This window comes from Janthinobacterium breve (assembly GCF_051380895.1).
In the GTDB taxonomy this organism is placed as follows: domain Bacteria; phylum Pseudomonadota; class Gammaproteobacteria; order Burkholderiales; family Burkholderiaceae_D; genus Janthinobacterium.
In genome coordinates this window covers 115,343-169,739 of record NZ_JBNYXY010000009.1, presented here as the reverse complement: position 1 = coordinate 169,739, position 54,397 = coordinate 115,343, and the positions used below count along the sequence as shown (strand labels likewise).

Annotated in this window: 58 protein-coding genes and 1 tRNA gene (2 of these 59 cut by a window edge); 28 read left to right on the top strand and 31 right to left on the bottom strand. The window is 61.6% G+C overall.

Annotated elements, in window-relative coordinates:
- A protein-coding gene (locus tag ACQ4W0_RS19145; protein ID WP_436578183.1) for a 3-hydroxybenzoate 6-monooxygenase crosses the window boundary here: on the bottom strand, positions 1-916 show its 5' portion. It extends 299 nt beyond the left edge of the window; the window shows 916 of its 1,215 coding nt (coding positions 1-916); the start codon lies at positions 914-916; its stop codon lies off the left edge, out of view.
- Between the two features lie 149 nt (positions 917-1,065).
- On the opposite strand from ACQ4W0_RS19145, the gene ACQ4W0_RS19140 reads away from it, so the two are divergent.
- Both ACQ4W0_RS19140 and ACQ4W0_RS19135 read left to right on the top strand, forming a co-directional pair.
- A complete protein-coding gene (locus tag ACQ4W0_RS19140; protein ID WP_436578182.1) occupies positions 1,066-1,986 on the top strand; it encodes a LysR family transcriptional regulator in 921 nt (306 codons plus the stop codon).
- A 48-nt stretch (positions 1,987-2,034) separates the two neighbouring features.
- Entirely contained in the window at positions 2,035-2,490 is a 456-nt protein-coding gene (locus tag ACQ4W0_RS19135) for a GNAT family N-acetyltransferase (protein WP_436578181.1), read from the top strand.
- Here ACQ4W0_RS19135 and ACQ4W0_RS19130 read toward each other — a convergent pair.
- Positions 2,487-2,882, bottom strand: a complete 396-nt coding sequence (locus tag ACQ4W0_RS19130) for a winged helix-turn-helix transcriptional regulator (RefSeq protein ID WP_436578394.1) — start codon at positions 2,880-2,882, stop codon at positions 2,487-2,489. The two genes, ACQ4W0_RS19135 and ACQ4W0_RS19130, sit on opposite strands and share 4 nt — an antisense overlap.
- A gap of 162 nt (positions 2,883-3,044) precedes the next feature.
- Between ACQ4W0_RS19130 and ACQ4W0_RS19125 the strand changes: the two genes are divergently transcribed.
- The 4 genes from ACQ4W0_RS19125 (at position 3,045) to ACQ4W0_RS19110 (ending at position 5,404) form a co-directional block, all read left to right on the top strand.
- Positions 3,045-3,617: an FMN-dependent NADH-azoreductase gene (locus ACQ4W0_RS19125; protein WP_436578180.1), complete on the top strand. Its 573-nt coding sequence runs from the start codon at positions 3,045-3,047 to the stop codon at positions 3,615-3,617.
- A 121-nt stretch (positions 3,618-3,738) separates the two neighbouring features.
- Positions 3,739-4,026 (top strand): putative quinol monooxygenase, encoded by a 288-nt coding sequence (locus ACQ4W0_RS19120; protein ID WP_436578179.1) that lies wholly within the window; start codon positions 3,739-3,741, stop codon positions 4,024-4,026.
- Between the two features lie 80 nt (positions 4,027-4,106).
- On the top strand, positions 4,107-4,673 hold the full coding sequence (locus ACQ4W0_RS19115) for a hypothetical protein (RefSeq protein ID WP_436578178.1): 567 nt from the start codon (positions 4,107-4,109) through the stop codon (positions 4,671-4,673).
- The gene (locus ACQ4W0_RS19110) at positions 4,670-5,404 is read left to right on the top strand and encodes a hypothetical protein (protein ID WP_436578177.1); all 735 of its coding nucleotides are present in this window, start codon (positions 4,670-4,672) and stop codon (positions 5,402-5,404) included. Before ACQ4W0_RS19115 ends, ACQ4W0_RS19110 begins: the two co-directional genes overlap by 4 nt.
- Before the next feature lie 95 nt (positions 5,405-5,499).
- On the opposite strand, the gene ACQ4W0_RS19105 is transcribed toward ACQ4W0_RS19110, so the two are convergent.
- From ACQ4W0_RS19105 to alkB, 9 genes are all read right to left on the bottom strand, one after another.
- Complete coding sequence (locus ACQ4W0_RS19105) at positions 5,500-6,213, bottom strand: hypothetical protein (protein ID WP_436578176.1); 714 nt, start codon at positions 6,211-6,213, stop codon at positions 5,500-5,502.
- Positions 6,214-6,386: 173 nt separating this feature from the next.
- Complete coding sequence (locus tag ACQ4W0_RS19100) at positions 6,387-6,719, bottom strand: hypothetical protein (RefSeq protein WP_436578175.1); 333 nt, start codon at positions 6,717-6,719, stop codon at positions 6,387-6,389.
- 47 nt (positions 6,720-6,766) lie between these two features.
- On the bottom strand, positions 6,767-8,308 hold the full coding sequence (locus tag ACQ4W0_RS19095) for a cryptochrome/photolyase family protein (protein WP_436578174.1): 1,542 nt from the start codon (positions 8,306-8,308) through the stop codon (positions 6,767-6,769).
- Positions 8,309-8,350: 42 nt separating this feature from the next.
- The gene (locus tag ACQ4W0_RS19090; protein ID WP_436578173.1) at positions 8,351-10,810 is read right to left on the bottom strand and encodes a penicillin-binding protein 1A; all 2,460 of its coding nucleotides are present in this window, start codon (positions 10,808-10,810) and stop codon (positions 8,351-8,353) included.
- A 74-nt stretch (positions 10,811-10,884) separates the two neighbouring features.
- Positions 10,885-11,280 carry a hypothetical protein gene (locus ACQ4W0_RS19085; protein ID WP_436578172.1) on the bottom strand — a complete coding sequence of 132 codons (396 nt, stop codon included), beginning with the start codon at positions 11,278-11,280 and terminating at the stop codon, positions 10,885-10,887.
- Positions 11,277-12,095, bottom strand: coding sequence for a class D beta-lactamase (gene blaOXA, locus ACQ4W0_RS19080; RefSeq protein ID WP_436578171.1), 819 nt, complete (start codon positions 12,093-12,095; stop codon positions 11,277-11,279). The genes ACQ4W0_RS19085 and blaOXA overlap by 4 nt, the downstream gene beginning before the upstream one ends.
- A gap of 88 nt (positions 12,096-12,183) precedes the next feature.
- Positions 12,184-12,351, bottom strand: a complete 168-nt coding sequence (locus ACQ4W0_RS19075) for a hypothetical protein (protein ID WP_436578170.1) — start codon at positions 12,349-12,351, stop codon at positions 12,184-12,186.
- Positions 12,352-12,384: 33 nt separating this feature from the next.
- A complete protein-coding gene (gene folE2 / locus ACQ4W0_RS19070; RefSeq protein ID WP_436578169.1) occupies positions 12,385-13,296 on the bottom strand; it encodes a GTP cyclohydrolase FolE2 in 912 nt (303 codons plus the stop codon).
- Positions 13,297-13,391: 95 nt separating this feature from the next.
- On the bottom strand, positions 13,392-14,054 hold the full coding sequence (alkB, locus tag ACQ4W0_RS19065) for a DNA oxidative demethylase AlkB (RefSeq protein WP_436578168.1): 663 nt from the start codon (positions 14,052-14,054) through the stop codon (positions 13,392-13,394).
- 93 nt (positions 14,055-14,147) lie between these two features.
- Between alkB and ACQ4W0_RS19060 the strand changes: the two genes are divergently transcribed.
- Complete coding sequence (locus ACQ4W0_RS19060; protein ID WP_436578167.1) at positions 14,148-14,618, top strand: heme-degrading domain-containing protein; 471 nt, start codon at positions 14,148-14,150, stop codon at positions 14,616-14,618.
- Here the strand turns inward: ACQ4W0_RS19060 and ACQ4W0_RS19055 are convergent, their stop codons facing one another.
- From ACQ4W0_RS19055 to ACQ4W0_RS19045, 3 genes are read right to left on the bottom strand one after another with little or no spacing between them, the layout of a single operon-like run.
- Positions 14,619-15,311, bottom strand: a complete 693-nt coding sequence (locus ACQ4W0_RS19055) for an aspartate/glutamate racemase family protein (RefSeq protein WP_436578166.1) — start codon at positions 15,309-15,311, stop codon at positions 14,619-14,621.
- Between the two features lie 8 nt (positions 15,312-15,319).
- Positions 15,320-16,075 (bottom strand): SDR family NAD(P)-dependent oxidoreductase, encoded by a 756-nt coding sequence (locus tag ACQ4W0_RS19050; protein WP_436578165.1) that lies wholly within the window; start codon positions 16,073-16,075, stop codon positions 15,320-15,322.
- A complete protein-coding gene (locus tag ACQ4W0_RS19045; protein ID WP_436578164.1) occupies positions 16,050-16,778 on the bottom strand; it encodes a GntR family transcriptional regulator in 729 nt (242 codons plus the stop codon). Before ACQ4W0_RS19045 ends, ACQ4W0_RS19050 begins: the two co-directional genes overlap by 26 nt.
- A 135-nt stretch (positions 16,779-16,913) precedes the next feature.
- On the opposite strand from ACQ4W0_RS19045, the gene ACQ4W0_RS19040 reads away from it, so the two are divergent.
- Positions 16,914-17,366, top strand: coding sequence for an acyl-CoA thioesterase (locus tag ACQ4W0_RS19040; RefSeq protein WP_436578163.1), 453 nt, complete (start codon positions 16,914-16,916; stop codon positions 17,364-17,366).
- On the opposite strand, the gene ACQ4W0_RS19035 is transcribed toward ACQ4W0_RS19040, so the two are convergent.
- The gene (locus ACQ4W0_RS19035) at positions 17,363-18,046 is read right to left on the bottom strand and encodes a YoaK family protein (RefSeq protein ID WP_436578162.1); all 684 of its coding nucleotides are present in this window, start codon (positions 18,044-18,046) and stop codon (positions 17,363-17,365) included. The two genes, ACQ4W0_RS19040 and ACQ4W0_RS19035, sit on opposite strands and share 4 nt — an antisense overlap.
- A 190-nt stretch (positions 18,047-18,236) precedes the next feature.
- On the opposite strand from ACQ4W0_RS19035, the gene ACQ4W0_RS19030 reads away from it, so the two are divergent.
- Positions 18,237-19,601 (top strand): amino acid permease, encoded by a 1,365-nt coding sequence (locus ACQ4W0_RS19030; protein WP_436578161.1) that lies wholly within the window; start codon positions 18,237-18,239, stop codon positions 19,599-19,601.
- Between the two features lie 97 nt (positions 19,602-19,698).
- On the opposite strand, the gene ACQ4W0_RS19025 is transcribed toward ACQ4W0_RS19030, so the two are convergent.
- Positions 19,699-21,306 (bottom strand): hypothetical protein, encoded by a 1,608-nt coding sequence (locus ACQ4W0_RS19025; protein WP_436578160.1) that lies wholly within the window; start codon positions 21,304-21,306, stop codon positions 19,699-19,701.
- Positions 21,307-21,730: 424 nt separating this feature from the next.
- Between ACQ4W0_RS19025 and ACQ4W0_RS19020 the strand changes: the two genes are divergently transcribed.
- From ACQ4W0_RS19020 to ACQ4W0_RS18995, 6 genes are all read left to right on the top strand, one after another.
- Positions 21,731-23,440 carry a methyl-accepting chemotaxis protein gene (locus tag ACQ4W0_RS19020; protein ID WP_436578159.1) on the top strand — a complete coding sequence of 570 codons (1,710 nt, stop codon included), beginning with the start codon at positions 21,731-21,733 and terminating at the stop codon, positions 23,438-23,440.
- A gap of 27 nt (positions 23,441-23,467) precedes the next feature.
- Positions 23,468-24,097, top strand: a complete 630-nt coding sequence (gene cysC / locus ACQ4W0_RS19015) for an adenylyl-sulfate kinase (protein WP_436578158.1) — start codon at positions 23,468-23,470, stop codon at positions 24,095-24,097.
- A 34-nt stretch (positions 24,098-24,131) separates the two neighbouring features.
- Positions 24,132-25,250 carry a sulfotransferase family protein gene (locus tag ACQ4W0_RS19010; RefSeq protein ID WP_436578157.1) on the top strand — a complete coding sequence of 373 codons (1,119 nt, stop codon included), beginning with the start codon at positions 24,132-24,134 and terminating at the stop codon, positions 25,248-25,250.
- 193 nt (positions 25,251-25,443) lie between these two features.
- Positions 25,444-26,784, top strand: a complete 1,341-nt coding sequence (locus ACQ4W0_RS19005; protein ID WP_436578156.1) for a sensor domain-containing protein — start codon at positions 25,444-25,446, stop codon at positions 26,782-26,784.
- Positions 26,785-26,832: 48 nt separating this feature from the next.
- Positions 26,833-27,219, top strand: coding sequence for a hypothetical protein (locus tag ACQ4W0_RS19000; protein WP_436578155.1), 387 nt, complete (start codon positions 26,833-26,835; stop codon positions 27,217-27,219).
- Between the two features lie 68 nt (positions 27,220-27,287).
- Positions 27,288-27,731, top strand: coding sequence for a DUF411 domain-containing protein (locus ACQ4W0_RS18995; RefSeq protein WP_436578154.1), 444 nt, complete (start codon positions 27,288-27,290; stop codon positions 27,729-27,731).
- 92 nt (positions 27,732-27,823) lie between these two features.
- On the opposite strand, the gene ACQ4W0_RS18990 is transcribed toward ACQ4W0_RS18995, so the two are convergent.
- The 3 genes from ACQ4W0_RS18990 to ACQ4W0_RS18980 all read right to left on the bottom strand — a co-directional run bounded on the left by ACQ4W0_RS18990 (position 27,824) and on the right by ACQ4W0_RS18980 (position 30,586).
- Positions 27,824-30,055 (bottom strand): NADP-dependent isocitrate dehydrogenase, encoded by a 2,232-nt coding sequence (locus ACQ4W0_RS18990; RefSeq protein ID WP_436578153.1) that lies wholly within the window; start codon positions 30,053-30,055, stop codon positions 27,824-27,826.
- A 2-nt stretch (positions 30,056-30,057) separates the two neighbouring features.
- Positions 30,058-30,270, bottom strand: coding sequence for a hypothetical protein (locus tag ACQ4W0_RS18985; RefSeq protein ID WP_436578152.1), 213 nt, complete (start codon positions 30,268-30,270; stop codon positions 30,058-30,060).
- A 61-nt stretch (positions 30,271-30,331) separates the two neighbouring features.
- Positions 30,332-30,586 carry a hypothetical protein gene (locus ACQ4W0_RS18980; protein WP_436578151.1) on the bottom strand — a complete coding sequence of 85 codons (255 nt, stop codon included), beginning with the start codon at positions 30,584-30,586 and terminating at the stop codon, positions 30,332-30,334.
- Positions 30,587-31,137: 551 nt separating this feature from the next.
- Between ACQ4W0_RS18980 and ACQ4W0_RS18975 the strand changes: the two genes are divergently transcribed.
- The 5 genes from ACQ4W0_RS18975 (at position 31,138) to ACQ4W0_RS18960 (ending at position 33,306) form a co-directional block, all read left to right on the top strand.
- A complete protein-coding gene (locus tag ACQ4W0_RS18975) occupies positions 31,138-31,605 on the top strand; it encodes a DUF3761 domain-containing protein (RefSeq protein ID WP_436578150.1) in 468 nt (155 codons plus the stop codon).
- 190 nt (positions 31,606-31,795) lie between these two features.
- Entirely contained in the window at positions 31,796-32,095 is a 300-nt protein-coding gene (locus ACQ4W0_RS18970; RefSeq protein ID WP_436578149.1) for a hypothetical protein, read from the top strand.
- Positions 32,096-32,207: 112 nt separating this feature from the next.
- The gene (locus tag ACQ4W0_RS29150; RefSeq protein WP_495542777.1) at positions 32,208-32,342 is read left to right on the top strand and encodes a DUF3761 domain-containing protein; all 135 of its coding nucleotides are present in this window, start codon (positions 32,208-32,210) and stop codon (positions 32,340-32,342) included.
- On the top strand, positions 32,282-32,641 hold the full coding sequence (locus ACQ4W0_RS18965; RefSeq protein WP_436578148.1) for a hypothetical protein: 360 nt from the start codon (positions 32,282-32,284) through the stop codon (positions 32,639-32,641). The genes ACQ4W0_RS29150 and ACQ4W0_RS18965 overlap by 61 nt, the downstream gene beginning before the upstream one ends.
- Positions 32,638-33,306 (top strand): tyrosine-type recombinase/integrase, encoded by a 669-nt coding sequence (locus tag ACQ4W0_RS18960; protein ID WP_436578147.1) that lies wholly within the window; start codon positions 32,638-32,640, stop codon positions 33,304-33,306. The genes ACQ4W0_RS18965 and ACQ4W0_RS18960 overlap by 4 nt, the downstream gene beginning before the upstream one ends.
- An 88-nt stretch (positions 33,307-33,394) precedes the next feature.
- Here the strand turns inward: ACQ4W0_RS18960 and ACQ4W0_RS18955 are convergent.
- The 4 genes from ACQ4W0_RS18955 to ACQ4W0_RS18940 all read right to left on the bottom strand — a co-directional run bounded on the left by ACQ4W0_RS18955 (position 33,395) and on the right by ACQ4W0_RS18940 (position 35,561).
- Positions 33,395-33,469, bottom strand: a tRNA-Val gene (locus ACQ4W0_RS18955).
- Between the two features lie 81 nt (positions 33,470-33,550).
- Positions 33,551-34,267 carry a DNA polymerase III subunit epsilon gene (gene dnaQ, locus ACQ4W0_RS18950; RefSeq protein WP_436578146.1) on the bottom strand — a complete coding sequence of 239 codons (717 nt, stop codon included), beginning with the start codon at positions 34,265-34,267 and terminating at the stop codon, positions 33,551-33,553.
- Between the two features lie 87 nt (positions 34,268-34,354).
- Positions 34,355-34,792: a ribonuclease HI gene (gene rnhA / locus ACQ4W0_RS18945; RefSeq protein WP_436578145.1), complete on the bottom strand. Its 438-nt coding sequence runs from the start codon at positions 34,790-34,792 to the stop codon at positions 34,355-34,357.
- Positions 34,785-35,561, bottom strand: a complete 777-nt coding sequence (locus ACQ4W0_RS18940) for a class I SAM-dependent methyltransferase (protein ID WP_436578144.1) — start codon at positions 35,559-35,561, stop codon at positions 34,785-34,787. Before ACQ4W0_RS18940 ends, rnhA begins: the two co-directional genes overlap by 8 nt.
- 19 nt (positions 35,562-35,580) lie before the next feature.
- Here ACQ4W0_RS18940 and gloB point away from each other — a divergent pair, with 19 nt between their 5' ends.
- Positions 35,581-36,390 (top strand): hydroxyacylglutathione hydrolase, encoded by an 810-nt coding sequence (gloB, locus tag ACQ4W0_RS18935; protein ID WP_436578143.1) that lies wholly within the window; start codon positions 35,581-35,583, stop codon positions 36,388-36,390.
- A gap of 81 nt (positions 36,391-36,471) precedes the next feature.
- Here gloB and aceB read toward each other — a convergent pair whose 3' ends face one another.
- Positions 36,472-38,070 (bottom strand): malate synthase A, encoded by a 1,599-nt coding sequence (aceB, locus tag ACQ4W0_RS18930; protein WP_436578142.1) that lies wholly within the window; start codon positions 38,068-38,070, stop codon positions 36,472-36,474.
- A 216-nt stretch (positions 38,071-38,286) separates the two neighbouring features.
- Between aceB and ACQ4W0_RS18925 the strand changes: the two genes are divergently transcribed.
- On the top strand, positions 38,287-39,198 hold the full coding sequence (locus tag ACQ4W0_RS18925; protein ID WP_436578141.1) for a LysR family transcriptional regulator: 912 nt from the start codon (positions 38,287-38,289) through the stop codon (positions 39,196-39,198).
- Positions 39,199-39,497: 299 nt separating this feature from the next.
- On the opposite strand, the gene ACQ4W0_RS18920 is transcribed toward ACQ4W0_RS18925, so the two are convergent.
- From ACQ4W0_RS18920 to ACQ4W0_RS18905, 4 genes are all read right to left on the bottom strand, one after another.
- Positions 39,498-39,701 carry a cold-shock protein gene (locus ACQ4W0_RS18920; protein WP_010398811.1) on the bottom strand — a complete coding sequence of 68 codons (204 nt, stop codon included), beginning with the start codon at positions 39,699-39,701 and terminating at the stop codon, positions 39,498-39,500.
- Positions 39,702-40,000: 299 nt separating this feature from the next.
- Positions 40,001-40,363 carry an Hpt domain-containing protein gene (locus ACQ4W0_RS18915; RefSeq protein ID WP_436551250.1) on the bottom strand — a complete coding sequence of 121 codons (363 nt, stop codon included), beginning with the start codon at positions 40,361-40,363 and terminating at the stop codon, positions 40,001-40,003.
- A gap of 22 nt (positions 40,364-40,385) precedes the next feature.
- The gene (upp, locus tag ACQ4W0_RS18910; RefSeq protein WP_102120739.1) at positions 40,386-41,036 is read right to left on the bottom strand and encodes a uracil phosphoribosyltransferase; all 651 of its coding nucleotides are present in this window, start codon (positions 41,034-41,036) and stop codon (positions 40,386-40,388) included.
- A 145-nt stretch (positions 41,037-41,181) separates the two neighbouring features.
- The gene (locus tag ACQ4W0_RS18905) at positions 41,182-42,864 is read right to left on the bottom strand and encodes an isovaleryl-CoA dehydrogenase (RefSeq protein WP_436578140.1); all 1,683 of its coding nucleotides are present in this window, start codon (positions 42,862-42,864) and stop codon (positions 41,182-41,184) included.
- Between the two features lie 396 nt (positions 42,865-43,260).
- On the opposite strand from ACQ4W0_RS18905, the gene ACQ4W0_RS18900 reads away from it, so the two are divergent.
- Both ACQ4W0_RS18900 and ACQ4W0_RS18895 read left to right on the top strand, forming a co-directional pair.
- Complete coding sequence (locus tag ACQ4W0_RS18900) at positions 43,261-45,000, top strand: putative bifunctional diguanylate cyclase/phosphodiesterase (RefSeq protein WP_436578139.1); 1,740 nt, start codon at positions 43,261-43,263, stop codon at positions 44,998-45,000.
- Complete coding sequence (locus tag ACQ4W0_RS18895) at positions 44,997-46,493, top strand: HDOD domain-containing protein (protein ID WP_436578138.1); 1,497 nt, start codon at positions 44,997-44,999, stop codon at positions 46,491-46,493. Before ACQ4W0_RS18900 ends, ACQ4W0_RS18895 begins: the two co-directional genes overlap by 4 nt.
- Positions 46,494-46,576: 83 nt before the next feature.
- Here the strand turns inward: ACQ4W0_RS18895 and aroC are convergent, their stop codons facing one another.
- Positions 46,577-47,671 carry a chorismate synthase gene (aroC, locus tag ACQ4W0_RS18890; RefSeq protein ID WP_436578137.1) on the bottom strand — a complete coding sequence of 365 codons (1,095 nt, stop codon included), beginning with the start codon at positions 47,669-47,671 and terminating at the stop codon, positions 46,577-46,579.
- Between the two features lie 421 nt (positions 47,672-48,092).
- Between aroC and ACQ4W0_RS18885 the strand changes: the two genes are divergently transcribed.
- On the top strand, positions 48,093-50,354 hold the full coding sequence (locus tag ACQ4W0_RS18885; protein WP_436578136.1) for a GGDEF/EAL domain-containing response regulator: 2,262 nt from the start codon (positions 48,093-48,095) through the stop codon (positions 50,352-50,354).
- A 70-nt stretch (positions 50,355-50,424) separates the two neighbouring features.
- On the opposite strand, the gene ACQ4W0_RS18880 is transcribed toward ACQ4W0_RS18885, so the two are convergent.
- Together ACQ4W0_RS18880 and ACQ4W0_RS18875 are read right to left on the bottom strand one after the other, a co-directional pair.
- A complete protein-coding gene (locus ACQ4W0_RS18880) occupies positions 50,425-50,871 on the bottom strand; it encodes a CBS domain-containing protein (RefSeq protein WP_010398828.1) in 447 nt (148 codons plus the stop codon).
- Between the two features lie 224 nt (positions 50,872-51,095).
- Entirely contained in the window at positions 51,096-51,719 is a 624-nt protein-coding gene (locus ACQ4W0_RS18875) for a 2OG-Fe(II) oxygenase (protein WP_436578135.1), read from the bottom strand.
- Between the two features lie 281 nt (positions 51,720-52,000).
- Between ACQ4W0_RS18875 and ACQ4W0_RS18870 the strand changes: the two genes are divergently transcribed.
- The 3 genes in view from ACQ4W0_RS18870 to ACQ4W0_RS18860 are tightly spaced (at most 33 nt apart) and all read left to right on the top strand, a layout consistent with a single transcriptional unit that may run on beyond the window.
- Positions 52,001-53,311: an O-acetylhomoserine aminocarboxypropyltransferase gene (locus ACQ4W0_RS18870; RefSeq protein ID WP_436578134.1), complete on the top strand. Its 1,311-nt coding sequence runs from the start codon at positions 52,001-52,003 to the stop codon at positions 53,309-53,311.
- Between the two features lies 1 nt (position 53,312).
- The gene (locus ACQ4W0_RS18865) at positions 53,313-54,125 is read left to right on the top strand and encodes an alpha/beta fold hydrolase (protein WP_436578133.1); all 813 of its coding nucleotides are present in this window, start codon (positions 53,313-53,315) and stop codon (positions 54,123-54,125) included.
- A gap of 33 nt (positions 54,126-54,158) precedes the next feature.
- On the top strand, positions 54,159-54,397 hold the start of the coding sequence (locus ACQ4W0_RS18860; RefSeq protein ID WP_436578132.1) for a PoNe immunity protein domain-containing protein. The gene runs 1,168 nt beyond the window's last position; 239 of the gene's 1,407 nt are visible here — the first part of the coding sequence; the start codon lies at positions 54,159-54,161; its stop codon lies beyond the right edge, outside the window.

Below are 54,397 nucleotides of genomic sequence, written 5' to 3'. Positions count from 1 at the left end.
GCGCCAGGTATTGCAGCATCGGGTGGGCCGCATCGCCCAGCAAAGTCACGCGCTTCGTGCTCCAGTTGGCGACGGGGTCGCGGTCGGCCGTGCTCCAGCGTTTCCACGACGTGGGCTTGTGCAGCAACTGGCGCGGCTGCGCGTGGATGCCATCGAAGTAGGACAGCACTTCTTCCTTGCTGCCGTCCGTGACGTTCCATTCCTCCTGGTCGCGGCTGTGGAAGGTCACCACCAGGTTGTATTGCTCGCCATTGCGCAGCGGGTAGTGCACGAGGTGGCAGTTCGGACCGGCCCAGACGACGGGCGCATTCCAGCGCAAGTCGGCCGGCATGTCGGCGGCCGGCACCACGGCGCGGTACACCACGTGGCCGGAGACGCGCACCGCATCGCCCACGATGCGCTCGCGGATCACGGACTTGACGCCATCGCAGCCGATCAGCACATCGGCGCGAAAGCTGCGCCCTGCCGCATCGACCACGGTGACACCGTCCGCATCTTCCACGACGTCCGTCACCTGCGACGACGTCACAAAAGTAATCAGCGGCGCGGTGCGCACGGCGTCGAGGATGGCGCCGTGGATATCGGCCCGGTGGATGACGGCGTAGGGGTTGCTGAAGCGCTCACGGAAGGCCGCGTCGACGACAAAGGTGCCCACTTCGGCGGCATCGACGGCGTCCATCATCACCAGGCGTTCCGTGAACACGGCCTTGTCACGCGTGCGTTCTCCCACACCCAAGGCATCGAGCGCGGCGAAGGCGTTGGGCGCCAGCTGGATTCCGGCGCCGATCTCGCCCAGGGTCGATGCCTGTTCCAGCACGGTGACGGCCAGCCCCAGGCGCGACAGGGACAGGGCGGTGGCCATGCCGCCGATGCCGCCGCCAACGATCAGCACCGACGGTTTGTGGTTAGCTTCCATTTCTTTCCTCCAATTGATCTGTGTGCTTGCGCGATGCACGTTTGCCGTGCTCTTGGTATGGCAAGCAGTGTGCCGACAGGTCAATATTTGGTAAAGCGATGGAATACAATAACAACAATCACGTTTTTAAATAATGGTGGAATCCTCTTATGTCGCGCTTCGATATCGAACTGCTGTTCATCTTTGACGAGATCTATAAAAGCCGCAATGTGACGCGCGCGGCGGAAAACCTGGGTTTGCCGCAATCGACGGTCAGCATCGGCCTGGGCAAGCTGCGCACGCATTTCGGCGACCGCCTGTTCGCGCGCACCTCGAAAGGCATGGAGCCGACGCCGCGCGCGCAGAACGCCGTGCAGGATGTGCGCGCGGCGATCGCCGCCTGGCAGCATGCGCTGGCCGACCAGCCCGTGTTCGACCCGGCCGCCAGCACGCGCGAATTTGCCATCTGCATGACGGACATCAGTGAAATCGTGCTGCTGCCCACCCTGCTCAACCATTTGCAGCAGATCGGCCCCGGCATCACCCTGGACGTGTCGAAGATCGCCACCGACACGCCGGCGCGCCTGGAAGGGGGCGAAGTGGACCTGGCCGTGGGCTTCATGCCGCACCTGGAATCGGGGTTTTATCAGCAGAAACTGTTCGACCAGCATTTTGTCTGCCTGGTGGCGCAGGCGCACCCTCGCATCCGCGACACGATTACTGTGGAAGAGTTCCTGCGGGAGGGGCATATCGAAGTAAAAAGCTCGGGCACGGGCCACTCCATCGTGGACAAGGTGCTGGCGGCAGCCGGCGTGCAGCGGCGCATCGTGCTGAAACTGCCCAGCTTCCTGGGCGTGTCGCGCATCGTCGCCGAAACCGAGTACATCGTCACGGTACCGTACCGCTACGCGCTGCACATGCAGGACCATGAAGCGTTCCGCATCCTGCCCCTGCCCGTGGCGCTGCCCAGCTTTTCAGTCAAGCAGCATTGGCACGAGCGCTACCATGAAGATGCATCAAACCGCTGGCTGCGCCAGACCATGGCGCAGTTGTTTGGGGCTGGCGACGCGACAACGTTGCCTATTGAGTAATTTCTCTCCATACTGGCAGGCCTTGTCCTTACATTCCATTGCTTGAACATGCTCATCAGCCTGCGCCCCGTCACCGCCGACAATGTTGACATCATCAGCGAACTGCCTTTGCTGCCACAGCAACGCGACTATCTGGCCAGCAACGACTATTCCATCGCGCAAGCGAGTTTCCATCCGGCCATCCTGCATACACGCGCCGCGTATGGCGATGAGGAGGTGATCGGTTTCCTGATGTTCGTCTCGCCCGATGACGAAGATCCGCCCGGCCACTACCAGATCTGGCGCTTCATGATCGATCACCGGCGTCAGGGACAGGGTCATGGCAGGGTTGCCCTCGCCCTGGCGCTGGCGGAAATCCGCGCCCGCCCGGACGCGCGCAGCATTGAAATTTGCTACAAGCCCGGTAATGCCAACGCGAAACAGTTCTATGCCAGCATGGGTTTCGTGGAAAAAGGCTTGGACACGGATGGCAATGACATGCTGGCCGTGATCGAACTAAGCTAGCTGTCTGGCGCTGCGCCCGCACCGGCCCTGGCATCAAACGCCAGCCGCGCCGCATCGATGGCGTCGCGGTGGCCGTAGGCCCAGACACCCAGCGCGCTGATGGGGATCAACAGCGAGCGGCCCAGGTCCGTCAAGGCGTAATCGACGCGTGGCGGCACGGTGGGAAACACCGTGCGCGTGACGAGACCATCGCGCTCCAGGCCGCGCAGGGTCAAGGTCAGCATGCGCTGCGAGATGCCGCCGATCAGGCGGCGCATCTCGTTGAAGCGCTTGGTGCCATTGCCCAGCAACATCACCACCATCACACTCCATTTGTCGCCCACGCGCGTGAGAATATCCGTGATCGGGCGGCACGAGTCCGCCACGCCCGCATGGCCGCCCTCGTCGCGCATGCGCCGCTCCAGGGCCGCCCCTTGCGCGGCGGCATCGCCAATAGTCACATCTGTGTGCCCCACTGTGGAAAAAGTGCCTTCTTGTGCGTTCATTTGATAGTCACTATATTTACCTCGGTTACAAAAGCATACCACCCGATCATACCATCCAAGAAGGCTCACATGAACATCCTGCATATCGATTCCAGCATCCTCGGCGAGTATTCCGTCAGCCGCCAGTTGTCCGCCGCCATCGTCGCCCGCCTGCAAGCGGCCTCGCCCGGCGCCACCGTCCACTACCGCGACCTGGCCGCCCAGCCCTTGCCGCAATTCACTGCCGCCCCCAGCGCCACCGAGGGCGAAGCACTGTCCGCTGCGCTGGAGCAAGTGCTGGCCGCCGACGTCATCGTCATCGGTGCGCCCATGTACAACTTCGCCATCCCCAGCCAGCTCAAATCGTGGCTCGACGCGCTGGCCGTACCCGGCAAGACGTTCCAATATGGCGCCAACGGCCCGGAAGGCTTGCTGGGAGCCAAGCGCGTGATCATCGCATCGACGCGCGGCGGCTATTACGGCGCCGACACGCCGATGGCCGCCCTGGAGCACCAGGAAAGCCATCTGCGCGCCTTCCTTGGTTTCCTCGGCATCACGCAGCTCGAGATCGTGCGCGCCGAAGGCGTCAAGGTCAGCGACGAAGCCAGGGCGCAGGCATTGACGAGCGCCTTCGAGCAGATCGGGGCGCTGCAGGCGGCGTAGATTTACCTTGATTATCTGGCTGCGGCAGAAACTGTTTTGGTGCAGCCAGGCTGGGCATGGCAGGCAAGAAAGGGCAAGATGCGCTAAGCTGCATCCGCCCCAACACTCTATAAGGACCACCATGACCCTGATCGTCGTCGCCACCATCGATGCCCTAGCTGACCATATCGACGCCGTGCGCGCCGCCCTGGAAGCCGTCGTACCGCCCAGCCGCGCCGAAAGCGGCTGCCTGCGCTACGAGCTGCACCTGGACAACAAAATTCCCACCCGCTTCATCATGCTGGAAGAATGGACCGACAAGGCCGCGCTGACGGCGCATGACACGACGCCCCACTTCAAGGCGCTGGTGGCCGCCGTGGGCGACAAAGTCGTCAAGATCGACGTGGCGGAGTTGAGCAAGCTGAAGTAACGCGCTCGGACGCGTGCAATCGCGCGTTCCCCAAAGAAAGTTGTCACTTATAATATGGCAACTTTTTTTATGGCGCCATCATGACACCCTTTTCCTGGATACACGGCGCCCTTGCGGCGGCCGCCTTCACCGTTTGCGCCGGCGCCGCCGCGCAAGCGCCCATGCCCAAGCTGATGGGCGAGTACAATCTGCTCTCGTCGACGACCGTGCCGCCCAGCACCTGGGGCTATTCCAAGGCCCATGTTTCAATCAAGCAGCTCGATGACCATCACCTGTTGATCCTGCTCGCCTGCGAATGGAAACGCGAGCCGAAGGCCGTCTGCGGCGACTATTTTTATGCCCAGTGGCGCGACGATGGCCTGTATCTGCAGGATATGAACACCTTCGCCATGCGCCTGTACTTCGATCCCGCGTCACACAAGCTCACCATCATTTCGCGCGGCGCCGACGCCAAGCAGAGCGTGCGACACGAAGTGTTCAGCGCCACGACGGCGCCACTCGTCGATACCGCCCTCGTGCGGCGCATGAAGCGCGAGCAATCGAATGCCGACAGCAAGGAAAACCGGCGCGTGTTCGGGCCCTACACCAAGTGGGACTACCGGGAAAACCGCATCGAATTCCAGCGTCAAGACTTGACGGCACCATGATGTCGCACCCGACCCAAACCATGCGGCGCCAGCTGCTGCGCCTCGCCGGCGCCCTGCTGTGCTCGCCCGTGCTCGCGCGCGCGACCGACGGCGGCCTGCCCCACGCCGTGCGCCAGCGCATCCTGTCCACGCTCGACGCGCCGCTGCCCAAGGTGCTTAATGTGCAGCACCTGGCGCTGATACGGCGTTTCAACATCGGCTGGTCACCCGTGGAAAGCGGCGCGCCCATGCTCAATCCGGCGTACCCGCTGGGCAAGGGCGATACCCTGGCGCTGGCCATGCAAGCCATCGCCAGCAAGGATGCGGCGCTGGCCGCGCAGCGCCTGATGGAAGCGTCGCAAATGCTGCCCCACTTCGTGCAGATGGCCGACCTGAAACCGGGCAGCTATGCCAACGGCAAGGCGCCCTTCACATTGACTGCCAGGCATGTGTCACTGCTGCGGCAACAATCGTGGATGCCGCAGGAAATGCTGGCCATGGGCGCGGAAGATTACCTGGCCGAAGGCTACTGGCCCACCCCGTCCGTCGACGGCAAGCGCCCGTACGGCGACTTCACGAACTACCCGGTGGAAATGGCGCAAGCGCTGGGCCTGCCCGTGCGCAAGCAAGCGGACGGCAGTCTGGCCATCGCGCCCAAGCTGCAGGCGGAAATGAAAATGCTGCACCGGCAAACCATGCCAGCGCTGCAAGTATTCGTGCAGCAGGCGGGCTTGCGGCGTAATACGGTATAGACCACAGTGGCCGGGGCTGGCCCTTCATGCCGGCGGTGGATCATCGGCATGATCAGCTATACAAGAGTGCCCATCTGAATGCCGGGCAATGCTCACTAGCCGCACGCATCCAGATCTGTATTCAAAAAACTGAATACGCCATTGGCTTTTTTTATCAGCCGAACCATTTCGGCCCAGCTCACCACCGCACCGCCAGATTTTTTCCTTCTATGCGATTTACTATCCGCTACACCCGCACCCATTTCCTTGACTTCGCAAAGAAGGATTTGCGATACCATGCCTCGCCCTGACTGCAGGTCCAGCCACTCTCCACCAAATTGTCTTGCAGCGTCAGCATCAAATGGAAGTGGCACCAAACCGCTGGGAACGTAATATCCCTCCTGCAATTTACACATCAACTTTTCAAGTTCCCCATAAGTCAATGCCTGCTTCAAGGACGCATCAATTTCTTTCGCATTCTGCGCACTTCTATTGTTCAAAAACACAAGATACTCGCGACCCAGCTTGTATGGATAAGCTTCCAAGAGTACGAAAAACTGCACATTAACTTCATGGCGGCCTTTCAATGCATGCATCACTTTTGCTTGGTATACGAATCCACAGGGTTTATCGTCACCCTTCTCATTGTTCGACACTGTCATCACGGACATGATCCTCACCTTCGCGATCAGGGATGACTGCTTGACCACTTGACCTAACGCAATATAGTTGGTTTCCGATCCTACTTGAATCAGTTCTTGCGCATGAGAATCACAGCAGCAAGCGAGAAAATAGACAAATAAAAAGCGTTTTATAGATTCAAGATACATTCTTCCTCCGCGAACTTATGTCATTTTCGTAGCTAGTAGTTGGCTGCACAATACATTGCGCTCTATTACTTTCTAAAGGTAGCGCCATCTTGCTCGCATCATCAATTAATCTTTGTTAATCTATTTTTTGATTTGAAAATGTAATAACTCCAATGACGACAGGATTTAATAAATTAGCCAGCCTCCGCATCACTCATCATCCTTGATTTCAGCAATCCCCGCATCAACTGCTTGTTCTGAGACGAAGTTAGATAAACGGTATAAGAATGCCCCACCTCCAATCCATCCATGAAACCAAATATCAAAACAGGTCCAGCCACCTTGCCTTTGATTCCCCTTTGAAGCTTAGCCTCGTAAACGACTCCGCAATTGATCGAGGCATTTACGCGCTGCGACCTTTGAAGTATCTCCATGTCATAAACTGCATCGGCAAGCGCAAAAGAAATTTTTTCGTTCGCCGCAATGACCGATCTTGCCTCCACGCCAGAAGCAAGAAAAAATGGCATTAAAATAATACTTTCGCGATTCTTTTAAATACCATCATTTCCCCTTGTTACAGGGAATCGAGCCTGGCCAGCATCGTAGCGGCCTGCTGCCGGAAATCCGCAATCGCCGCCGCGTCCATTTTATCCAGCTGGCGGTACGCCATGCCGATGCGGGGATTGCGCTCCAGTGTGTCCGCGTTGCGATGGAAAAAATCCCAGTACAGGGCATTGAAGGGGCAGGCACGCTCGCCGATGCGCGCTTTCTTGTCGTAATGGCAGCCTTTGCAATAATCTCCCATGCGGTCGATATACGCTGCGCTGGAAACATAGGGTTTGGTGGCCAGCAGGCCGCCGTCGGCGAACTGGCTCATGCCTACGGTATTGGGCAACTCCACCCATTCGAAGGCATCGATATAGATGCCCAGGTACCAGCCATGCACTCTGGCGGGATCCAGGCCGGCCAGCAGTGCGAAATTGCCGATCACCATCAGGCGCTGGATGTGATGCGCGTGCGCCTGCTCCAGTGACTGGGTGATCGCCTGCGACAGGCAATGCATCTTCGTCTTGCCATCCCAAAACCATGAAGGCAGCGGACGCGTGTGGCCAAAGAAATTCTTCTCCGCATAGCCGGGCATGTGAGCCCAATAAACACCGCGCACATATTCGCGCCAGCCCAATATCTGGCGGATGAAACCCTCGACCGCGGCCAAGGGAGCATGGCCGGCGTGATACGCCGCCTGCGCCCTGGCGACGACTTCGCGCGGAGCCAGCATCTTGACGTTCAGCGCAAACGACAGCAGGGAATGAAACAAGCGCCATGCCTTGCTGCTCATCGCATCCTGGAAATCGCCAAAATGCGGCAAGGCCCGCTCGATGAAGGCATCGAGCTGCTGCAGTGCCTCATCCCGGTTCAGCGCCCACGGCAGCCGGTCGGCATGCGGCGCGCCGAAGCTTTTCACGCCGGCAGCGACGATGGACTCCCATAACTGCCGATGATCGTGCACGGTGCGCGGGTCTTGCGGCTCGGCGGGTGTGCCGCGCCAGGGCTTGCGGTTATCGTGATCGAAGTTCCATTGGCCGCCAACGGGCTTCTTCGCGTCTTCCATCAGCACCTGATGCTTGCTGCGCATCTGACGGTAGAAAAACTCCATCAGCCATTGCTTGCGTCCGGCAAAAATATCGGCTGCCTCGTTGCGGACCGTATAAAAATGGTCGCTGTCGACCATCAGCCAGGGGATGGCCGAGCGTCGACTAGCCTGGTAGAGCTGCTGGTCCAGGCGCCACTCATCGGGTGCCTGGTATTCGAAGGCGCCGGCGCCATAACGGACAAGCAGCGCTTCGATATTCTCCGGTATCGACTGCGTGCTTTCCACGTCGTCGATGGCGATGTAATGCACGGTGTGGCCGAGCTGGCGCAGCTGGCGCGCCAGCTCGCGCATGGCAGCGAAGATCGCCAGGATTTTCTGCGCATGATGCAGCACATAATCCGTTTCCTGCCGCACCTCCATCAAAACATAGATGGTGGCGTCATCGACTTCGGTAAACCAGCGGTGCTGGGCATTGAGCTGGTCGCCGAGTATCAGGCGCAACGTGGGCTTGCGTGAGGTCATGATTATTCTTTGCAATGGTTGAACTCGCCTTAGAGGCGGCGCTTATCCTTGCGGCGCCGGCGCCGGCACCGGCTGCGGCACGGGAGCTGGCGCGGGAGCAGGCTCCGGCACCGCCTTGCCATGCGTTTCCTGCTCGCCGTCGGCCGGCACGGCCAGCGGCGCGGGCGGTGCGCCTTCCTGCAGCAAATCGCCCGGCTCTTCCACCGGTTCGTCCTGTGGCTCCTCGACCGGCTCCACGTGGCGTAGCGGCGGTGGCGGCTTGCCGCCGGGGAAGATGGCATCACGCGACAGCTTGCCCGTGTCCAGCGCAGTCTTGAAGAAATCGCCCACCACCAGTACGGCGTTGTGGCCGCCCTGGCCCCAGTAATTGCTGCGCATGGTGACGCGGGCGTCGTTGAAGCCCACCCAGGCGCCGCCCACCAGTTCCGGGTGCATCAAAATAAACCAGCCGTCCGCATTGTTTTGCGTGGTGCCGCTCTTGCCGGCCACGTCGGAACGGATGCCGAAGCGGCTGCGGATGGCCGTGCCCGTGCCACGATCGATGACGCCGCGCATCATGTCCGTCAGGGTGGCGGCAGATGCCGCCTGCATGGCGCGCTGGGGCTTGTCTTCGCCGAAGCGGGCGATGACCTTGCCTTCGCGGTCGGTGATGTGCGTGACGACGAATGGCAGGCGCGCCTCGCCCTGGGCCGCGATGCTGGCGTAGGCGTTGACCATTTCCAGCAGGGTAACGGGACTGGTGCCCAGCGCCAGCGACGGCACTTTCTCCAGCTTGCTGTCACGGATGCCCAGCGCGCGCGCCAGCTTGATGATCGGCGGCAAGCCCACGTCTTGCATCACTTGCGCCGTGATGGTGTTTTTCGAGTACACGAGGCCATCGCGCATGGTCATGTCGCGGCCCGTGGTGCCGCTCATGTCCGTCGGGCGCCATATCGTGCCGTCGGACGCCTTGATATCCATCACGGCATCGCGGTAGACGTGTTCGGGGCTTAGCCCCTTTTCCAGCGCCGCGCCATACACGATGGGCTTGAAGGTGGAGCCGGGCTGGCGCGCCGCCTGCGAGACATGGTCGAACTGTTCGCGCGCAAAGTCGCGGCTGCCCACCCAGGCGCGCACGGCGCCCGTGGCCGGGTCCATGGCCGCGAAGCCTGCTTCCAGGCGCGTCTTCGACTTGCGCAGGGCCGCGATGAAGGCGCGGTCGCCCTTCAGCTGCGCCAGCGCTGCCTCGGGGGTGCCGCCGGCGGCCGTCAGCTTGCGGTAGTCGGCCGACTCGCGCACGAAGGCGTCCAGCAAGGCCGGATGCGATTTCCAGAAATAATCGAACGGCGCGCTGCCGCCCTGCATGCCCGCGTACATGCCCGTCGAGGTGGACGACGGCACGCCGGCGCGGCTCCATTCCACGTCGGCGATCGCCTGCAAGGCATTGGCCTGACGCTCGACGGCGCGCTCTGCCGCCTGCTGCAAATCGTGGTCCAGCGTGGTGTGCACCACCAGCGCGTCCAGTTCCAGGTTGTAATCATTCTCGTCGGCCCAGTCGATCAGCCATTTGCGCACATAGGCCGTGAAATGGCTATCCGACTGCGCGCGCTCGCTCTGGCGCTCGAAATGCAGGCGCAGCGGACGCTTGATCAACTGCCTGTAGCGCGCCTCATCGATGACGTCATGCTTGCGCATCTGGCCCAGCACCACGTTGCGTCGCTGCAGCGAGCGTTCCGGGTTGCCGACGGGGTTGTAGTAATTCGTGCCCTTGAGCATGCCCACCAGCGTGGCGCTTTCCAGGATATCGAGGCGCGACGCGGACTTGTCGAAGTAGGTACGGGCCGCCATCTCAATGCCGTAAGTGTTGTACAGGAAAGGCACCGTGTTCAAATACGCTTCCAGGATTTCCGTCTTGCTGTAGGTGGCCTCGATCTTCAGGGCCGTGATCAGCTCCTTCAGCTTGCGGTTCAGGTTGCGCGAGCGGCCAATTTCCTCTGGGAACATATTGCGCGCCAGCTGCTGCGTGATGGTGGAGCCGCCCTGGGGATTGCCCCCGGCCGTGTGCAAGATGGCGCCGGCCGTGCGCGTGAAGTCGATGCCGTGGTGTTCGTAGAAACGGTGGTCTTCCGTCGAGATCAAGGCGCTGATCACGTTCGGCGAAATCTGCTTTAACGAGACCCGTTCCTGCAAGCCCTGGTCGAAGCGGGCCAGTTCCTTGCCATCGGCACTGACCATGGTGCTCGGCGCGGCGGCCCGCGCCTGGCGCAAGTCGTGGATGCTGGGCGTCAAGGGAATCAGCAGCAGCATGTATAAAATCACCAGCGCCAGCAAGGCCAGGAACGACCACAGGCCCAGCACCAGCGCGCGCCGCTCGGGCGGCAAGGTCATCAAGTGCGCATGGCCGCGCCGGTACAGCGCCACCGCCTTTGCCCACGCCACGCCCGCTACGCGAACGACCAGCGTGCGCGCCTGCGCCAGCGCCTGTCGTGCTTTTTCCTGAAACTGCTCCATGCCTGATGCCATGCTTGTAACCTTGTCTGATGCCGGATGATCCGTTTCAGCAAGTATATAGGGCGGGCAAGCAAGCGGGCTGGATTTTACGCCAGGCAAGCATCGAGCCGTGCCAGGGTGACGCCGACATACGCTCCCACGCAGCGCGCATCGCGCGTGTGGAACGCGTCTTCCACTTGCAGCAAGCCACAGTCGCAGATGACGGGGTCAAGCTGGGTCACGACGCCCAGCGCCAGGTAGCGCCAGCCATCGAGGCGCAGCAAGCCTTGCTCCCGCCCCGGATTGGCGCGGAAGATGGCGTCCCAGTCGTCCATCTCGCTGGACACAGGCCACAGTTCCGCCTGGAACTGCGTGCCGGCGGCCAGTTGCGCGCCACCAAACTCGTCCATCACGTGCAGGCGCTGGCCGCCCACCTCGATGATGGCTTCCAGGTACTCTCCCTCGGAAGCGATGAAGGTGGCGGCGACGATGCTGGCCGTCACTTCTGCGCCGGCTCCAGCAGGGCCGGCAATTCTTTCAGCATCGCCTCGCGCGTGCGCAGGCCCGCCGATGGCAGGCCTTTCTGCTCGTCCTGCACCAGGCGCGCAAACACGATGCTGCGCTCGCCCTTGCTGGCCCAGCCCACGAACCAGCCATAGCCATGCGCTTCGTCAAAGCTGCCGTCGGCCTTGCGCGGGAAGGCCGCGCCCGTCTTGCCATGGACCTGCCAGCCATCCACGTCCGCCAGGCGCGTCAGGCGATGCGTTTCCTGCATCGCCTGCTTGCTCACGGGAAGCTGATAATTGACCAGTTTGCGCAAGAAGCCCAGTTGTTCCAGCGGAGATATCTTCAGCGAAGAACTGATCCACGAGCGCTCCAGGCTATTGTTCTTGCCCGGGTCACCCGAGACGTCCGCATTGCCATAGCGCAAATCCTTGGCGTATTTCCGGAAGCGCTCGGCGCCCAGCGCCTGCGTGATCTGCTGCGAATACCAGACCACGGAATACTGCATCCAGCGCGACGGGTCCGTATCCTGGCGCCAGGCATCGCCGCCCCAGTCCACATAGCCCTGGCGGTATGGCAGGGTCGGCTTGTGCTCATCCTTGAGGAAGCCGGCGTCGTAGCCCATCAGGCTGAGCGCGATCTTGAACGTGGATGCGGGGGTGACGCGGTCGATGCAATTACCCTCTTGCAACAAGACGGCGCCCGTTTTGGCGTCGGCCATGGCGGTGCAGATGGTGGCGGCCTGGGCCTGCGAGGCGGCCAGAGTGCCGCCTGTCAAGCCGAGGATGAACTGGAAGAATGCGCGATATTTCATGGGCCTCCGGGGCTGGGGGAGAGTAGGAAAGGCGAAATTGTACCGGGCAGCGCGGCGCGATGCCAGTCACGATACATCCGCTTGCACCTTAGCGGCCGCCCGGCGTGCCCGGCTGGCGTTCCCGCTTCAAATGCTCTTCTTCCAGCTCGTCCATGCCCAGCTTTTCCTCGTCGATCAGCGCATGTTCGCGCCGTTCGCGCTCCAGTTCCTCTTCCAGGCTGCCTTCGCCAGGCTCCTGCGCGATTTTCTCCGGCATGCTGTCTTCCTCCAGTGTCGAATACTGAAAAACTCAGGTAAGCTGGCCCGCCTGCGCCATGGCATCATGCGGATGCAGGCTTTCCATATGCCGTACGGTAACACGCGCCTGCGCATAATGTGGCGCCAGCGCCGCCTGTACGCGGCGGGCCGCGTCTTCCACATACATCAGATTAGCACCATTCAGGCGCGCAAACGCCTGCTCGTCAGCCCGTTTCACGGCCGTCTGCAGCGGTGTCGCCAGCGCCGCCTCCACCAGGCCGATCAGGGGAAACAGATCCAACTCCGCCTGCTCCGTCAATGCCACGGTGACCGTCGCCGTGCTGCGCTGGCTGTGCGGCGTGGCCAGGCTGGCGTGCTCCTGCAGCCAGTCGCGCGCGGCGATGCCGTCGATGCCACCCTCGCCAAACTGCGCCGCAAAGGCGTCGGCGAGCAATTGCCGCGCCAGCGCCGCCGAGCACGGACAGGTCGACGAATAGCCGATTTCTACCGTCAGGGACAGGGCAAAGCCCTGCGGAGTAACATTCGCCCGCAGGCGCACGGGATACGACTTCCAGCCCGACAGCCCCGCCGTCAGCAGCGCCGCCTGGCGCCGCAGCACGGGAAAGGCCAGCGTCAGGCGCGCCTGCGTGCTGGCGCAATCGGCGTGGCTGTCCACCATGCGCCGCAGCACGGCGGCCAGTGCGCCCGCATCAAGCGGCTGCGCGGCGGCAAACGCATCGAGCAGCACATACAGGCGCGACATATGGATGCCCTTGACGTGCGGCGCAGGCAAGTCCACCTGCACGTCGGCCCAGGCATGCACCTGCTGCGCCTGGCCCCCCTCTTCCAGCCACAAGGGCAAGGCGATGCCCTGCATGCCGACCCAGTCCAGCGGCATGGGGCTGCCCAGATGGGGTCCGGCCGCCACGTCGGGCAAGGGCTTAGAAAGGGAATCGCGCTTCATGGTCAAGGCTCCATATGCAAACAAGTTGCATATCATGCAGAGAAACACATTAATTTGCAAGTATCTTGCATTAATGGAGGGGGGGGATCGACAGATCAGCTGGCCTTGCGAAACGTCAGATTGATGCGCTGCGCGCCCTGTACCGCGTGTTCGCCCTCTTTCAGGGGCGCCACGCCGTGGAAGCGCAGGCGGTCGGCGCCGCCCCACACCACCACGTCGCCATGCAACAAGGCGATGCGCGCCGCCTTGTCGGCCCGCTCCGCCCCGCCGAACAGGAAGGTGGCGGGCAGACCCAGCGAGACGGAAATGATGGGCGCATTGAAATCGCATTCATCGCGGTCCTGGTGCAGCGCCATGCGCGCTCCAGGCGCATAGCGGTTGACCAGGCAGGCGTCGGGCGTGAAGCCCGGATAGCCGGCCGCCAGCGCAGCCTGCTGCGCCAGGCGCAGGAACACGGGCGGCATCGTCGGCCAGGGACGGCCACTGGACGGATCGAGCCGCGCATAGCGGTAGCCGCGCCCATCCGTGACCCAACCCAGAGTACCGCAATTGCTCATGGCAACAGACATGCGCAAGCCGCCCGGCGTGGCCATGTGGCGCAGGGGCGCCGCCAGCACGATGGCATCCAATGCCGGCAGCACCTCGTCCAGATAAGGCAGCGCAAAACCGCGCAGCAGGACCGACGCGGACGAGCCGGGCACCAACGGCGTCGGGCCGGGCGGGGCATAATCGTCATCGGCAAACAGGGACAGGTTCATGCTATCTATTGTAGGCCCGACATGGAAAAAGCGCACGCGACTGGCCCATGGTGCGCTACAGTAGCGCTTCCAGCCACTCCCCCCTCCTCCACGATGGATCATTACGCCGATTTGCTGCACACCCTCGCGCAACAGGAACAATCCCTGCAATTCGAACGCTTCGACAACGATACGGCGCTGGCCGTGGGCCTGTGGATCGTCGAAGAAGTGCGCAAGCGGGGCAAGGCCGTCACCGTCAACATCACGCGCAATGGCCAGGTGCTGTTCCATCACGCCATGACGGACGCCACGGCGGACCAGGCGGACTGGATACGCCGCAAGAACAATACGGTGCAGCGCTTTTGCCGCAGCTCCTACTACATGGGCATCTCGTATAAAAGCCGCGGCAGCACCTTCGAAGACGTGAAATACCTCGACGACATCGAGTACGCGGGCCATGGCGGCGCGTTCCCTCTGCTGATACGCGGCGTGGGACTGGTCGGCACCGTGACCGTTTCCGGCCTGGCGCAGGCAGACGACCATGCGCTGGTGGTGGCCGCGCTGCAGGCGCAGTTGGACAAATAGTCAGGCGGCCAGCGCCCGGCGCAAGGCGGCGCGCGCCAGCAGACGCGTGGAATCGAGCGTCGGCAGCGGCGAATTGGCGTCGTTGATGATGAGCGGGATTTCCGTGCAGCCAAGGATGACGGCATCGCAGCCCTGCTCTTGCAAGCCGCCGATGATGGCCTGGAAGCGCGCCACGCTGTCCGCCTTGACGACGCCTGGCACCAGTTCCTCCATGATGATGCGGTTGATCTCGCTGCGCGCGTCCTCGCCCGGCCGCACGCAAGCGATGCCGCGCGCAGCCAGCATGTCCGGATACACGGCGCTGTCGACCAGCCAGCGCGTGCCCGTCAGGCCCACGCGTTGGTAACCCCGCTCGGCCGCTTCGCCGGCCACGACGTCGGCGATATGCAGCCAGGGCAGCGGCGAACGGGGCGCCATCAGGGCAAACGCCTGGTGGATGGTGTTGTCGGGGCAGATCAGGAAATCGGCGCCGGCCGCGGCCAGCTTGTGCGCCGACGCCAGCATCAGTTCGGCCACGCCGGCCAGGTCGCCCGCCTTCAGGCAATCCACATAGCGCGCCAGCGGCGGCGTGTGCAGCGTGACTTCCGGATGTTCATACGCTCCCATTGCATGCGCGCCCTCTTCGCAGATGGTGCGGTAGCACAGGGCCGCGCCTTCGGCCGAACAGCCTACGATACCGATATGCTGAGTCATGATTTTCCTTAAATGCGCTGGCCGCCGTCGATGGGGATTTCCGCGCCCGTGATGTACGAGGCGCGCTCGCTGCATAAAAACTCCACCAGGTCGGCCACTTCGGCCGTCGTGCCCAGGCGGCGCAGGGGGATTTGCGTGTCGACGATATGCGAGGTGCCGGGCGACAGGATCGCCGTATCGATCTCACCCGGTGCGATGGCGTTCACGCGCACGTTCAGCGGCGCCATGTCGTTGGCCATTTCGCGCGTCAGCGACGCCAGCGCCGCCTTCGAGCTGGCGTAGGCGGAACCGGCGAACGGGTGCACGCGGTAGCCGGCGATCGAACACAGGTTCACGACGGAGCCGTGCGCGTTCGACAATTCCTGCGCAAAGCCGCGCGTCAGCGCCAGCGGCGCAAAGAAGTTCGTGTTGTACATTTCTTGCCAGGTCTGCATGTCGGTGGTCAGGGAATTGACGCGCGAACCACCCGGCCCTTTCGGCGATACCCCCGCATTGTTCACCAGCGCGTGCAGCTTCGAGTCGCCCAGCATGGGGCGCAGGGTCTCGACCATTTGCCCGATCTGGCTCAGGTCCGACAAATCCATGCACACATGCGTGTTGTGCTCCTGGCTGCGCGGGCAGCCACCGGGAATCGGGCTGCGCGAGACGGTGATGACGCGCCAGCCCAGGCTGCGGAAGCGTTCGGCCACGGCGTGGCCGATGCCGCGGCTGGCGCCCGTGACGATGGCCGTTTTTTGTTCAGTCTTGTGCTGGATGTTCGTCATGTTCTTCCTTGTCATGTGCGCTTGTGCCGGCGTGGATGCGCTCCTGGCGCATGACATAGGCCAGCATCTGCGTCCCGCCGTCGAGAATGTCCTGTTCGATGGCGCGCCGCGCGGCCGCGCTATCGCGCTGGCGCAGCGCGCTGATGATGGCGCGATGGTGGCCGACGCGCATGTCGGGCGAAAAGCTGGCGTAGCCGGCGGCGATCAGGGGCGCCGTCTGCATCCACAAGTGGTCGACGAAGCGTTTCAAGGTCGGCATGCCGGCCGCCTGCGCCAGCCCCAGGTGAAACGCCTGGTTGCATTGCAGGGCCGCCGCCAGGTCGTTCCGCGCGATGGCGTCTTCATTCGCTTGCAGCAGGCGTTCCAGGTCCGCCAGCGTGGCGTCGTCGATGCGTTGCGCCGCTTCAAACGCGCCCAGCCCTTCCAGTTCCAGGCGCAGCGCACGGATTTCCAGGTAGCGCGCCACGCTCAGCACGGGCACGCGGAAGTCGCGCGGCGAGCGCAGTACCAGCGCCTCTTCCTGCACCAGCTGCAGCATGGCATCACGCACGGGCGTGACGCTGGTGCCCAGCTGCAGCGCCAGCTCGCGGATGCGCAGCCGGTCATTCGGCTGGAAGCGCCCCGCCGCCAGCGCATCGCGCAGCGTCGCGTACACGGATTTGCCCAGGTTGACGTGCGCCAGGCTGTCCAGGGGATGATTCATAGGCATTTTCAGATCTGTCAGATTATGATGCATCATACATCAACGAATAAAACAGTGTTTTTCCCTGCGTGCGCCGCAGACAGGAAACACGGCAAGCACGTACAATCAGCCGCCAATGCATTGAAAGGATCGCACTTGAACTGGGATTATCCGCACGCCTGCACCCTGCCCGTCACGCCAGAAGCGGGCGACATCGACGGCTTGCAGCATACGAACAACGCCGTGTATGTGCGCTGGTGCGAGCATATCGCCTGGCACCACTCGGCCACCTTGGGGCTGGACCTGGACGATTACCGGCGCCTGGACCGGGCCATGGCGATCCGCCGCGGCGAATACGATTACCTGCTGCCCACCAGGGCTGGCGAAGCGCTGACCCTGGCCACCTGGCTGTGCGCCAGCGATGGCCGCTCCAGCATGGAACGGCGCTTCCAGCTGATCCGCGACAGCGACGGCGCCACCGTCGTGCGCGGACGCTGGGACTTGATCTGCATCGAATTGAGCAGCGGCCGCGCGCGCCGCCTGCCGCCCGAGTTTTTGGCCGCGTACGAACCGGCCATCGTCTCGACGCGCCAGAGCGCGCAGGATTAAGCTGGCAAGCGCGCCGGCTCCAGCGCAATCAGCACCAGCAAAATGGCCAGCGGCACGGCCAGCGCGGCAAAGCCCACTGCCAGGTAGGCAAAGGCGGCCAGGATGGCGCCCGCGGCAAACCCCAGCAGGGGCCAGAAAAATTTGACGCAGCGCTCGCGCGTGGCGCCGTCGGCCGCGCCGCGCAGCACGTCGACCGTATCGATCACCAATTGCGTCACATTGCCCGTCATCATGGACGTGGGTGCCAGGTGCGCCAGCAGCAGACGGCTGATGGCGCTATGCGCGCCCATGGCCGCCGCGCCGAGCAGGCCGGCCGTCATCGCCAGCGCGCCTGGCTCCGGCCCCAGCGGTTCGGCCAGCACGCCAAACACCATGAAACCGAGCAGTAGCGCCAGTTCCAGCAGCAGCGTCAGGCGCAGCGCCGGTCCGCCGCGGCGTTCGGTCGCCACGCTCAAGAGCCGCGCTGCCGCCACGCCCACGATAAACGCAGGGAAGGCCAGCAGCTTGAGGGCAATCGAGGCATGCGTGGCGTTGGCCAGCGCCGCGCCGATCAGCACGAAGTTGCCCGTCACATGGGCTGTGAACAGGCCAAACAGGGCGACAAAGCCCAGGGTATCGACATAGCCGGCCAAAAAGCCCAGGCTGATGCCCTGCAAACGGCTGCGCTGCGCAAGATTCATACATGCTCCTCAAAAATTTGCCATCATGATACCGTGCCGCCGTCGCCGGCGGCAGCGGTTTTGCGCGCCGTTCGGCGAAGATGCATGGCTTTTCTTGCGCCCCCGCAGTGCAACATGCATTTCGCTCCTGATTTGTGCGCCCATGCTTTAGAATCAGCGACCTCAGCCCCGTAAAAACAGGATAAAACATATGACGGCAGTCGGGAATACCGAACCACAAGAGCTCAAGCGCGGCCTGAAAAGCCGCCACATCCAGCTCATCGCCCTGGGCGGCGCCATCGGCACCGGCCTGTTTCTGGGCATCGCGCAAACCATCAAGATGGCCGGCCCTTCCGTGCTGCTGGGCTATGGCATCGCCGGCGTCATCGCCTTTCTGATCATGCGCCAACTGGGCGAGATGGTGGTCGACGAACCCGTCGCCGGCTCCTTCAGCTACTTCGCCGACAAATACTGCGGCCACCTGCCCGGCTTCCTGTCGGGCTGGAATTACTGGGTGCTGTATGTGCTGGTCAGCATGGCCGAACTGACGGCTGTCGGCATCTATGTGCAGTACTGGTGGCCGGGCGTTCCTACCTGGGTCTCGGCACTGATTTTCTTCTGCGCCATCAACGCCATCAGTTTGTTGAATGTCAAAGCCTTCGGTGAAATGGAATTCTGGTTTGCCCTCATCAAGGTAGTCGCCATCATCGGCATGATCGTCTTTGGCGCGTACCTGCTCGCCTCCGGCGATGCGGGCCCGCAAGCGTCGGTGGCCAACCTGTGGCAGCACGGCGGCTTCTTTCCGAATGGCTGGCAGGGCCTGGTGATGGCCATGGCCGTCATCATGTTCTCGTTCGGCGGCCTGGAACTGGTGGGCATCACGGCGGCCGAGGCGGACGACCCGAGCACGACGATTCCGCGCGCCACCAACCAGGCCATCTACCGCATCCTGATCTTTTACATTGGCGCGCTGGGCATTTTGCTGTCGCTGTACCCGTGGCAGAAGGTCGTCACCGGCGGCAGCCCCTTCGTCCTGATCTTTCATGCACTCGACAGCAACCTGGTGGCCACGGCCCTGAACGTGGTGGTGCTGACGGCCGCCCTCTCCGTGTACAACAGCGGCGTGTACTGCAACACGCGCATGCTGTTCGGCCTGGCCAAGCAAGGCAATGCGCCACGTGCCCTGCTGCACCTGAACCGCCGCGGCGTGCCGTTGGCGGCGCTGGGCGTGTCGGCCCTGGCCACGGGTGCCTGCGTGGTGGTCAATTACTTCATGCCGGGCGAAGCGTTTGAAGTACTGATGGGCCTGGTGGTTTCGGCCCTGATCATCAACTGGGCCATGATCAGCTGGATTCACCTGCGCTTCCGCGCGCAAAAGAAATTGGAAGGAAAAACGACGCTGTTTCAGAGCCTGGGCTACCCGTTCACGAACTACCTGTGCCTGGTCTTCCTGGCCGGCATCCTGGTGATCATGTACCTGACGCCGGGCCTGCGCATTTCCGTCTACCTGATACCCGTGTGGCTCGCTGCGCTGGGCGTCGGTTACTGGATCAGGCAAAGCAAGGCCAAGGCATAGACTGCCTTGCTCCATATCAAGCAATAAACAGGTAATCAACAAACAAACAAAAAGCCCGTCTTCGCAGACGGGCTTTTTGCATAGTGCGCTGGCGTTTTCAAGCGGCGGCGGCCTCGCTCTTTTCCGGCAGCACATCGGCTTGCCACATGCTAACGGTCTGGCCCGCATACGATTGCAGCAGCACGTCGTCGCTCAAGGTCAGCAGCGCCTGCTTGCGCTGCTCCATGCGCGCCTCGGGCGACGTGTCCTTCTCGCCCGTCTTGTACGGTCCCAGCACGGGCAGCAGGTCGCGCAGCACGGAATAATTGCCCGGCGTGGTCTTGTCCGATTCCAGCTTGCCCAGGAAATACTTCATGACATGCTCGGATTGGCTGGCCTCTTGCCGCAAGCTCGCCTTCACCATCTTGCCATCCTTGTAGGCCACTTGCGCGTCGCTGCTGGCCGTATCCTCGATCTGGTGGTAAGTATAGTTCTGCGATTCTGTGCTGGTCGTCAGGCGCAGCGGCACACCGGGGACGAGCGTCTCATGGTAGCTGGCGCTCAGCTTCGATTGCTGCTGCTGCCGGATCGAACGCGCATCCTGGCTGGCGCCGGCCTGCACCGTCTTTTGCGACACCTCATAATTGAAGCCATCCTTTTCCGCGCTGCGCATGGGATTGCTGAATTTCACGGCTTGCGACACGGAGGCGCTGAAATCGGCCAGCCCCGTCAGGATGGACTTGTCCTCGGCCGCCAGGCGCCACTTGCCCGTCTCGGGAGTGTCCGTGGCTACCTGCGGCGCGGCGGTGTTGCTGTGCAAGGCCGTGAAGCTGTCCTTGAGCATGGCCACCAGGCCCGCATCGCCATGGCCGCGCGACGCCGCCTGGTCGAACTGCTTCATGTAGCTGCCCAGCGCCTTGGCTTGCCGTTCCTTGCTGCCCAGGGTGTTGAGTTGGCTGGCATCGACCTTCAGGTCCAGGCTGCCGGCCTCGCCAATGAAGCTGACCTTGCGCTGCGCACCGTCGGCCTGGAAATCTAGGGTTTGCACGCTTTCCGGCTCGCCGCGCACCTTCACTTCCGCATGCAGCTTCACCGACGCCAGCACTTGCTGGTCGAACTGCATCAAGCCCGCCAGCTTGATTTTCGGCGTGCTCTGCCCCAAGCCGTCGATGGCTTCCTGAAAACCTTTTGCCAGGTCGCCCAGCGCGCTGGCCTCAGCGTCGCTAAGCTCGCCGCTCGTCGTCATGTTCACGGCCAGGCCGTCTCCCTGGCTGTCGAGCGACAGCTTGACTTCCACGCCGCTCCTGGTGGTGATGCTGAGGGAAACATTATCTTCGCCATTGCCGTGCAGGCTGCCCGGCGCGATGCCGGACGCCGCATAGACATTCGGCGAGGTGCTCGGCGGCGGCTGGCGCATCGCCTGCGAGAAATTGTAGTTGCCCAGCTTGGCCTGACCCAGCATGGCCGCGCCCAGGCCGCTGAAGCGACCGCCAAACGCATACGAAGAGAAGCTTTTCGTCATCGCCTCACTCACCTTGTCGCGCGACGCGCTTTCCCACACCATCGGCGACGGCACGAGGGATGACACGGCCGGCGGGCCGCCAAAGGCGACGATGGCGGATGGGGTCGGCGCCGGGGATGAGGGCGTGTCCGCCCTGCTTGCCGTAGCGGCAGGCGCGCTGGACGGGCTTGGATTCCAGCTCGGGATCGAGGAGACGGAGGTCATGGTCGTTATGCCTTGCTAAATGAGTAGTAGTGTATGGGTAAGATATTCATAACTTTCAGTTTTTGATAACAATCAACCGTCAAGCTAGCCCACTTTCAGCCAGACGTGGGATACACGCCGCTTCAGGTGCCAGGCTGACACAGCTATAACGACGTGAAATGTGAAATCATGAGTGAAGTGTGGCATGAAAATTTTTCATTCTTGATACAAGTCATGCTCCGCCCCAGCGGCGGCGCCAGCGAGGGCGCGTCATTTAACTCAAATTGGAACTGTTGCCGCAAGTAAATTTTATACTGTTGCTCAAATGATGAAAGTGACTATGTGTGACTTTTCACTTACCAGCAATCACTATGATCGCTGAGTGCTTCGCGATAAATCCGCATTAGCTTATGCGAAACAGCAAGCGCGGCCTTAAGGAGGCAGCATGAAATTTATGAACTTAACCATAGCCAAGCGGCTCGGTCTGGGCTTTGGCCTGGTGGCCCTGTTCCTGTTGCTGGTCATCACGCTGGGGCTGACCAGCATGCGACAAATCCAGGACCGCATGGATGAAACCACCAAGGTCAACAACGTCGAAACCAGCTTGGCCCAAACCATGGATTTGACGGTCACCGAACGCGCGCTGGCGCTGCGCAATCTGATTTTGCTGAAAGAGGATAAGGAAATCCAGATCGAAGTCGCGCGCATCGCGGCGCAGGAAAAGAAATACACCGCCGCCCAGCAAAAGCTCGGGGCCATGTTCGCCAAGCTGGGAGGCACGTCGAGCGAAGAAAAAAGCCTGCTCGAACAGATCCGCAGACAAAGCGAACTGGCCGCCCCCTTTATTCAAAGGGCCGCCACGCTGGCTCTGAACCAGAAGCAGGACGATGCCTACAAGCTGCTACGCTATGAATTTCGCCCCGTGCAAAAGCAATGGTGGGAATTGCTGCGCACCTTGATCGCCGTCGAGGAAAAGCAGAATAACGAGGCCTCCAGCGTCGCCGAGGCGGCCTACAGCCAGGCGCGCCTGGTCATGCTGAGCATCGGCTCGCTGGCCCTGATCACCAGCCTGCTGGCCGCCGTGTTGATCACGCGCGGGGTGACACGTCAGCTCGGTTGCGAGCCCGGCGAAGCGGCGGCGATTGCCGGCCAGATTGCCAGTGGCAACCTGGCCGTGCCCATCCATACCCGCGCCGGCGATACGCACAGCCTGCTGTACGCCATGCAATCGATGCGCGACAGCCTGGCGCAAATCGTCCAGCAAGTTCACGCCAGCACCGAGACCATCGCCACGGCAGCAGGACAAATCGCCATGGGCAACCTGGACTTGTCTTCGCGCACGGAACAGCAGGCCAGTACGCTGGAGCAAACCGCTTCATCCATGGAAGAACTGACGAGCACCGTGCGCATCAACACCGACCATGCGCGCCAGGCCAACGGGCTGGCCGAATCGGCCTCCGATGTCGCCACCAAGGACGGCGCCGTGGTGGCGCAGGTGGTCGACACCATGGCGGCCATCGATGTCTCGGCGCGCAAGATCGTCGACATCATCGCCGTCATCGACGGCATCGCCTTCCAGACGAATATCCTGGCGCTGAACGCGGCGGTCGAGGCGGCCCGTGCCGGGGAACAGGGGCGCGGCTTTGCCGTCGTGGCCACCGAGGTGCGCAATCTGGCGCAGCGCTCGGCCGCCGCAGCCAAGGAAATCAAGGACTTGATCGGCGATTCGGTCGACAAGGTACAAGCCGGCAACCGCCTGGTGGAACAAGCCGGATCGACCATGCACGAGGTGGTCGCCAGCGTCAGGCGCGTCACCGGCATCATGTCCGAAATGATGTCCGCCAGCCAGGAGCAATCGGCCGGCATCGAGCAAATCAATATGGCCGTGACGCAGATGGACAATGTGACGCAGCAAAACGCGGCCTTGGTCGAGGAAGCCGCCGCCGCCGCGCAAGCGATGCAGGAACAGGTCAACAGCCTGAACGACGTGGTCAGCGTCTTCCGCGTGGGCAACATCGCTGGCGGCCGCGATGCGGGACTGCGCGTCCTCCACCGTCCGCCACCACCACCGCCGCTGGCGGCACGACGCCCGCCCGCCACGGCAAAGCCGGCGCCTCCGGCAGCGGCCAAACCACGCGAAATCGAGTGGCAATAGTTCTGAGCCGGCAACGGGGAGTGGCGCATGGGTAAACTGGAACAGATCGCCGCTGCGGGCGACGTGGTGGCGACGCACATCTTCCCGCACGCCGGCCATATCAGCAAGGAACAGCGGGGGCCGCTGGCCGGCCAGCAGGCCGCAACGCTATGGCTGACCGGCCTGAGCGGCGCAGGCAAGTCGACGCTGGAGTACGCGCTGGAAAGGCGGCTGCTGGCGGCGGGTCGCCTGAGCTGCGTGCTCGACGGCGACAATATGCGGCACCACCTGAATGGCGACCTGGGTTTCTCTCCCCGCGACCGCCAGGAAAACATCCGCCGCAGCGCCGTCGTGGCCAGGCTGATGAACGACGCCGGCATGATGGTCATCTGCGCCTTCATCTCGCCGCTGCGCAGCGACCGCGAGATGGCGCGTCAGATCGTCGGCAACGACAATTTTATCGAAGCCTACATCAGCACGCCGAGCGCGCTATGCGAAGAACGCGACCCCAAGGGGTTGTACAAAAAAGCGCGGGCCGGACTGATCCCGGCATTTACGGGCGTCTCCGCGCCCTACGAGGCACCGCTGGCGCCGGCGCTGATGCTGGACACGGGCGTGCTGTCGCTGGAACAGGCCTGCGAGCGGCTGTTCCAGCAGCTGAGTCCGCGCTTCATCTGATGCCGCACTGCCACCTTTTTCGAGGAATGATGAGATGAGCAGCAGCCACCATCCCGGCGACGCCGGGCGCCCGCGCCCCGTCATGATGATCCCCCTGCGCCGCTGCGGCAGCCATGCCCTGCGCCTGCGCCTGAACCTGTCGCCCCAGTTTTATTCACCATATCCGCTGCACCTGGTCGATATGATGCCGCTGCTGCCCCTGTACGGCGACTTGCGCGACGACCGCGCCTACTTTCGCCTGGTGGTCGATGTGGTGGGCCTGGCGGCGGCCAGCATGGTCAAGTGGCCGGGCGTGGTCTTCGATCCGGTGGAAGTGTTCGAGACGCTGCGCGGCCAGCCGCGCAGCATCCACCGCGTGGCATGGGAGCTGCTGTTGCGCGCGGGCGAACGCCACCACGCGCAGGTGGTCATGGACAAGTCGCTCGACAGCGTGCACTACGCCGACGACATTGTGCGGCTGTATCCGGACATGCTGTTCCTGAACGTGGTGCGCGATCCGCGCGCGCAAGTGGCGTCGATGAACCGCGCCATCATCCACGATTTTGACACGCTGCTCAATGCCAGGACATGGCTGGCCGCCCATGCGGCAGCCGACCAGGTCGTGCAACGCTATCGCCAGCGCGTGCTGACGATACGCTATGAAGATTTCCTGTCGCGGCAACAGGAGACGCTGGAAACGGTATGTGACTTTCTCGGCATCGCCTTCCTGCCGCAAATGCTGGACGTGGCCGCGTCGGCGGAAGCGCGACAGATTGCGCAATTGTCATCGCTCTGGTCGGCCAACTGCTATGCGCCGATCGCGGCCAACATCGACAAATTCAGGCAGCAACTGTCGGACGATGACATCAACCTCATCGAAACGCTCACCGGCCCGTATATGGACCGCTACGGCTACACGCGCCTCAGCCGCGGCGACGCCAACGTCACGCCCGCGCTGATCGATCTGGCCGGCATGCGCTCGGCGCAAGGACGCGAACGCGCCTGGCGCGCGCTGGAACGGGATAATTTCCGCGATTTCGTGCTGCGCCGCTGCCGCGCCGATTATCTGGCCCAGCTGCATGCACGCCTCAACCAGAGTAGCGGTGCGCCGGGCAGCGGCACCATCGTAACGCTGGATCAACTCGACCCGGGCGCGTTTGCCGTCAGTGATTAAGCGCCTGGCCAGCACCTGTTCCAGGCTGCGCTCCTGCGTCCGGAAGGCAACTTTTTGACGGGATAAGTCCTCCGAAGTGACAAGCATGAGTACGCCGCCCTTGCCGGCCGGGCAAGCGGCGTTCAATGCTCACTTTTTCCTAAAAACAACAACTTCAATATCCATCGGCAATGTCCACTAGAATAGTGGACATATGAAACATATGATTAGCGCGCCGGTCGCCAGTTTCACCGATTTATTGCTCGACGCCGTGTGCATGGTCGATGTGGAGGGGCGCTTCGTGTTCGTCAGTGCGGCCTGCGAACGCATCTTCGGCTACACGCAGCAGGAAATGATCGGCAAGCTCATGCTCGACATGGTCGCTCCCGCCGACCGCGCCCGCACCCTGGCCGCCGCGCGTGCCATCATGGATGGCCATGCCCAGACGCACTTTGAAAACCGCTACCTGCGCAAGGATGGCCGGCTGGCGCACATCATGTGGTCCGCCCGCTGGTCCGCCGCCGACCAGCTGCGCGTGGCGGTGGCGCGCGACATCACCCTGCTGAAACAGGCGCAGGCAAAGCAGGCCGCGCTGTACGCCATCTCCGAAGTCATGCAGGCGACGCAAGACTTGCCCGCCTTGCTGCACCGTATCCAGCACATCATTGGCGACCACTTGCCAGCGCGCAGCATGACACTGTTCTTGCAGGACGAAGACGGCGCGCAGCCCCTCATGACCTGCCAGGCCGACGACAACGCAGCCCAGCCAACGTCGTCCCTGGCCAGCCTGCTGTGCGATGAAGTCCTGCGCAGCGGCCGCCCCTTGCTGCTGCAGCCGGGACAACTGGCCGGCTTGCCGGTGGCGCTGCAAACGGCGGCCGTCGCGCTGTCCTCCTGCTGGCTTGCCGTGCCACTGTATTCTTCCATGGGCAGCATCGGCGTGCTGGCTTTGCAAGGTGCCCAGGACGCCGTCATCGGCACGGAGCAAGACCAGGATATGCTGCAATTTGTCGCCAAACAGCTGGCCACCGCCATCGAGCGCCGGCAGTTGCAGACGCAAATGCAGTTCATGGCCATGCACGATGAACTGACCCGCCTGCCGAACCGCCGCCTGTTCCACGACCGCCTGCGCACGGCGTTCGCGCGCGCGCACCGCCAGGAAGGCCGGCTGTCGCTGCTGTTCCTGGATCTGAACAACTTCAAGCGGGTCAACGACGACCACGGCCATGCCTGTGGCGACCTGCTGCTGCAGGCGGTGGCGAGCCGCCTGCGAGATTGTATGCGCGAAACAGACACCCTGGCCAGGATGGGCGGCGATGAATTCGTCGTGCTGCTGGAAAGCAATGCCACGCCGGCGGACGTCAGCCTGATCGAGCAAAAAATCCATGCGGCCCTGGCCGCGCCGCTGCACCTGGACAACGGACAGCAATTACACATCGCCGTCAGCATCGGCGTGGCCCACTATCCGGACGACGGCGATAGCATGCAGCTGCTGCTGCGCCATGCGGACCGGGCCATGTACGCATCGAAGGCGCGCGCCACCGCCGCGCGTTAGCGGGTGCCTGCTTCTGGCGACATTGCCCCCATGCTATACTTTCCGTCGATGCTAAGACTCTTCAAAACATGGCTGATCCTGCTGTTGATCACGGCGGTGCCGCTGCAAGCGGGGGCTGCGGGCGCCACGCGGACGTGCGCGCCGCTCGCTGCCTTGCCTGCCGCCATGATGGCAGCGGACTGCCAGCATCACGCTGCGCAGTCATCCGCCGTCCCCAACAGCGCCGGCACGCAAGAAGACAACAAGCCCCCCGCCAAGCACCAGGCGTGCGGCGCCTGTGCCAGCTTTTGCCTGGGCGCACTGATGCCGCCCTGCCTCGCCCTTCCTGCCCCGGCCTGCAGCGGCGCGCAACAAGTCACCATCGCAACGGCCACCTTGCTGACGGGATTCATTCCCGACGGCCCGCGCCGGCCGCCCCGGCTGCTTTCCGCTTAAATTCCAAGCTCGTCCCAAGCAGGCCACCGAGGTGGCCACGATAGCCCTTATCCGTCTGAAAGCAACACATGATCAAACATTTCTTATTGCGCGGCATCTTCGCCGCCATGCTGGGCTTGCCCACGTTCGCCATAGCGGCCCTGCCCGTCATTGAAGTCTACAAGAGCGCCTCGTGCGGCTGCTGTTCCGAATGGATCAAGCATCTGGAAGCGAACGGTTTTACCGTGCGCGCGAAAAATGTCGAGATGCCGGCGCAATACCGCAAGCTGGCCGGCATTCCCGACGCGCTCGGTTCCTGCCATACGGGCCTCGTCAACGGCTACGCCATCGAAGGCCATGTGCCGGCCAGCGAGATCAAGCAGTTGTTGCGCGAGAAGCCCAAGGCGAAAGGCCTGGCCGTGCCCGCAATGCCCATGGGTTCGCCAGGCATGGAAGGACCGCGCAAGGATGCGTATGACGTCTTGCTGGTCAAGAACAACGGCAGCACCACGGTCTACAAGCACTACAAATAATCGGTAAAGAAATAAAAAACGCCGCCGGAATCGCTCCCGGCGGCGTTTTTTTATCAGGCAGCAGTCAAGAACTGACTGCCTTCAAGACTGCATCAGATGCTGTCCAGCACCGCATTCAAACTGGCGCTAGGACGCATGACCGCTTCCGTCTTCGCCGGATCGGGCAGGTAGTAGCCGCCGATATCCGCTTCCTTGCCTTGCACTGCTTTCAGCTCGGCCACGATCTTCTCTTCATTCTCGGTCAGGGCTTTGGCCAATGGCGCGAAATGCGCTGCCAGTTCCGCATCGTCCTTCTGCGCTACCAGGGCTTGCGCCCAGTACATGGCCAGGTAGAAATGGCTGCCGCGGTTGTCGAGTTCACCGGTACGTGGCGATGGCGACTTGTTGTTATCCAGCAGCTTGCCGGTGGCTTCATCCAGGGTTTTCGCGAGGATTTTGGCCTTCGCATTGCCCGTCTTGATGCCCATGTCTTCCAGCGACACGGCCAGGGCCAGGAACTCGCCCAGCGAATCCCAGCGCAAATGGTTTTCTTCCACCAGTTGCTTGACGTGTTTCGGTGCCGAACCGCCTGCGCCCGTTTCGTACATGCCGCCACCGGCCATCAGCGGCACGATCGACAGCATCTTGGCGCTGGTGCCCAGTTCCAGGATCGGGAACAAATCGGTCAGGTAGTCGCGCAGGATGTTGCCGGTCACCGAAATGGTGTCCAGGCCGCGGAAGGCGCGTTCCAGGGTGTAGCGCATGGCGCGCGTCTGCGACATGATCTGGATTTCCAGGCCGCTCGTGTCGTGCTCCTTCAGGTACACCTGCACCTTCTTGATGACTTCGTTCTCGTGCGGACGGTAGGAATCGAGCCAGAACACGGCAGGCATGCCCGAGTTGCGCGCACGCGTGACAGCCAGCTTGACCCAGTCGCGGATCGGCGCGTCCTTGACCTGGCACATGCGCCAGATATCGCCCTCTTCCACCGTTTGCGTCAGCAGCACTTCGCCCGTTTCCAGGTCGGTGATGTTGGCGGTGCCACCTTCCGGCACTTCAAACGTCTTGTCGTGCGAACCGTACTCTTCCGCTTGCTGCGCCATCAGGCCCACGTTCGGCACGGTGCCCATGGTCTTCGGATCGAAGTTGCCATGCCATTTGCAGAAACCGATCATTTCCTGGTAGATGCGCGCGAAAGTCGATTCCGGCATGACTGCCTTGACATCCTTCGGACGGCCATCGGCGCCCCACATCTTGCCGCCGATACGGATCATGGCGGGCATGGACGCGTCGACGATGATGTCGTTCGGCGAATGGAAGTTGGTGATGCCCTTGGCCGAATCGACCATGGCCAGTTCCGGGCGATTCGCGTGGCAGGCGTGCAAATCTTTCAGCACTTCATCTTTTTGCGACGCTGGCAGGGTCTCGATCTTGTCGTACAGATTGCTCATGCCATTGTTGACATTCACGCCCAGCTTGTCGAACAGTTCTGCGTGCTTGGCGAACGCGTCCTTGTAGAAAATACGCACGCAGTGGCCGAAGACGATCGGGTGCGAAACTTTCATCATGGTCGCCTTGACGTGCAGCGAGAACATCACGCCCGTCTTGAAGGCGTCGTCGATTTCCTTCTCGTAGAACTCCAGCAGCGCTTTCTTGCTCATGAACATGCTGTCGATGATTTCGCCCGCTTTCAGCGCAACCTTCGGTTTCAGCACGATGGTCTTGCCCGAGGCGGTGACCAGTTCCATCTTGACATCACGCGCCTTTTCCAGGGTCAGCGATTTTTCGCCATGGTAGAAGTCGCCATGATGCATGTGCGAGACGTGGGTTTGCGACGCCTGGCTCCATTCGCCCATCGAATGCGGGTGCTTGCGTGCATACTCTTTGACAGCCTTAGGTGCGCGGCGGTCGGAATTGCCTTCACGCAGGACCGGATTGACCGAGCTGCCGATGCACTTGCCGTAACGGGCCTTCAAGGCTTTTTCTTCTTCCGTCTTCGCGTCTTCCGGATAGTCCGGCAGCTTGTAGCCACGGCCTTGCAATTCGCGCACGCAGGCGATCAATTGACCTTGGGAAGCGCTGACGTTCGGCAATTTGATGATGTTGGTGTCTGGATTCTGGGTCAATTTGCCCAGTTCAGCCAGGGTATTCGGGACTTTTTGCGCGTCCGTCAGGAATTCGGGAAATTCGGCCAGTACACGCGACGCCACCGAAATATCCGTGGCGACCACGTCCACGCCAGCCGGCGCGGTGAATTTTTTGATAATTGGCAGCAGGGAATACGTCGCGAGCAGCGGCGCCTCGTCAGTCAGCGTGTAGATGATTTTGGATTTTTGTGTTGCCATGTTCATTCCCTTGTATGCGGTGATGCCTGGTGGTTAACTTTCTTCATTCCAAACACAGGACGGTTAGCCTTGCTTTGGATGGCTAGTGTGCCGGCGGTGACGCCGTGCTTGCCCACCACGTATTTTAGACTGTCCTGCCGCTGTTTGTGTATCCGATGGCGACGAATCTTATATAAGACAGCAAATATCTGAAGCTGCCGGGCCAGAACGGCCATTTTCCTCCTTGAAATGCGCGCAGGAGAATAGCAGGGCATGTATGCGGCCATGAAGAAGCATTCAATATTGACAATATTTAAGTAGAAGCGATGTCATGCCCGCTGGTTCTTGACGATGCCGCACATTCGTCAGCGCCAGGCAAAAGTTGAGCACGATCAAGGCCCAAGCTTCGTATTGCCAGCCCCAGCAGACCCACAGCACATTGCTGATCAACAAGACCCAGAACCCGGCAAAGCGCCGCGCGGCCGTGCGCGAGCCCACCAGCCAGGCCGCCACCATGGCGGGCCATGGCAACAGTTCGATGATCTCAGACATGGGGCCTCCCGTATGCTGCGCGCTTGGCCGACTTGCCATGACATCAGCGCGCACCAGCGCAGCGATGCGCGCCCGCCATGCTGCGCCGCGCTGCCTGCGCATCCTGATGTCAAATGGTGTCAATTAAGTCATCTTTTCAGATAATCCATAGCATGCGCAAGCTTCGTGCTTGTCCATGCATTGTTTGTATCAGAGGTGTGTCCGATAAAACGGAATCAGCTGCGCGAGCGCCACGGATATGCGCGCGAAATTCGTTTCTATCGACTGGGCAAGCAAGCAGGCATTGCATCGCCTGATTACGGCGTCAAGCTCACGAACTAGGTAACCCTTACCGCAAAGGCAAGCCCGTGGGTATCTCGCGGAGACGGGTGAGCGACTGGTGAAGTATCGCAGCAATTCAATAAAGTTCCCTTGAGCAATTCGCTCAGGTGCTTGATGCGCCTCCCGTGTCTGCGCAATCGCCAATGTATTTTCTCGGAAGAGTCAACGGCACATGCGCAGCTGCGTTAATGCATGCAGGCACGTCATTCCGTGCACACCGGAGACTCAAAATGAAGAAAATTTTAGCAATGCTCGCTGTAAGTGCCGCCTTCGCATCGCAGGCGTTCGCGCAAACTCCGACGGCCGCGCCTTCGGTTACCCCTAAGCCATCGGCCGCAGCAATGGGGAATCCGGCTTCGCCCGATGCAGCTCCAATGCTCAAGTGCAAAGATGGTTCGGCGCCAACAGGCCAATCCACTCATGGCTGCCGAGGTCACGGCGGCATGATGACCAATGGAGCATCTGCGAAGATGGTGTCTGGCACAGCTTCTGCGGCGGCAGTTGCTAGCAAGGCAGCGCCAGCTCAGATGGCTCCGGGTGGCGGCGCTGGCAAGGTTTGGGTTAACACCTCAAGTAAGGTCTATCATTGCGAGGGTGACAAGTATTATGGCAAGACAAAAAAAGGTGAATACATGGCAGAAGCCGATGCTAAAACCAAAGGTTTCCATGCGGAACACGGAAAGGCTTGCGGCAAATAGTCCAATGTGAAGATTCGCATTGACCATATTATTGCCGGTCGACGCGTTGCCTGCTTTCCAGTTCATCAGCCCGCCTCGCGCGGGCTTTTTTACGCCTGTCACTGCAACTATTGAATAGATTTCCTGTTGGTAATTTTACATATAATTGGTACGCGCAACGGCACGCTTGTATGCCGCACCAGGAACAGAAATGAAGAAAATTTTGGTTGCGATTTTAGCGCTCTCCCTCACGTTGCCGGCCTTCGCGCGCGGTGATGGCCATGGTGGAGGTCGTGGTGCGGGGCATTCAGTCGGCAGTGGCCATCATTCCTCAAAACCAGCATCGGGGAATGGCGCCACTTCTAGCCGAACACATGTTTCGGGATATACAAAAAAAGACGGGACCCACGTCGCGCCTCACAATAGGTCATCCAAGGACTCGACCGCTGCAAACAACTGGTCCACCAAGGGCAATACAAATCCTGAGACCGGCAAGGCTGGCACAAAGTAAACCAACTCAGCAAGCAGCCCTGCACGCGGCAAGCGCAGCGCAGAACGAAATACATTACAAATAAAATATTTTCCATGAAGGAAAAATGAAAACTTTTATCTTTTAAGTTGCCATGGCCTTTTTCACCGCACTGACCGGATGCGGGGGCGGCGACGTTGATAGCGGCTCTGTCAAATGCAAGGACGGGTGGATCTCACCATCAAAAGACAAGCAAGGGGCTTGCTCGTCGCATGGCGGCGTGGCCTGATTTTCATTTCCAATCACCACGAACCACGCCCGCCTCGCGCGGGCTTTTTAGTCTCATCGCATTTCCAATCACTTCCAACTTGGCAAGATGCGACGCATAATACTTTCATGCAACTATGTGCCGCCATCATCAAGATCAATCAGATTCAGTTGGCCGTAGTTCAGGTCGAGCCAGGGCATACTTGGCCGTCCACTGGCCCGGCCGCCCTGCGCCATGCACAGCAGTTCTTCCCTACCCTCCCCATCCTGCTGCTTTCGCCGCGCGTCGGCGGCTTGCCGATCATGCTATTCGTGACATGAGCAAGCTCATACCAAATAAGAAATCCGGCAAACTGGAGCCTGCCTATGCGCCAGCAACGGTGAACCGGTCATTGGCCTGTGCAAAAAAAGGATTGCAGCTGGCATGGCGCCAGCGCCTCATTCCTGAAAACTATGGCTTGCGGATCGATAACGTGGCCGTCAGTAACAAGCGCGAGGTGTTTCTCACGGTTGAGCAAGTGAGGAAGATTGCCGCCTTCTGCACGCCGATTGCGCAGGCCGCGATATGGGCAGCACTGCTGACTGGCGCGCGCCGCGGTGAACTGTTCCAGATTCAGCGTGAGCATATTGGGAAGGATTCGATCTCCTTCCCTGCCAGCAATACTAAAACACTTCGCATGCGCGTGGTACCGATCATTCCGGCCTTGCGGCCATGGCTGAAATATTTTCCATTGGAGATGACGTTGTACGGCGTGCAATCGTCTTGGCGCCGCGCGCGCGTGAAAGCTGGAATGCCTCATGTGAATTTCCATGACCTGCGCCATTCTTGCGCAAGCATCATGCTGGGCCTGGGCGTGGACCTGTACACCATCAGCAAAATTCTCGGCCATGCCAATGTGCAAACAACCCAGCGCTACGCACACTTGCAGGTGGATGCTCAGCGCCTGGCGCTGGATAAGCTATCGGCACTGGTGGTGGCGAAGTAAATTACACCCGAAAATTACACCCAATAAAAAAGCCGACTACATAAATGTGTCGGCTTTAATATAAGTACTTGATTGTATTGAGAATTCTTGGTGGGAAGTGCAAGTTTCGAACTTGCGACCCCTGCAGTGTGAATGCAGTGCTCTACCCCTGAGCTAACCTCCCGAAGCGAGGCGAATTATCGCATAGGTATTGCGGCATCTGCAAGGACTGGCAACAGGAAATTTAGCATGTCACGCTTTTTTCTCAGGCGGCCGCTGGTGGCGCCAGGACGGCGGTCCAGATGCACTGGCCTTTGGCGGCCTTGTCGAGGCCGGCGATGGTGGCTTCGTGGGCGGCAAGCTCGTCGGCCGTGGCGCTCTGGAAGATGACTTCGGCCAGGGGCACGATTTCCAGCACGGCGCCGTCGGCAGCCACTTCCACTTCTTCTTCCATGCTCAGGCTGTTTTGCCCCCGCGTCATGGCCAGGTAGACGTCGGCCAGCAATTCGGAGTCGAGCAGCGCGCCGTGCAGCTTGCGGTGGGCGTTCGACACGCCGTAGCGGTCGCACAGGGCGTCGAGCGAGTTGCGCTTGCCCGGATGCATTTCCTTCGCCTGCACCAGGGTATCGATCACGCCATGCACTTGCTCATGCACGGGCGGCAGGTTCAGGCGCTTGAATTCCGCGTTGAGGAAGCCAATATCGAACGGGGCGTTGTGGATGATCAGTTCGGCACCGGCGATAAACGCGCGAAATTCTTCCGCGATTTCCGCGAATTTCGGCTTGTCGCTGAGGAATTCCGTCGTCAATCCGTGGACGGCCAGCGCACCCTCTTCCGAATCGCGCTCGGGATTGATGTAATGGTGGAAATTATTCCCCGTCAACATGCGGTTGCTCAGTTCGACCGCCCCGATCTCCAGGATGCGGTCGCCCGTGCGCGGGTTCAGGCCGGTGGTTTCAGTATCGAGAACAATTTGACGCATGGCGGATTCCGTCGTAAAAGCAAAAAGCGAAGGGCACAGTATAGCAAACCTGTGCCCTTCGATTACAACTGGCGACGCCGGACAGTCTTACGCGCGCACGGTTTCCACGCCCATATTGGCCAGTTCATCGGCCCGCTCGTTGCCCGGATGACCATTGTGACCGCGCACCCAGCGCCATTCCACTTCATGCACGGCCTGGGCCGTATCGAGGGCTTGCCACAGGTCGACGTTCTTGACAGGCGCCTTGGCCGCCGTTTTCCAGCCGCGTGCTTTCCAGCCGTGGATCCATTCGCTGATGCCCTTCTGGACATACTGGCTATCGGTATACAACACTACCTGGCAGGGACGTTTGAGCGCCGTCAAGGCTTCGATCACGGCCTTCAATTCCATGCGGTTATTCGTCGTATTGAGTTCCCCGCCGTAAATTTCTTTCTTGGCGCCATCGGCCACCATCAGCGCGCCCCAGCCGCCCGTGCCGGGATTGCCCTTGCATGCGCCATCAGCGTAAATTTCTACCTTATCCATCTTGCTGTTCCCGCCTTTTATTCGTGACCGGTGCGCCTGCGGGCGCCGTCGCCGGTTTTTTGGTCCACGCCGGACCGATCAAACGCATCCCTTTGACGCGCTTGATCGCCTGCACTATATACACTGCGCCCAGATATGGCCACCAGCGCGCACCGGCCTTGTCCATGAAGGCGTTACGGCGCAGCCATTTTTCTGTCCTGCAGGCAGGTGCGTAACAGCCGAAGTGGCTTTGACTGACGCCCATGTTCAACAATTTTAACCAGTCTTTCATGCGCGACATAGAGATCAGCTCGCCCGCCCGCGGCAGGTAATGGCGCCCCGTGACCCGCCCCAGGCCCTGGCGCATGCCCCACAGGCTGGCCGGATTGAAGCCGCAGACGATGACACGCCCCTCCGGTATCAGCACACGCTCGACTTCGCGCAAGACCTGGTGCGGCTCGGCGGCAAATTCTAGTACGTGCGGCAAGACCACCAGGTCCAGGCTTTGCGAGTCGAACGGCAACTCGTCGAAGGCAGACACCAGGGTCAAACGGCTCTCTTGCGGCGAAAGCAAAGGCAGGCGCGAATCGAGCAGCCATTTGTTCGGCATGCGACTGGCGGCCAGCGCGTCGAGCTGGGGCAAGCCGATCTGCACGGCGTTGTAACCGAAGATGTCGACCGTCAGACTGTCAAGGCATTGCTGCTCCCAGGCACGCACGTACACACCGGCCGGTGTCTGCAGCCAGCCATCAAGCGCTATAATGGATTTTTCGGATGCCACACTGTCCATTCAGTTTTCTCTTTTGCTCATGACACATTCCCCTGAACACGCTTTATCGGTACTTGCCGTGCCCGCCTTTGCCGACAATTACCTGTGGCTGATCCATGACGGCCGCCATGCCGCCGTGGTCGACCCCGGCGATGCGATGGCCATCCTCGATGCGCTGCAAGCCCATCAGTTGACCTTGTCCGCCATTTTACTCACACACCACCACGCCGACCACACGGGTGGCGTGCCTGAATTGTTGCAGCATTTCGCCGTGCCCGTCTTCGGCCCTCGCAATGAGGCTATCACAGCCATCTCGGAACCGCTTGCCGAAGGCGATGTTGCCTATGTGGCCGAGCTGGGCTTGCAGATGACGGTCATCGACGTGCCCGGCCACACCAAGGGGCATATCGCCTATGTGCGCCAACGCGACGAGCGCAGCGGCGCACCATGGCTGTTTTCCGGCGACACCCTGTTTGCCGGCGGCTGCGGCCGCCTGTTCGAAGGCACGCCGGGCCAGATGGCCGACTCGCTGGGCAAGCTGGCCGCCCTGCCCGACGATACCGAGGTATTTTGCGCGCATGAGTACACCTTGTCCAATCTGCGCTTCGCCAACGCCGTCGAGCCGGGCAATGTGACCTTGCAGGAACGCATCGCCATCGACACGGAAAAGCGCCAGCAAGGCTTATCGACCGTGCCGTCGACCATTGCCCTTGAGAAGGCCACGAACCCCTTCCTGCGCTACAGCGAACCGGAAATTCTGACCAGCCTGAAGGTGGAAGGCAAGCTGGCCGCCGGTGCCTCGCCCGTGGAAGCGTTCGCGGCCTTGCGCATGTGGAAAAATAGTTTTTAAGCCGATCTTGCCGCAATGAAAAATCCCGGCAGATGCTTTATGGCATCGCCGGGATTTTTTCATGCTGCTACTTGATCAGGATCATATTTCTTCGTACAGCGGCAAGGTCAGGAATTCGGCGAACGATTCCGACGTCGACATTTCCTCGAAGATTTGGCCGGCGCGCACATAGGTCGGCCCGTTGCCGCCTGGCGCATCGCGCTGCACCTTGGCCAGTTCTTCCGGAATCATGGCGCGCACCATGTCGGCCGTGACCTTGCGGCCGTCTTCCAGCACACCCTTGCTGGATCGAATCCACTGCCACACTTGCGAGCGGCTGATCTCGGCCGTGGCCGCATCTTCCATCAGGTTATGGATAGGCACGCAACCATTGCCAGCCAGCCAACTGCCCAGGTAGTGGATACCCACGTTGATGTTGTAGCGCAAGCCAGCTTCCGTGATCGGCGCTTCCGGCTGGAAGTTCAGCAAGTCCGACGCTTTCACATCGATGTCGGGACGCTGTTTCTCGATCTGGTTCGGCTTATCGCCCAGCACTTTCGTAAACTCGCCCATGGCCAGCTCCACCAGGCCCGGATGGGCCACCCAGCCGCCGTCGTAGCCGTCAGTGGCATCGCGCGCCTTGTCGGTGCGCACGCCGCCCATGGCGATATCGTTCTTTTCCGGATCGTTCTTGATCGGGATCAAGGCTGCCATGCCGCCAATCGCCGGTGCGCCACGTTGATGACACGTTTTCAGCAGCAGCAAGGCGTAGGCGCGCATGAATGGCGCCGTCATCGTGACTTTGGCGCGGTCGGCCAGGCAGAAATCCTTGTCCAGCTTGAATTTCTTGATGCACGAGAAGATGTAATCCCAGCGGCCCGCGTTCAGGCCCGAGCTGTGCTCCTTCAGTTCGTACAGGATTTCATCCATTTCAAACGCAGCCAAAATGGTTTCGATCAGGACAGTCGCCTTGATCGTGCCCTGTGGCAAGCCCAATTCGTTTTGCGTCATGACGAAAATATCGTTCCACAGGCGCGCTTCCAGGTGCGATTCCATCTTCGGCAGGTAGAAATACGGGCCGGCGCCGCGCGCCAGTTGTTCCTTGGCGTTATGGAACATGAACAGGGCAAAATCGAAAATGCCACCGGAAATGCGCTTGCCATCGACCAGCACGTGCTTTTCATCGAGGTGCCAGCCGCGCGGGCGCACGACGAGGGTGGCGATCTTGTCGTTCAGCTTGTACGACTTGCCATTTTGCTCCAGCGAAATCGTCTTGCGCACGGCGTCGAACATATTGATCTGGCCCGTCAGCTGGTTATCCCAGTTCGGCGTGTTCGAATCCTCGAAGTCCGTCATGTAGCTGTCCGCGCCGGAATTGAAGGCGTTGATGACCATCTTGCGCTCGACGGGACCGGTGATTTCCACCCGGCGGCATTCCAGCGCCTTCGGGATCGGCGCGATCTTCCAGTCGCCGTTGCGGATGTGCGCGGTTTCTGGCAGGAAATCAGGACGCTCACCCGCGTCGAGGCGCTTGGCCCGTTCCACACGCACGGCCAGCAATTCCTGGCGGCGCGGCTCGAAGGCGCGCGTCAGCTTGGCCACCAGAGCCAGCGCCGCTGGCGTCAAAATCTGTTCGTAGCCGGGCTGGATGTCACCCGTGATTTGCATGCCTTCGGGAAGTGCGATCGTGTTCTGCGTCATGAAGTTCTCCGGTTTTTAATAAATATAAGCAAAGGTAATCTGGTGATCTAAGTATAAGCTGAATGACTGCGCGGACAAGCCGGACAAAGGCGTAAAAACACTCTGCCGGGCGGCGCGTTTGTTCTATAGTATTGCACTATAAGACATGGAAACGAGATTAAAAATCACTTCATCTATGCGTTTTTATCACAAGTGATGGCATCGCGGGAGTACGGCATGGGGCAGTTCAGACAAATATCAACGTTCGTGGAAGTGGTGGCCAAGGGCAGCCTGTCGGCCGCCGCGCGCGCGGAAGGCATTGCCCCGGCCATGATAGGCCGACGCCTCGATGCGCTGGAGCAGCGCCTGGGCGTCAAATTGCTGCAGCGCACGACGCGCAAGCTGGCCTTGACGAATGAAGGCGCCGCCTTTCTGGAAGACTGCCAGCGCATCCTGAGCGAGCTGGAAGAGGCGGAAGCGGCCGTCGCCGAGCGCAGCGTGAAGGCCAGCGGCCATCTGCTCATTTCCGCGCCGGCCGGCTTCGGGCGCCAGCACGTGGCGCCCTTGATCCCCTCGTTCGTGGCCGAGCACCGCGACGTGACGGTGTCGCTGAACCTGAACGACCGCCTGGTCGACCTGATCGGCGAAGGCATCGATGTGGCCATCCGCATCGCCAGCCTGTCCGATTCCTCGCTGGTAAGCACCAAGCTGGCCGACAACCAGCGCGTGCTGGTCGGCTCGCCCGCCTACCTGAAGCGAGCTGGCACGCCATGCATCCCGGCCGACCTGGCGAAGCATAATTGCCTGGCGATCAGCAGCGAAGGCAGCCAGCGGGGCTGGACCTTCCGCGAAAACGGCAAGAATATCATTTTAAAGGTGGCGGGCAATATGGTGTGCAACGATGGCGAAGTGCTGCACGACTGGGCCCTGGCCGGCAAGGGACTGGCGTGGCGCTCGATGTGGGAAGTGGGTGCCGAGATCGCCTCGGGCCAGCTGGTGATGGTGCTGGACCAGTTTGCCGCGCCGGGCAACGATATTTATGCCGTGTTTGCCCAGCGCCGCCATTTGCCGCTGCGCATACGGGCGTTCGTGGATTTTTTGCGGCATAGCTATTCGCAACCAGATTACTGGCGAGAACGAGCAATCTGAGGACCCCCAATCAGACCTACTGCGCGGCGCGCTTTGCAGCCGGCGATGCTCACCGTACTAGAGTACGGTTGCGCTTCTCGGCCACAAATCACTGCCGCTCGCTACGGTCTGATTGGGCGCCGCGCCGGTCCAGAACAGTACGCACCCGCAATCTACCCTAACTCAAAGCGCGCAGAACAAGGGCCATGCAAGCTACAAACCACACGCATAAGGCAGGCAAAACCCATGCCTCACAGAAATTCAGGCGAAAAAAAATCCTCGGAGACCGAGGATTTCTTTATTTCGTTTGATCCAGCGTATTAGATTGGCTGAATGTTCGAAGCTTGCTTGCCTTTAGGGCCAGCGGTCACTTCAAAAGAAACGCGTTGGTTCTCTTGCAGGGACTTGAAGCCGTTCGACTGGATAGCCGAGAAGTGAGCGAACAGATCTTCGCCGCCTTCGTCAGGGGTAATAAAGCCGAAACCCTTCGAATCATTGAACCATTTTACGATGCCAGTTGCCATTACAATTTCCTATTTCAGTTAAGTTGGGCTTGCGCCCGTTATATCGTTTGAAGCAAGAAAGAAATGACAGACAAACTGCACTACTACCTCGAATCCAACGATGCCCAATTATACCAACAAAACTGAGAAAAACCATTCTTTCGCAAAATAAACTTGCAAACACTACTTTAATAGCCAAATCCCCGTCTTGCGGCGCCCTGTACCAGCGGCTTGGAGACACTATATCCTAATCTGCGACGCGGGTGCTTTGCGTTGCATCAAATGAATCATTGTAACCACATCCCTATGGCGCTTGTCACTCAGGCGCTGAAATGGGTGGCGCCCGCATCGCGTGCGGCCCAATGCAGCAGCGCCTCCACTTGCGCCCGCACGGCGGGCCATTCCGCCACCGCCTGCGCCGGCGCATTGAGCATGGCACGCACCTGTTGTTCGATGCGCCGGCATTCCTGCCCCAGCGCAGCAAAACCGAAGGTGGCGGCCGAGCCGGCTACCGCATGCAGCGCACGGTGCAGTTCCGTCAACGGTTCCAGACGGGGTCCTTCGCTGTCGCAGCGGCCGCTTGCCTGCGTAATCGTTTGCATCAGTGCTGGCACGCCAGCCGCATATTTTTCGTTCAGGGCGCGCAAACGCGCGCGAAAATCCGGATCGATCAAGGTCGCCATCGCAATACTCGCCTGAAGTGGCTTACTTGGTGCCGAAGATGCGGTCGCCGGCATCACCGAGGCCCGGCACGATGTAAGCGTGGTCATCCAGGTGCGAATCGAGCGAGGCGCAGAACATCTTGACGTTCGGGTGCGCGTTCTGGAACACGGTCACGCCTTCCGGTGCGGCCACCAGCGCCAGGAAGATGATCTGCTCGTCCGTCACGCCCCGCTTCTTCAGTACGTCGACGGCGTACACGGCCGAATTACCGGTGGCCACCATCGGGTCACACAGGATGAAGGTGCGTTCATTCAAGTCCGGCAGGCGCACCAGGTATTCCACGGGCATGTGGGTAGTAGGATCGCGGTACACGCCGATGTGCCCCACGCGCGCCGATGGCACCAGGTTCAGCAAGCCATCGCTCATGCCGATGCCGGCGCGCAGGATGGGGACGATGGCCAGTTTCTTGCCGGCAATGACGGGCGCGTCGATCGTCACCAGCGGGGTCGTGATTTGGCGCGTGGTCAGTGGCAAGTCGCGCGTGATTTCATAGCCCATCAGCAAGGTAATTTCCTTGAGCAATTCGCGGAAGGTGCGCGTCGACGTATCGTGCTCGCGCATGTGGCTCAGCTTGTGCTGGATCAAAGGGTGATCGGTAATGAACAAATTCGGGAAGCGTGGATCTTGTTTCATATTGTTGTACTTTCTCTGCTCTCTGGCGCGGCGGCAAGCATGGCCGCAGGCGCGCTGTGTGTCGATAAAATGAAGGATTGCCACATTATCCCAGCCCACAGCCCGCCTGTGGCCTGAATTTTCGAAATAATCGGATTTATCGGGGTCAATACTCGCGTAGTGCGCGCGCCAGGATGGCCGCGCAATCAGTGCCCGCCGGCAAGCGGCCATATGCGCCGCCCGGCGCTTGCACCAGCCGCGACTGCAGGAATGCCTGCGCGATGAAGGGCGGTGCATGGCGCAGCAGCAAGGCCGCCTGCACGGCCAGCACGATGCGCTCGGATAATTGCCTGGCGCCGAATTCATCCTTCTGCGGCCCGTCCAGTTCGCTCAGCAGGCGCGTCCGGTACTCGGCAAAGGCGGCGTCGGCATCGCCGGCCAGCGCCAGCTCGGCCGCCAGAGCGTCGCGCGCGGCCGGCGACTTGCCGAAGGCGCGCAAAACGTCGAGGCACATGACGTTGCCCGAACCTTCCCAGATCGAGTTGACGGGCAGTTCGCGGTACAGGCGCGCCAGCGGCGCGTCTTCCACATAACCGGTGCCGCCCAGCACTTCCATGGCTTCCGCGCCGAAACCGGGGCCGCGCTTGCAAATCCAGTACTTGCCGGCCGGCGTCAGCACGCGCGCCAGCATGGCTTGCTGCGGATCTTCCTTTTCATCGAAGCAACGGGCCAGGCGCAGCGCAAACGCCGTGGCCGCTTCCGATTCCAGCGCCAGGTCGGCCAGCACGTTTTGCATCAGGGGCTGTTCGGCCAGCGGCTTGCCGAATACGGCCCGCTGGCGCGCATGGTGCAGCGCCTGCGTCAGGGCGGCGCGCATGATGCCGGTGCTGCCCAGCACGCAATCGAGGCGCGTGTGGCTGGCCATTTCCAGGATGGTGGGAATGCCCCGCCCTGCCTGCCCCACCAGCCAGCCGTAGGCGTTGGTAAATTCCACTTCCGACGACGCATTCGAGCGGTTGCCCAGCTTATCTTTCAGGCGCTGCACGCGGATGGCATTGCGGCTGCCGTCGGGCAGGTAGCGGGGCAGGAAGAAGCACGATAGTCCGCCCTCTTCCGCCTGCGCCAGGATCAGATGGGCGTCGCACTGGGGCGCCGAAAAAAACCATTTGTGGCCGACGATGCGCCAGGCGCTGCCGGCCTCGTCGCCGAACAGGGCCCGCGCCTCGTCGGGCGGCACGCGCACCGCGCGCGTGGTGTTGCTGCGCACGTCCGAGCCGCCCTGCTTTTCCGTCATGCCCATGCCGACCAGGGCGCCGCGCTTCTGTTCCACGGGCAAGGAGCGGGGATCGTATGTGCGCGACAGTATCTTCGGCAACCAGCGGGCGGCGATTTGCGGCAGATCAAGGGCCTGGCGCAAAGCCGGCACCGAGGCATACGTCATCGTCACGGGACACTGCGTGCCGTTTTCCACCTGCCCCACTAATAGATAGGCGGCCGCGCGCGCCACCTGGGCGCCGGGACCGGGCGACGCCCACGGCGACGCGTGCGCACCGGCGCCGACGAGGATGTCCATCAGTGCATGCCAGGCCGGATGGAACAGCACTTCGTCGATGCGGCGCCCGGCCCGGTCGAACTGCTGCAGTTCGGGCGTGTGGATATTGGCCAGGCGCGCCAGCGCGTAGGTCTCGGCGCGGCCCAGCTTTTCGCCCAGCGCGTCGAGCTCCTGCAGCGCCGCGCCACCGCCCTCGCGCAGCAACGCTTCGATCAGTGCCGGGTCGCAGGCGAACAGATTGACGTTTTCAAAGGGCGTGGCCTGGTTGAAAACGTCATGCGTGTCAAAGGCATTCATGGGGGTCTCCTGCGATTTGTTATCATGGCGCCCTTGCCGTCGTTGGCGCACCGTCAACACCGTCTGCCAGCCAGACTAGCGCAAAGCGCATGGCAGGGCAAGCGCGCGACAGGAAACCGGTGCGGCAGAAAGTTTCCACAGGGAACGAAAATGCCTGTGCGTATCGCGCAGCATGATTTTTTTCATGGAAGGCAGGAATATTTACAAAACCTGAAGCAATGTTGCTCTATTTCATGTAATCGAATGCTTTTCAATGATACATTTCGTGTGGATCGCGTTCCGATAGTTGCCCTCCGGCCCGCTATGGCGCGCGTACCACACGATGCACTCTTTCCGTTGGCGCCCTGCCCTGCAGCGAGCGCCGGCACTGATAATAAAAAGGTTAAAGCCAGCACGATGTTTTCCAGTACCCCATCCGCCGCCCACCGCGAGGCACGCCACGAGTTGGACAACCTCATGGAAGAGGCAGGCGACGTCGTGTTCCGGCTCAATACGGACGGTCTGATCCTGTTCGCCAGCAAGCGCGCAGCTACCCTGTTCGGCGCGCCATCGGGCCTGGCCGGCCACTTGCTGCTGCCGCTGGCGGCCGAAGCGTCGCGCGCGGCGCTGCAGGCGGCGCTGGAAGATTCCCTGGAAGAACCGGGCCGCCTGGAAGTGCGCCTGCAAACGCCAGACCAGGAAATCTGGTTCGAGCTGCGCCTGTCTTCTTATATGAACGGGGACGGCATCGCCGAATTACTGGTGGTCGGGCGCGACACCTCGGCTCAGCACAACACGGAAGAGCGCTTGCGCCACATGGCGACGCACGATGCGCTGACCGGGCTGCCGAACCGCCTGCTGCTGTCGGACCGCATCCGCATGGTCATCGCCCAGGCGGCGCGTTCGGGCCAGGGCTTTTCCGTGGCCACCATCGGCCTCGATGGTTTTAAAAAGGTCAACGATGGCCTGGGCCACCCCGTCGGCGACGCCGTGCTGCGTCTGGCCGCCGCGCGCCTGCGCAAGACCTTGCGCGACAGCGACACCCTGGCGCGCGTGGGCGGCGATGAATTCGTCGCCGTGCTGCCCGGCAGCGCCACCGATGCACAAATCAAGCTGGTAACGGGCCGCCTGCTGGCCACCCTGCAGGCGCCGTTCGAAGTCGATGGCCACACGATCTACGTGGGGGCGTCCGTGGGTGTATCGATCTATCCGCAGCACGCAGAAGATGAAGTGCGCCTGGTGGCGCTAGCCGATGCGGCCATGTCGCGCGCCAAGGAAACGGGCAAGGCCCGCTGCCTGGTCTACAGCCCGCGCCTGAATGGCCCGTCGGAACACGACATCTCGCTGGAAGCGGCCATGTTCCACGCCGTGCGCGAAGGCGAATTCCTGCTGTTCTACCAGCCCATCGTCGATGCGCACACGCGGCAAATCCAGGGTTTCGAAACCCTGATGCGCTGGAAGCACCCGACCCTGGGCCTGGTGCCGCCCGTGCGCTTCATCCCGATCGCCGAAGCCAATGGCCTGATCAACCTGCTGGGCGCCTGGGCGCTGAAGGCGGCCTGCGTGCAGCTCAAGCAGTTCCAGGAAGTGGCCAAGCGGCCGCTGTACATCTCCGTCAACATCAGCCCGCGCCAATTCCGCAACGACAAATTCCTCGACGTGCTCGATGACGCCATCGCGTTTTCGGGACTCTCCGGCGAACACCTGGTGCTGGAAATTACGGAAGGCACCCTGATGATCGACCCCGTGCATGCGGAAACCATCCTCGTCAAGATGACGGAGCGCCGCGCGCGCATTGCCATCGACGATTTCGGCACCGGCTATTCCTCGCTGGCGTATCTGAAGCGCTTCCCCATTTCCGTACTGAAGATCGACCGCACCTTCATCAAGGACTTGCCCGAATCGAGCAAGGATGCGGCCATCTGCAACACCATTCTCGACCTGGCCAAGCACTTGAATTTGTCCGTGGTAGCCGAAGGCGTGGAAACGGAGGAGCAGATGCACTTCATGGAGTCGCGCGGTTGCCAGTATGTGCAAGGCTATTTGACGGGCAAGCCGATGCCGGCCCATGCCGCGCTATCGGCCTTGAGCGAAAAAACCTATGCGGCGCTGGTGCCCACGCCGTCTGCCAATGAACAGCGCGGAGGGGTGCAATGAATCCAGGTCATTTCACGGTGCCGACACAGCTCGGCAAAAACACCCTGGACCTGCTGTGGGCGCGCACGCGCCAGCAGGGCGACATGCCCGGCTTCGCGAAAGCCATCAGCGCCATCCTGGGCGCCATGCGCGGCGAGGATGACCACGAATTCGACATCACGCAAACGGTGCTGTCTGACCCTGTCCTCACGCACAAGGTACTGAGACTGGCCAACAGCGGCATGTACTCGGCCTTCGGCCAGAGGGTCAACACGGTCTCGAAGGCCGTGCTGGTGCTGGGCATCGACGCCATCGGCCATCTTGCGCTGGGACTGAAACTGATCGAGGAGCTGTCGCAGGCATCGCCCGACTCCGTCAGCGCCCACGTGGAAATGGAAAAGGCCGTGCTGGCCGGGATGGTGGCGCAGCAGGTGGCCACCAGCGCCGGCAGCCTGCAAGCCGAGCAAGCCGTCGTCTGCTCCATGCTGCATACACTGGGCCGCATGATGGTGACGTTCTACATGACGGACTTCTGGGCGCGCATGCAGGCGCACGCGGGGCCGGGCAACGAGGCGGCCGCCGCGCGCGAAATCCTCGGCCTGTCGCTGCCGGAAGTGGGCTATGCCACGGCCGCCCACTGGGGCTTGCCGCAGCACCTGATCAACGGCATGCGTCCGATGGACCCATCGCCCGACAACGCGCCCGTCAGCGGCGCCGACTGGATGGCGGGCCTGTCGACCATGGCGGCGCGCTGCGCCGACTCGCTGTGGCATGACGATGCGGCTGGCACGGCGCAGGTGCACGCGCTGATCGACGACTATGCGGGCACCCTGGGCATCACGGCCACCGACCTGGTGGTGGCGGTAGACAAGGCCAAGGCGATGGCGGCGGCCGACCTGTCGATCGCGCCACTGTCAAAACCGGCCGAACGGCGCGCGCGCCAACTGGCCTCGACGCGCATGCGCGCCGAGGGCAATCGCGTCCTGATCAGCGGCCTGGCCGACCTGCGCGGCGCCATCGGCAGCGCCAACCCGGGCCAGATGGTCTCGATGGCGCTCGAAACGCTGCACCAGGGCTTTGATTTTTCGCGCTCGGTGGCGTTCGTGCGCAACCACAAGGATCATTTGTACTCGGCGCGCATCAGCATGGGCGAAGGCATGGCCGACCTGCAAGACCTGATGGTGTTTGGCGATGCATATGAGCCGAACGTGTTCCACGCGGCCCTCAATAGCGACCGCGTAATCTTCATCGACAATGCGCGCGACCCGAAATTTGCCGCCAAGCTGCCGCAATGGTGGAAAGCCACCCTGTCGGAAGCGCGCAGCTTCGTCGTGCTGCCGCTGTCGGCCAACGGCCACCCCACGGGATTCTTGTACGGCGACTGGGACGACAGCTTCCCGCCGATTCAATTAAACCAGACGGAATTCAACCTGATCAACGATATCCGCGCGTTACTGGTGCAGTCGGTGGAGATGCGGCATCAATTGGAATTGGTGGCGAACAAGGTGGCGTGATGCTGCCAGCTTTGACCACAAAAGCAAAATCTGGGGTCAGACCCGCCCGGTCTGACCCCAGCTCTTCCGCCGGGAGCTAAAACTTACTTCAACTTCGGCGTCGATACCGACACATCGCCGCATTGCGCGCGGTGCATCAGGGCGTGGTCGATCAGCACCAGCGCCAGCATGGCTTCGGCGATCGGCGTGGCGCGGATGCCCACGCAAGGGTCGTGGCGGCCGAAGGTTTCCACCATCACGGGATTGCCCTCTTTATCGATCGAGCGACGCGGCGTGCGGATCGACGAAGTCGGCTTGATGGCGATCGAGACACTGATATCCTGCCCCGTCGAGATGCCACCGAGCACGCCACCGGCGTTATTGCCGATAAAGCCTTCCGGCGTCAGTTCGTCGCCGTGTTCAGACCCCTTTTGCGCCACGGAGTCGAAGCCGGCGCCGATTTCCACGCCCTTGACGGCATTGATGCCCATCATGGCGTAAGCGATGTCGGCGTCCAGCTTGTCGTAGATGGGCTGGCCCAGTCCCACCGGCACGTTTTGCGCAATCACGTCGATGCGCGCGCCGATGGAATCGCCGTCGCGGCGCAATTGATCCATGGCCTCTTCCATGCGCGCGATCAGGTCCGCGTCGCCGCTGGCGGCAAAGAACGGGTTCGCATGCACGTGCTCCCAGGACTGGAATGGCACGGCAATGTCACCCAGCTGGCTCATGCAGCCCTTGAAGGTGGTGCCGTACTGCTGCTGCAGCCACTTCTTGGCGATGGCCGCCGCACCCACCACGGGCGCCGTCAGGCGCGCCGAGGAACGTCCGCCGCCGCGCGGGTCGCGCACGCCGTATTTATGCCAGTAGGTGTAGTCGGCATGGCCGGGGCGGAAGCTTTCCGCGATATTGCCGTAATCCTTGCTGCGCTGGTCTTCATTGCGGATCAGCAGCGCGATGGGCGTACCCGTCGTCACGCCCTGATACACGCCGGAGAGAATTTCCACCGTGTCCGATTCCTGGCGCTGCGTCACATGGCGCGAAGTGCCCGGCTTGCGGCGGTCCAGCTCGGGCTGGATATCGGCTTCCGACAGGACCAATCCCGGCGGACAGCCATCGATCACGCAGCCGATGGCCGGGCCATGCGATTCGCCGAAAGTGGTAACAGTAAACAGTTTGCCAAAAGAATTGCCGGACATAGTAGGAAGTGTGAAAGACTGGAAAACTCAATTCTACCAGCCTGCGGGGCATGCCATGCCGCTAATGCCGCAGCAAGGCCCGATATTGCCCCACCCGTCTCGCCATTTTAAAATCCCGCGTATTTTTTCACACAAAAATACCAAATATGAGTTGCAATCATGCAATACAAGAAATATTGCTCCGCAGAATAGACTTAAAAAAACATTTTGCTTATTAAATAGCTATATACTTGGATGATGGGCCATTAGAAAATGTGCACCTGAGTGCTGCATTTTCGATGCGCCCTGAGTGCATCAGAAATGGCCAGGGCTAGGCGCGGCGCCGAAGACAGTACGCGAGTACGGCGAGGCGCTGCAACAACGCCATGGACATTTCTGATGTGCTCACATCTCGTTCCGAGTCATCCTGGAGAAGCTATACATGCCCGCACCGATCATCCCCCTTGACGCCAACAAGGACGATCACGACGACCTGGTATTCCTCGATGAGCAACCAGCGGCGCCGCTGGCCGTCGCACCGCGCAGCGTCTGGCGGGTGATGATCATCGACGACGATGAAGACGTCCACTCCACCACCACTTTCGCCCTAGGCAACCTGGAAATGCAGCACCGCCCGCTGGAATTCGTGCATGCGTATTCGGCCGGCCAGGCGCGCGAACTGCTCAAGCATGAAAACGACATCGCCGTCATCCTGCTCGACGTAGTGATGGAACAGGACGACGCGGGCCTGCATCTGGTGCGCTACATCCGCGAAACCTTGAAGATGACGGATGTGCGCATCATCCTGCGCACGGGCCAGCCAGGCTATGCGCCGGAAATCGACGCCATCCGCGATTTCGACATCAACGATTACAAGACCAAGTCCGAACTGACGCGCATCAAGCTGTTTACCACGGTGACGGCAGCCATCCGTTCGTACGAGCAGATACGTTCGATCAGCAACAGCCGGCGTGGCCTGGACCGGATCGTCCACGCCAGCACGCAGCTGATGGCGCTGCATGGTGTGCAGAATTTCTCGGCCGGCGTGCTGGCGCAAATCGCCGACCTGCTGGGCATCCGCGCCGACGGCGTGCTGTGCGCGCAGGACTTGCAGGACAGCGGCGCCAGGGAGCTGCTCGTCTCGGCCTGCACGGGCAGCTTTTCCAGCCTGCCGCACAGCGCCCTGTGCGGCCTGCAAAACCCCCGCGTGATGGCGGCCATCGAGCACACGCTGGCGCAGCGGCGCAATGTGTACGCGCACGACTACGCCACCCTGTACTTTGCGGGCAAGGCCAGCCGCGACGCGGCCGCCTACCTGGTCCTGCCGCGCCCCCTCACCGCCATCGATGAAAGCCTGTTGGAAGTGTTTTGCAGCAACGTCGCCGTGGGCCTGGACAACGTCGAGCTGGTATCGCACCTGCACAATGCCGCCTTCTACGACCAGTTGTCGAAGCTGCCCAACCGCACGCGCCTGGTGGAAATCCTCGATGCCGCCCTGGCCGGCCCCGCGCGCGACGACGCCACCCTGGCGCTGGTCGACCTCGACCACTTTGCCGAGACCAACGACGCGCTGGGGCACCAGTTCGGCGACACCCTGCTGGTCGCCGTGGCGGGCCGCCTGCAAACCCAGCTGGGGGCGCAGCTGACGGTGGCGCGCCTGGGCGGCGACATCTTTTGCGTGCTGGGCGACTCGTCGCAAGTCAATCCGGCCAACATCCTGGCCCTGTTCCAGCCGCCCTTCAGCATCGATGGCCAGGATGTGCAACTGTCCGCCACCCTGGGCCTGGTGCGGCTGGGCGAACATGCGGGCACGGGCGCCGATGCACTGAAGGATGCCGATATCGCCTTGAAACGGGCGAAAAGCCAGCAGCGCGCCGGACACTTCTATTTCTCGCGCAGCATGGGCATTGAAATCCGCGAACGGGTGCGCATGATGCACGCGCTGCGCACGGCCTTCAGCCAGGACCAGCTGTTTGTCGTCTACCAGCCGCAGATCGACCTGACCACGCGCCGCCCCGTGGGCGCCGAAGCGCTGCTGCGCTGGCAGACGCCGGATGGCAAGTTCATCTCGCCCGACCGCTTCATCCCGATTGCCGAATATTCGGGCATCATCATCGACCTGGGTGAATGGGTGCTGCGCACGGCTTGCCGCGAACTGGTGCTGCTGCGCGAGCAGGGCCACCGCAACTTCGTCATGTCCGTCAACGTGTCGCAAGTACAGTTCCGCCACCCCCTGTTTTTGGAAATGCTGCGCGCGGCGCTGGAAGAGACGCAGGCGCCGCCCGAGTTCATCGAACTGGAAATCACGGAATCGATGGCCATGGAAGAACCGGACATGCTGATCAAGATGTTGTGGCAGATCAAGCAGACGGGCGTCAGCATCGCCATCGACGACTTCGGCACGGGCTTCTCCTCGCTATCGTACCTGCAGCGCCTGCAGGTCGACCGCCTGAAAATCGACCGTGCCTTCGTCACCGAGATCACGGGCTCCGCGCGCGGCAGCAGCATCGCCGAAATGGTCATCCAGCTGGGCCGCAACCTGGGCCTGGCCGTGATCGCCGAAGGGGTGGAAGACGAGCGCCAGGCGCAGATACTGCAGGCGCTGGGCTGCCCGATGGCGCAGGGCTTTTTGTTTGCCCGCCCCATGACGGCCACGGCGCTGGGCACCTGGCTGAACAACGAGGCGCTGCAGGGGGCGGCGTAGGCGGCGCCACTCGCTTCTGCAATGCAAAACGCCGGCAGTGCCGGCGTTGTTATTACTGCATTACGATCACTTAGTCAGTGGTTTCAGCCGGCCAGTCGCGGATATACGCCTTGAGCATCTGGTTTTCAAAGCTTTGCGCTTCGAGCACGGCGCGTGCCACGTCGTAGAAGGAGATGACGCCCAACAAGGTCTTGGCGTTCATGACGGGCAGGTAGCGCGCATGTTTTTCCAGCATGATGCGGCGCACTTCGTTGACTTCCGTATCCGGCGTAACCGTGATCGGGTGGTCATCCATGTGCTTGCGCACGGTGCCGCCGCCGATCTGACCCGCGTTTTCATGCAGCGCGTTGAGCACTTCGCGGAAGGTCAGCATGCCGACCAAGTCGCCAAATTCCATTACCACCAGCGAACCGATGTCTTTTTCGGCCATGGTATTGGCCGCGTCAAGCAAGGGCTGGTCAGGCGTGACCGTGTAGAGGATATTGCCCTTGACTTGGAGAATTTCAGATACTTTCATATTGGCCGTCCTGTCCGCGTGATTGGTATTTTAGTTATTCTAGCCCTTACTGCGACTGTAGCCTATGCCTGCGGAAAAATCCAGCCTTGCGCGCAATCAAATCGAGGGGGATTGTCGGGCAAGAAAAACGTAACGAGCGGATGCGCGGCGCGGCCGAGAAGCGCAGCGGTACGCGAGTACCGCGAGCATCGCCGGCCGTGCCCCGCGACGCGCAGTAGTTTTTCTCATGCTCGGCGGCGGAACCAGCCGGCGATGGATAGACGCTCGCGCGCCGTCGGCAGCACTTCGTGCAGCATATCGCCCGACAGGAACATGGCCATGCGCCCTGCTTCGGGCGCGATATCCACGCTGGGGCCGCCATCGGGGTGCAAACGCAGCGCGCCGCCGTGTTCGGGCAGCCAGTCGTCGTTCAGGTACAGCACGACGGACACGGTGCGCTTGTCGTCGTCGCGGAAACGGTCCAGATGGGCCCGGTAAAAGGCGCCCGGCGCGTACAGTGCGAAATGGCTTTCGTACTCGTCCAGGCCCAGGAACAGCTCACGGTTGAGTACCTGGCGCAATGCTTCCATGTGTTCCAGATAGCGGTCGCAGGCCTTTGAACGGCCCGCTTCCAGCCATGCAATATGGTCGCCGCGGATATCGGGCTGCAGCAGGGGCGCATGGCCGCTGCCCACGCCGGCGCCTTTCATCTTGCCGCTGAGCATGGATTGCACGCATTCGGCGGCCAGCTGGCGGCTGAGTTCAGGAGCAATGAAATGCTCCTGCATGAGCCAGCCTGCACGGCACAGGCCGTCGACGATAGATGGTCCGGGCACCGCAAGGGCGCCGTCGAACGATATTGCGGGCATAGAATTTTTCCTGGTGGACATACATGAGAGTGCGCCTGAAGCCCAGGATTTCGTTCGTTTGCAGCTGCTTCCTGGCGGTGCGGCGCACGCGCGAAGGTCGAACAGCCCGAATATCACTGACACGGCATCGTACCACCGCCACGCGGAGCCGGTCACTTTTTTCGACGTCAAGTGACACGCGCCGCCCGCCAGCACGGCGCCATGCGCCCTGCACGCGCGCCCTTTTACTCAGAGGCAAATCAGGTTACGATCTTGCCACTATAAAACTTGGCGGAGACACCATGAGCGGCCCGAAATACCCCGGTTTCGATACTTTATCCCTGCATGCGGGCGCGGCGCCCGACCCGGCTACGGGCGCGCGCGCCACGCCCATCCATTTCACGTCCTCGTTTGCCTTCAAGAGTTCGGAGCATGCGGCCTCGCTGTTCAACATGGAACGGGCCGGCCACGTATATACACGCATCTCGAATCCCACCAACGCCGTGCTGGAAGAGCGCATCGCCGCGCTGGAAGGTGGCGTGGCCGGCATCGCCACGGCCAGCGGCCAGGCCGCCATGCACCTTGGTTTATCTACCATCGCCGGCGCCGGCTCGCACATCGTCGCCTCGCGCGCCCTGTACGGCGGCTCGCACAACCTGCTGGCCTACACATTAAAACGCTTCGGCATCGACACCACGTTTGTCGACCCGCGCGACGTGGACGCCTGGCGCGCCGCCATCCGCCCAAATACGAAAGTACTGTTTGCCGAAACCCTGGGCAATCCCGGCCTCGACGTGCTGGACATCCCGACGATTGCCGCCCTGGCGCACGAACACCAGTTGCCGCTGATGCTCGACTCGACCTTTACCACACCGTATTTGCTGCGCCCCTTCGAGCACGGCGCCGACCTGGTGTTCCACTCGGCCACCAAGTTTTTATGCGGGCACGGTACGGCCATCGGCGGCTTGCTGGTCGATGGCGGCACCTTCGACTGGCAAACGGCGTACGACAAGACGGGCCGTTTTGCCGAACTGTGCGAACCGTATGACGGCTTTCACGGCATGGTCTTCGCCGAGGAGTCGACGGTGGCGCCGTTCGCCCTGCGCGCACGACGCGAAGGCTTGCGCGATTTCGGTGCCGTCATGAGCCCGCACAATGCCTTCGCCATCCTGCAGGGCATCGAAACTTTGGGCTTGCGCATGGACCGCCACGTGGCCAACACGCGCAAGGTGATCGACTTCCTGCTGGCCAATCCGGCCGTGGATGCCGTGTCCTATCCCGAACTGCCGTCGCACCCCGACTACGCACTGGCGAAAACCCTGCTGCCGAAAGGCGCGGGTGGCGTGTTCACCTTCCGCCTGCGTGGCGACCGCGCGGCAGGCCAGCGCTTTGTCGACAGCCTCAAGATCTTCTCGCACCTGGCCAACGTGGGCGACGCCAAGTCGCTCGTCATCCACCCCGCCTCCACCACGCATTTCCGCGTGCCCGACGAGCAACTGGCGCAGGCGGGCATCACGCAGGGCACCATGCGTTTATCGGTGGGCCTGGAAGACGCGGACGATTTGATCGAAGACCTGGCCCGTGGTCTGAAACTGTCGCAGAAAGGCGCCTGACATGTTATTCACCATCGAGAACACCACGGCCTACTGCTACACGGGCGGCAAACCATACAAGCCGGATCAGCCCACGGCCGTCTTCATCCACGGCGCGCAGAACGACCATTGCGTGTGGGCCCTGCAAACGCGCTATTTCGCCCACCACGGCTGGAACGTGCTGGCCGTCGACTTGCCGGGCCACGGGCGCAGCCTGGGCGCGGCGAAAGCCAGCGTCGAAGAGCTGGCGCGCTGGATACTGGCCGTGCTGGACGCAGCTGGTGCGGCCAAGGCCATGCTGATCGGCCACAGCATGGGTTCATTGATCGCGCTGGAAGCGGCGTACCTGGCGCCGGACAGGGTCAGCCACCTGGCCATGCTGGGGTCCACCTACCCGATGAAGGTCTCGCCAGCGCTGCTGGAAACCTCGCTCAACGATGAACAGGCGGCCATCGACATGGTCAATATCTGGTCGCACTCGTCAATCGCGCAAAAGCCCTCGTTTCCTGGCCCGGGCTTCTATGCCATGGGCGGCGCGCGGCGCTTGAAACAGCGCATCGCCGCCCTCAATCCCGATCACGTGTTTCATACGGATTTTTTCGCCTGCAATGCCTACACGAACGGTGAAATTGCCTCCGCTTCGGTACACTGCCCCACTTTATTCATTTTCGGCGCGCGCGACATGATGACGCCGCCCAAATCGACCAGGCTGCTGACGTCCACCATCGCGCATGGCACGATGGTGCAGCTCGACAGCGGGCACGAATTGATGGCCGAGCAGCCCGACGCCGTGCTCGACGCGCTGTTTGCGTTTGCGCAAAGCACGCCGGCATGACGCCATGCCACACACACTTTTTAGGATAGATAGATGATGTTGTTGAATACCCTGCTCGATGAATTGACTGGCCGCAGCAGCGGCACGGAAGATGAGCGCTACGAGTGTTATAAATGGCTGCAACAGCTGCGCTTCACCAACCCGCAGGCGGCCGAAGGCGGCTCCATGGCCGGCATTCCGTACTACCAATGGTGCCGGCTGCCGCAGGCGCTCGTCGTGGCGGGCCAGCACACGGATCTGCTGGTCGGCACCACAAGCTCCCAGTACCTGGT

Coding starts and splice junctions, on each gene's coding strand:
- ACQ4W0_RS19010 (WP_436578157.1), top strand. CDS start 24,132: ATGAGCAGCAGCCACCATCCCGGCGACGCCGGGCGCCCGCGCCCCGTC.
- ACQ4W0_RS19140 (WP_436578182.1), top strand. CDS start 1,066: ATGTCGCGCTTCGATATCGAACTGCTGTTCATCTTTGACGAGATCTAT.
- ACQ4W0_RS18925 (WP_436578141.1), top strand. CDS start 38,287: ATGGGGCAGTTCAGACAAATATCAACGTTCGTGGAAGTGGTGGCCAAG.
- ACQ4W0_RS18920 (WP_010398811.1), bottom strand. CDS start 39,701: ATGGCAACTGGCATCGTAAAATGGTTCAATGATTCGAAGGGTTTCGGC.
- ACQ4W0_RS19045 (WP_436578164.1), bottom strand. CDS start 16,778: ATGAATCATCCCCTGGACAGCCTGGCGCACGTCAACCTGGGCAAATCC.
- ACQ4W0_RS19135 (WP_436578181.1), top strand. CDS start 2,035: ATGCTCATCAGCCTGCGCCCCGTCACCGCCGACAATGTTGACATCATC.
- blaOXA (WP_436578171.1), bottom strand. CDS start 12,095: ATGAAATATCGCGCATTCTTCCAGTTCATCCTCGGCTTGACAGGCGGC.
- ACQ4W0_RS18970 (WP_436578149.1), top strand. CDS start 31,796: ATGAAGAAAATTTTGGTTGCGATTTTAGCGCTCTCCCTCACGTTGCCG.
- ACQ4W0_RS19090 (WP_436578173.1), bottom strand. CDS start 10,810: ATGGCATCAGGCATGGAGCAGTTTCAGGAAAAAGCACGACAGGCGCTG.
- ACQ4W0_RS18885 (WP_436578136.1), top strand. CDS start 48,093: ATGCCCGCACCGATCATCCCCCTTGACGCCAACAAGGACGATCACGAC.
- ACQ4W0_RS19050 (WP_436578165.1), bottom strand. CDS start 16,075: ATGACGAACATCCAGCACAAGACTGAACAAAAAACGGCCATCGTCACG.
- ACQ4W0_RS19030 (WP_436578161.1), top strand. CDS start 18,237: ATGACGGCAGTCGGGAATACCGAACCACAAGAGCTCAAGCGCGGCCTG.
- alkB (WP_436578168.1), bottom strand. CDS start 14,054: ATGAACCTGTCCCTGTTTGCCGATGACGATTATGCCCCGCCCGGCCCG.
- ACQ4W0_RS19100 (WP_436578175.1), bottom strand. CDS start 6,719: ATGCCATTTTTTCTTGCTTCTGGCGTGGAGGCAAGATCGGTCATTGCG.
- ACQ4W0_RS19060 (WP_436578167.1), top strand. CDS start 14,148: ATGGATCATTACGCCGATTTGCTGCACACCCTCGCGCAACAGGAACAA.
- ACQ4W0_RS18985 (WP_436578152.1), bottom strand. CDS start 30,270: ATGGCCGTTCTGGCCCGGCAGCTTCAGATATTTGCTGTCTTATATAAG.
- ACQ4W0_RS19020 (WP_436578159.1), top strand. CDS start 21,731: ATGAAATTTATGAACTTAACCATAGCCAAGCGGCTCGGTCTGGGCTTT.
- aceB (WP_436578142.1), bottom strand. CDS start 38,070: ATGACGCAGAACACGATCGCACTTCCCGAAGGCATGCAAATCACGGGT.
- ACQ4W0_RS19055 (WP_436578166.1), bottom strand. CDS start 15,311: ATGACTCAGCATATCGGTATCGTAGGCTGTTCGGCCGAAGGCGCGGCC.
- ACQ4W0_RS18875 (WP_436578135.1), bottom strand. CDS start 51,719: ATGCCCGCAATATCGTTCGACGGCGCCCTTGCGGTGCCCGGACCATCT.
- rnhA (WP_436578145.1), bottom strand. CDS start 34,792: ATGGATAAGGTAGAAATTTACGCTGATGGCGCATGCAAGGGCAATCCC.
- ACQ4W0_RS18865 (WP_436578133.1), top strand. CDS start 53,313: ATGTTATTCACCATCGAGAACACCACGGCCTACTGCTACACGGGCGGC.
- ACQ4W0_RS19125 (WP_436578180.1), top strand. CDS start 3,045: ATGAACATCCTGCATATCGATTCCAGCATCCTCGGCGAGTATTCCGTC.
- aroC (WP_436578137.1), bottom strand. CDS start 47,671: ATGTCCGGCAATTCTTTTGGCAAACTGTTTACTGTTACCACTTTCGGC.
- ACQ4W0_RS18940 (WP_436578144.1), bottom strand. CDS start 35,561: ATGGACAGTGTGGCATCCGAAAAATCCATTATAGCGCTTGATGGCTGG.
- ACQ4W0_RS19075 (WP_436578170.1), bottom strand. CDS start 12,351: ATGCCGGAGAAAATCGCGCAGGAGCCTGGCGAAGGCAGCCTGGAAGAG.
- ACQ4W0_RS18905 (WP_436578140.1), bottom strand. CDS start 42,864: ATGAATGCCTTTGACACGCATGACGTTTTCAACCAGGCCACGCCCTTT.
- ACQ4W0_RS18880 (WP_010398828.1), bottom strand. CDS start 50,871: ATGAAAGTATCTGAAATTCTCCAAGTCAAGGGCAATATCCTCTACACG.
- ACQ4W0_RS19025 (WP_436578160.1), bottom strand. CDS start 21,306: ATGACCTCCGTCTCCTCGATCCCGAGCTGGAATCCAAGCCCGTCCAGC.
- upp (WP_102120739.1), bottom strand. CDS start 41,036: ATGAAACAAGATCCACGCTTCCCGAATTTGTTCATTACCGATCACCCT.
- ACQ4W0_RS19115 (WP_436578178.1), top strand. CDS start 4,107: ATGACACCCTTTTCCTGGATACACGGCGCCCTTGCGGCGGCCGCCTTC.
- ACQ4W0_RS18900 (WP_436578139.1), top strand. CDS start 43,261: ATGTTTTCCAGTACCCCATCCGCCGCCCACCGCGAGGCACGCCACGAG.
- ACQ4W0_RS19110 (WP_436578177.1), top strand. CDS start 4,670: ATGATGTCGCACCCGACCCAAACCATGCGGCGCCAGCTGCTGCGCCTC.
- ACQ4W0_RS19095 (WP_436578174.1), bottom strand. CDS start 8,308: ATGACCTCACGCAAGCCCACGTTGCGCCTGATACTCGGCGACCAGCTC.
- ACQ4W0_RS18980 (WP_436578151.1), bottom strand. CDS start 30,586: ATGTCTGAGATCATCGAACTGTTGCCATGGCCCGCCATGGTGGCGGCC.
- ACQ4W0_RS18995 (WP_436578154.1), top strand. CDS start 27,288: ATGATCAAACATTTCTTATTGCGCGGCATCTTCGCCGCCATGCTGGGC.
- ACQ4W0_RS19130 (WP_436578394.1), bottom strand. CDS start 2,882: ATGCGCGACGAGGGCGGCCATGCGGGCGTGGCGGACTCGTGCCGCCCG.
- ACQ4W0_RS19005 (WP_436578156.1), top strand. CDS start 25,444: ATGAAACATATGATTAGCGCGCCGGTCGCCAGTTTCACCGATTTATTG.
- cysC (WP_436578158.1), top strand. CDS start 23,468: ATGGGTAAACTGGAACAGATCGCCGCTGCGGGCGACGTGGTGGCGACG.
- gloB (WP_436578143.1), top strand. CDS start 35,581: ATGACACATTCCCCTGAACACGCTTTATCGGTACTTGCCGTGCCCGCC.
- ACQ4W0_RS19035 (WP_436578162.1), bottom strand. CDS start 18,046: ATGAATCTTGCGCAGCGCAGCCGTTTGCAGGGCATCAGCCTGGGCTTT.
- dnaQ (WP_436578146.1), bottom strand. CDS start 34,267: ATGCGTCAAATTGTTCTCGATACTGAAACCACCGGCCTGAACCCGCGC.
- ACQ4W0_RS18990 (WP_436578153.1), bottom strand. CDS start 30,055: ATGGCAACACAAAAATCCAAAATCATCTACACGCTGACTGACGAGGCG.
- ACQ4W0_RS18960 (WP_436578147.1), top strand. CDS start 32,638: ATGAGCAAGCTCATACCAAATAAGAAATCCGGCAAACTGGAGCCTGCC.
- ACQ4W0_RS19120 (WP_436578179.1), top strand. CDS start 3,739: ATGACCCTGATCGTCGTCGCCACCATCGATGCCCTAGCTGACCATATC.
- ACQ4W0_RS19000 (WP_436578155.1), top strand. CDS start 26,833: ATGCTAAGACTCTTCAAAACATGGCTGATCCTGCTGTTGATCACGGCG.
- ACQ4W0_RS18895 (WP_436578138.1), top strand. CDS start 44,997: ATGAATCCAGGTCATTTCACGGTGCCGACACAGCTCGGCAAAAACACC.
- ACQ4W0_RS19105 (WP_436578176.1), bottom strand. CDS start 6,213: ATGTATCTTGAATCTATAAAACGCTTTTTATTTGTCTATTTTCTCGCT.
- ACQ4W0_RS18915 (WP_436551250.1), bottom strand. CDS start 40,363: ATGGCGACCTTGATCGATCCGGATTTTCGCGCGCGTTTGCGCGCCCTG.
- ACQ4W0_RS18975 (WP_436578150.1), top strand. CDS start 31,138: ATGAAGAAAATTTTAGCAATGCTCGCTGTAAGTGCCGCCTTCGCATCG.
- ACQ4W0_RS18870 (WP_436578134.1), top strand. CDS start 52,001: ATGAGCGGCCCGAAATACCCCGGTTTCGATACTTTATCCCTGCATGCG.
- ACQ4W0_RS29150 (WP_495542777.1), top strand. CDS start 32,208: ATGGCCTTTTTCACCGCACTGACCGGATGCGGGGGCGGCGACGTTGAT.
- folE2 (WP_436578169.1), bottom strand. CDS start 13,296: ATGAAGCGCGATTCCCTTTCTAAGCCCTTGCCCGACGTGGCGGCCGGA.